44 protein-coding genes, 3 tRNA genes and 1 riboswitch are annotated in these 47,876 nt (G+C 70.8%); of the genes, 36 read left to right on the top strand and 11 right to left on the bottom strand.

Annotated elements, in window-relative coordinates:
• Nucleotides 1-154: 154 nt before the first annotated feature.
• Nucleotides 155-239, bottom strand: a tRNA-Ser gene (locus AC2YHB_RS24415).
• Between the two features lie 99 nt (nucleotides 240-338).
• On the opposite strand from AC2YHB_RS24415, the gene AC2YHB_RS24410 reads away from it, so the two are divergent.
• The 3 genes from AC2YHB_RS24410 (at nucleotide 339) to AC2YHB_RS24400 (ending at nucleotide 1,307) form a co-directional block, all read left to right on the top strand.
• Nucleotides 339-797, top strand: coding sequence for a hypothetical protein (locus AC2YHB_RS24410; RefSeq protein ID WP_036549272.1), 459 nt, complete (start codon nucleotides 339-341; stop codon nucleotides 795-797).
• Between the two features lie 103 nt (nucleotides 798-900).
• Nucleotides 901-991 (top strand) — tRNA-Ser (locus tag AC2YHB_RS24405).
• Between the two features lie 178 nt (nucleotides 992-1,169).
• Entirely contained in the window at nucleotides 1,170-1,307 is a 138-nt protein-coding gene (locus AC2YHB_RS24400; protein ID WP_179648379.1) for a hypothetical protein, read from the top strand.
• A 64-nt stretch (nucleotides 1,308-1,371) separates the two neighbouring features.
• Here the strand turns inward: AC2YHB_RS24400 and AC2YHB_RS24395 are convergent, their stop codons facing one another.
• Nucleotides 1,372-2,373 carry a phospholipase D-like domain-containing protein gene (locus AC2YHB_RS24395; RefSeq protein WP_036549270.1) on the bottom strand — a complete coding sequence of 334 codons (1,002 nt, stop codon included), beginning with the start codon at nucleotides 2,371-2,373 and terminating at the stop codon, nucleotides 1,372-1,374.
• A gap of 86 nt (nucleotides 2,374-2,459) precedes the next feature.
• Here AC2YHB_RS24395 and AC2YHB_RS24390 point away from each other — a divergent pair.
• A tRNA-Arg gene (locus tag AC2YHB_RS24390) sits at nucleotides 2,460-2,532 on the top strand.
• 59 nt (nucleotides 2,533-2,591) lie between these two features.
• Here the strand turns inward: AC2YHB_RS24390 and AC2YHB_RS24385 are convergent.
• Both AC2YHB_RS24385 and AC2YHB_RS24380 read right to left on the bottom strand, forming a co-directional pair.
• Nucleotides 2,592-3,395 carry an MBL fold metallo-hydrolase gene (locus AC2YHB_RS24385; RefSeq protein WP_179648378.1) on the bottom strand — a complete coding sequence of 268 codons (804 nt, stop codon included), beginning with the start codon at nucleotides 3,393-3,395 and terminating at the stop codon, nucleotides 2,592-2,594.
• 26 nt (nucleotides 3,396-3,421) lie between these two features.
• Nucleotides 3,422-4,285, bottom strand: coding sequence for an SDR family NAD(P)-dependent oxidoreductase (locus AC2YHB_RS24380; protein ID WP_179648377.1), 864 nt, complete (start codon nucleotides 4,283-4,285; stop codon nucleotides 3,422-3,424).
• Nucleotides 4,286-4,462: 177 nt separating this feature from the next.
• Here AC2YHB_RS24380 and AC2YHB_RS24375 point away from each other — a divergent pair, with 177 nt between their 5' ends.
• From AC2YHB_RS24375 to AC2YHB_RS24365, 3 genes are all read left to right on the top strand, one after another.
• Nucleotides 4,463-5,317, top strand: a complete 855-nt coding sequence (locus AC2YHB_RS24375) for a helix-turn-helix transcriptional regulator (RefSeq protein ID WP_179648376.1) — start codon at nucleotides 4,463-4,465, stop codon at nucleotides 5,315-5,317.
• A 120-nt stretch (nucleotides 5,318-5,437) separates the two neighbouring features.
• A complete protein-coding gene (locus AC2YHB_RS24370; protein WP_179648375.1) occupies nucleotides 5,438-6,364 on the top strand; it encodes an alpha/beta hydrolase in 927 nt (308 codons plus the stop codon).
• Nucleotides 6,364-7,146 carry an SDR family NAD(P)-dependent oxidoreductase gene (locus AC2YHB_RS24365; RefSeq protein ID WP_179648374.1) on the top strand — a complete coding sequence of 261 codons (783 nt, stop codon included), beginning with the start codon at nucleotides 6,364-6,366 and terminating at the stop codon, nucleotides 7,144-7,146. Before AC2YHB_RS24370 ends, AC2YHB_RS24365 begins: the two co-directional genes overlap by 1 nt.
• Before the next feature lie 15 nt (nucleotides 7,147-7,161).
• Here the strand turns inward: AC2YHB_RS24365 and AC2YHB_RS24360 are convergent, their stop codons facing one another.
• On the bottom strand, nucleotides 7,162-7,893 hold the full coding sequence (locus AC2YHB_RS24360) for a FadR/GntR family transcriptional regulator (RefSeq protein WP_207007333.1): 732 nt from the start codon (nucleotides 7,891-7,893) through the stop codon (nucleotides 7,162-7,164).
• Between the two features lie 155 nt (nucleotides 7,894-8,048).
• Between AC2YHB_RS24360 and AC2YHB_RS24355 the strand changes: the two genes are divergently transcribed.
• The 6 genes from AC2YHB_RS24355 (at nucleotide 8,049) to AC2YHB_RS24330 (ending at nucleotide 15,213) form a co-directional block, all read left to right on the top strand.
• Nucleotides 8,049-9,569, top strand: a complete 1,521-nt coding sequence (locus AC2YHB_RS24355) for an AMP-binding protein (protein WP_179648373.1) — start codon at nucleotides 8,049-8,051, stop codon at nucleotides 9,567-9,569.
• 112 nt (nucleotides 9,570-9,681) lie between these two features.
• The gene (locus AC2YHB_RS24350) at nucleotides 9,682-10,401 is read left to right on the top strand and encodes an SDR family NAD(P)-dependent oxidoreductase (protein WP_179648372.1); all 720 of its coding nucleotides are present in this window, start codon (nucleotides 9,682-9,684) and stop codon (nucleotides 10,399-10,401) included.
• Nucleotides 10,395-11,660, top strand: coding sequence for a YlbE family protein (locus tag AC2YHB_RS24345; protein ID WP_179648371.1), 1,266 nt, complete (start codon nucleotides 10,395-10,397; stop codon nucleotides 11,658-11,660). Before AC2YHB_RS24350 ends, AC2YHB_RS24345 begins: the two co-directional genes overlap by 7 nt.
• A 2-nt stretch (nucleotides 11,661-11,662) precedes the next feature.
• On the top strand, nucleotides 11,663-12,913 hold the full coding sequence (locus AC2YHB_RS24340) for a glutamine synthetase family protein (protein ID WP_179648370.1): 1,251 nt from the start codon (nucleotides 11,663-11,665) through the stop codon (nucleotides 12,911-12,913).
• Nucleotides 12,914-12,982: 69 nt separating this feature from the next.
• A complete protein-coding gene (locus AC2YHB_RS24335) occupies nucleotides 12,983-14,470 on the top strand; it encodes a flavin-containing monooxygenase (RefSeq protein WP_207007328.1) in 1,488 nt (495 codons plus the stop codon).
• Entirely contained in the window at nucleotides 14,467-15,213 is a 747-nt protein-coding gene (locus tag AC2YHB_RS24330) for an SDR family oxidoreductase (RefSeq protein WP_036549249.1), read from the top strand. The genes AC2YHB_RS24335 and AC2YHB_RS24330 overlap by 4 nt, the downstream gene beginning before the upstream one ends.
• Before the next feature lie 78 nt (nucleotides 15,214-15,291).
• Here the strand turns inward: AC2YHB_RS24330 and AC2YHB_RS24325 are convergent, their stop codons facing one another.
• Entirely contained in the window at nucleotides 15,292-16,371 is a 1,080-nt protein-coding gene (locus tag AC2YHB_RS24325) for an NADP-dependent oxidoreductase (protein ID WP_036549247.1), read from the bottom strand.
• Between the two features lie 175 nt (nucleotides 16,372-16,546).
• On the opposite strand from AC2YHB_RS24325, the gene glsA reads away from it, so the two are divergent.
• Entirely contained in the window at nucleotides 16,547-17,491 is a 945-nt protein-coding gene (glsA, locus tag AC2YHB_RS24320; protein WP_179648369.1) for a glutaminase A, read from the top strand.
• A 24-nt stretch (nucleotides 17,492-17,515) separates the two neighbouring features.
• Nucleotides 17,516-18,262 carry a gamma-glutamyl-gamma-aminobutyrate hydrolase family protein gene (locus AC2YHB_RS24315; RefSeq protein WP_179648368.1) on the top strand — a complete coding sequence of 249 codons (747 nt, stop codon included), beginning with the start codon at nucleotides 17,516-17,518 and terminating at the stop codon, nucleotides 18,260-18,262.
• A gap of 79 nt (nucleotides 18,263-18,341) precedes the next feature.
• On the opposite strand, the gene AC2YHB_RS24310 is transcribed toward AC2YHB_RS24315, so the two are convergent.
• Both AC2YHB_RS24310 and AC2YHB_RS24305 read right to left on the bottom strand, forming a co-directional pair.
• A complete protein-coding gene (locus tag AC2YHB_RS24310; protein ID WP_179648367.1) occupies nucleotides 18,342-19,793 on the bottom strand; it encodes an APC family permease in 1,452 nt (483 codons plus the stop codon).
• A 181-nt stretch (nucleotides 19,794-19,974) separates the two neighbouring features.
• Entirely contained in the window at nucleotides 19,975-20,709 is a 735-nt protein-coding gene (locus tag AC2YHB_RS24305) for a FadR/GntR family transcriptional regulator (RefSeq protein WP_179648366.1), read from the bottom strand.
• Nucleotides 20,710-20,902: 193 nt separating this feature from the next.
• On the opposite strand from AC2YHB_RS24305, the gene AC2YHB_RS24300 reads away from it, so the two are divergent.
• A complete protein-coding gene (locus AC2YHB_RS24300; RefSeq protein WP_179648365.1) occupies nucleotides 20,903-22,315 on the top strand; it encodes a glutamine synthetase family protein in 1,413 nt (470 codons plus the stop codon).
• Nucleotides 22,315-23,355 (top strand): hypothetical protein, encoded by a 1,041-nt coding sequence (locus tag AC2YHB_RS24295; RefSeq protein WP_487354763.1) that lies wholly within the window; start codon nucleotides 22,315-22,317, stop codon nucleotides 23,353-23,355. The genes AC2YHB_RS24300 and AC2YHB_RS24295 overlap by 1 nt, the downstream gene beginning before the upstream one ends.
• Here the strand turns inward: AC2YHB_RS24295 and AC2YHB_RS24290 are convergent.
• Complete coding sequence (locus AC2YHB_RS24290; RefSeq protein ID WP_179648363.1) at nucleotides 23,319-24,029, bottom strand: response regulator transcription factor; 711 nt, start codon at nucleotides 24,027-24,029, stop codon at nucleotides 23,319-23,321. The genes AC2YHB_RS24295 and AC2YHB_RS24290 overlap by 37 nt on opposite strands.
• 191 nt (nucleotides 24,030-24,220) lie before the next feature.
• On the opposite strand from AC2YHB_RS24290, the gene AC2YHB_RS24285 reads away from it, so the two are divergent.
• The 15 genes from AC2YHB_RS24285 (at nucleotide 24,221) to AC2YHB_RS24215 (ending at nucleotide 41,629) form a co-directional block, all read left to right on the top strand.
• Nucleotides 24,221-24,973 (top strand): SDR family NAD(P)-dependent oxidoreductase, encoded by a 753-nt coding sequence (locus tag AC2YHB_RS24285; RefSeq protein WP_179648362.1) that lies wholly within the window; start codon nucleotides 24,221-24,223, stop codon nucleotides 24,971-24,973.
• 17 nt (nucleotides 24,974-24,990) lie between these two features.
• Nucleotides 24,991-27,198 (top strand): N,N-dimethylformamidase beta subunit family domain-containing protein, encoded by a 2,208-nt coding sequence (locus AC2YHB_RS24280; RefSeq protein ID WP_179648361.1) that lies wholly within the window; start codon nucleotides 24,991-24,993, stop codon nucleotides 27,196-27,198.
• Nucleotides 27,199-27,277: 79 nt separating this feature from the next.
• Nucleotides 27,278-28,717, top strand: coding sequence for a sugar ABC transporter ATP-binding protein (locus AC2YHB_RS24275; protein ID WP_179648360.1), 1,440 nt, complete (start codon nucleotides 27,278-27,280; stop codon nucleotides 28,715-28,717).
• Between the two features lie 8 nt (nucleotides 28,718-28,725).
• Nucleotides 28,726-29,745: an ABC transporter permease gene (locus AC2YHB_RS24270; RefSeq protein WP_179648359.1), complete on the top strand. Its 1,020-nt coding sequence runs from the start codon at nucleotides 28,726-28,728 to the stop codon at nucleotides 29,743-29,745.
• Between the two features lie 44 nt (nucleotides 29,746-29,789).
• Nucleotides 29,790-31,022, top strand: coding sequence for a sugar ABC transporter substrate-binding protein (locus AC2YHB_RS24265; RefSeq protein WP_179648358.1), 1,233 nt, complete (start codon nucleotides 29,790-29,792; stop codon nucleotides 31,020-31,022).
• Nucleotides 31,023-31,473: 451 nt separating this feature from the next.
• A riboswitch (guanidine-I (ykkC/yxkD leader) is annotated at nucleotides 31,474-31,584 on the top strand.
• 53 nt (nucleotides 31,585-31,637) lie between these two features.
• Nucleotides 31,638-33,200, top strand: a complete 1,563-nt coding sequence (locus AC2YHB_RS24260; protein ID WP_179648357.1) for an amino acid permease — start codon at nucleotides 31,638-31,640, stop codon at nucleotides 33,198-33,200.
• Nucleotides 33,197-33,901, top strand: coding sequence for a DUF1989 domain-containing protein (locus tag AC2YHB_RS24255; RefSeq protein ID WP_179648356.1), 705 nt, complete (start codon nucleotides 33,197-33,199; stop codon nucleotides 33,899-33,901). The genes AC2YHB_RS24260 and AC2YHB_RS24255 overlap by 4 nt, the downstream gene beginning before the upstream one ends.
• On the top strand, nucleotides 33,898-34,521 hold the full coding sequence (locus AC2YHB_RS24250) for an urea amidolyase associated protein UAAP2 (RefSeq protein WP_179648355.1): 624 nt from the start codon (nucleotides 33,898-33,900) through the stop codon (nucleotides 34,519-34,521). Before AC2YHB_RS24255 ends, AC2YHB_RS24250 begins: the two co-directional genes overlap by 4 nt.
• Nucleotides 34,521-36,500: a 5-oxoprolinase/urea amidolyase family protein gene (locus AC2YHB_RS24245; protein WP_218864639.1), complete on the top strand. Its 1,980-nt coding sequence runs from the start codon at nucleotides 34,521-34,523 to the stop codon at nucleotides 36,498-36,500. Before AC2YHB_RS24250 ends, AC2YHB_RS24245 begins: the two co-directional genes overlap by 1 nt.
• Nucleotides 36,497-38,179 carry an allophanate hydrolase gene (gene atzF / locus AC2YHB_RS24240; RefSeq protein ID WP_179648354.1) on the top strand — a complete coding sequence of 561 codons (1,683 nt, stop codon included), beginning with the start codon at nucleotides 36,497-36,499 and terminating at the stop codon, nucleotides 38,177-38,179. Before AC2YHB_RS24245 ends, atzF begins: the two co-directional genes overlap by 4 nt.
• Nucleotides 38,180-38,333: 154 nt before the next feature.
• Nucleotides 38,334-38,831, top strand: coding sequence for an STAS domain-containing protein (locus tag AC2YHB_RS24235; RefSeq protein WP_179648353.1), 498 nt, complete (start codon nucleotides 38,334-38,336; stop codon nucleotides 38,829-38,831).
• Nucleotides 38,832-38,875: 44 nt separating this feature from the next.
• Nucleotides 38,876-39,832: a helix-turn-helix transcriptional regulator gene (locus AC2YHB_RS24230; RefSeq protein WP_179648352.1), complete on the top strand. Its 957-nt coding sequence runs from the start codon at nucleotides 38,876-38,878 to the stop codon at nucleotides 39,830-39,832.
• An 89-nt stretch (nucleotides 39,833-39,921) separates the two neighbouring features.
• Nucleotides 39,922-40,179, top strand: a complete 258-nt coding sequence (locus AC2YHB_RS24225) for a hypothetical protein (RefSeq protein WP_179648351.1) — start codon at nucleotides 39,922-39,924, stop codon at nucleotides 40,177-40,179.
• A gap of 80 nt (nucleotides 40,180-40,259) precedes the next feature.
• Entirely contained in the window at nucleotides 40,260-40,757 is a 498-nt protein-coding gene (locus AC2YHB_RS24220; RefSeq protein ID WP_179648350.1) for a hypothetical protein, read from the top strand.
• An 80-nt stretch (nucleotides 40,758-40,837) separates the two neighbouring features.
• Nucleotides 40,838-41,629 (top strand): endonuclease/exonuclease/phosphatase family protein, encoded by a 792-nt coding sequence (locus AC2YHB_RS24215; protein WP_179648349.1) that lies wholly within the window; start codon nucleotides 40,838-40,840, stop codon nucleotides 41,627-41,629.
• Here AC2YHB_RS24215 and AC2YHB_RS24210 read toward each other — a convergent pair.
• Nucleotides 41,614-42,216: a TetR-type transcription factor C-terminal domain-containing protein gene (locus AC2YHB_RS24210; RefSeq protein ID WP_179648348.1), complete on the bottom strand. Its 603-nt coding sequence runs from the start codon at nucleotides 42,214-42,216 to the stop codon at nucleotides 41,614-41,616. The genes AC2YHB_RS24215 and AC2YHB_RS24210 overlap by 16 nt on opposite strands.
• A gap of 153 nt (nucleotides 42,217-42,369) precedes the next feature.
• Here AC2YHB_RS24210 and AC2YHB_RS24205 point away from each other — a divergent pair, with 153 nt between their 5' ends.
• From AC2YHB_RS24205 to AC2YHB_RS24195, 3 genes are read left to right on the top strand one after another with little or no spacing between them, the layout of a single operon-like run.
• On the top strand, nucleotides 42,370-43,125 hold the full coding sequence (locus tag AC2YHB_RS24205) for an SDR family oxidoreductase (RefSeq protein ID WP_036549214.1): 756 nt from the start codon (nucleotides 42,370-42,372) through the stop codon (nucleotides 43,123-43,125).
• Complete coding sequence (locus AC2YHB_RS24200) at nucleotides 43,122-44,141, top strand: phosphotransferase family protein (RefSeq protein ID WP_179648347.1); 1,020 nt, start codon at nucleotides 43,122-43,124, stop codon at nucleotides 44,139-44,141. The genes AC2YHB_RS24205 and AC2YHB_RS24200 overlap by 4 nt, the downstream gene beginning before the upstream one ends.
• 3 nt (nucleotides 44,142-44,144) lie before the next feature.
• On the top strand, nucleotides 44,145-45,389 hold the full coding sequence (locus tag AC2YHB_RS24195; RefSeq protein WP_179648346.1) for an acyl-CoA dehydrogenase family protein: 1,245 nt from the start codon (nucleotides 44,145-44,147) through the stop codon (nucleotides 45,387-45,389).
• A 237-nt stretch (nucleotides 45,390-45,626) separates the two neighbouring features.
• Here AC2YHB_RS24195 and AC2YHB_RS24190 read toward each other — a convergent pair whose 3' ends face one another.
• Nucleotides 45,627-46,598: a helix-turn-helix domain-containing protein gene (locus tag AC2YHB_RS24190; protein WP_179648345.1), complete on the bottom strand. Its 972-nt coding sequence runs from the start codon at nucleotides 46,596-46,598 to the stop codon at nucleotides 45,627-45,629.
• Nucleotides 46,599-46,808: 210 nt separating this feature from the next.
• On the opposite strand from AC2YHB_RS24190, the gene AC2YHB_RS24185 reads away from it, so the two are divergent.
• Nucleotides 46,809-47,876 (top strand): sigma-70 family RNA polymerase sigma factor (locus AC2YHB_RS24185; RefSeq protein WP_487354762.1); only part of this gene is annotated, 1,068 nt, incomplete at its 3' end.

Genomic DNA, 47,876 nt, shown 5'->3' with positions numbered 1-47,876 from the left:
TCGCCCCCTCGGCAGAGGGGCTTGCTCCGCGGCGCCTCAGCAGCCGCCGCGCCCGGCCCTCGCCCCCTCGGCAGAGGCTTGCTCCGCGGCGCCTCAGCAGCCGCCGCGCCCGGCCCTCGCCCCCTCGGCAGAGGCTTGCTCCGCGGCGCCTCAGCAGAGGGGGCGGGATTCGAACCCGCGGTAGGTCTCCCTACGACCGCTTTCAAGGCGGTTCCGATCGGCCACTCCGGCACCCCTCCTCGGCCCGTCGCCACCGGAGCGACACACGAGCCGGAGAACGAGTGTAGGAGGAGCCGGCGGATTCGCCGTCCGCGGTCGGGTCTTGTTCAATTCGACCCATGAGCAACCCCCTCGCCCCGTCGGTCTCCGACTACCGGCTCGCGCCGCCGGTGATGGCGCGCTTCGTGGGGGCCTATCTCGTGCTGCTGGCCGTCGTCCTGCTCGGTACGACGGCCGCCGCCGTCGCGCTCGACCTCAACGCCGACCTCCTGGTCGTCGTCCTCGCGCTGGGAGTCCTCGGCCTGATCGCGCTCGCGTGGTGGCTGCGCAGCAAGCTGGTCGTGGTGCGGCTGACCGACACGGGCTACCAGGTGCGCCTGGTCCGGGCGGCCGGCGTCACTGAGGCCCGCTGGACCGAGGTGGAGGACGCCGTCGCGGCCGCTCCCAGCGACATCGAGTGCCTCGTGCTGCGGCTCAAGGACGGGCGCTCCACGACGATCCCGGTGCAGCTGGTGGCCGGCGACAAGGACGACTTCGCCCGCGACGTACGCGACCACCTCAAGCGCGCCCACCGCTGAGCCCCGGCCGGCGTACCCGGTTGCGGGCGGGCCGATTGGGTGCCGCACGCCGGTGCTTGTAACCTTGCTCCGCTGGCTGGTCCCTCGCGTCCGGCCGAGCGGAGGAGGCGTCGCCTAGTCTGGTCTATGGCGCCCGCCTGCTAAGCGGGTTTGGGGCTACAACCCCATCGAGGGTTCAAATCCCTCCGCCTCCGCAGCAGCGAAGATCCGCCCGGGCAACCGGGCGGATCTTTCTCGTTGCGGCGGGTATCCGTGTGTCGGTTGTGATAACGGGTCACCACGCCTTGCCACCGCGCGGATGATGTACCACGCTTGGGAGTCAAGGAGCGTGTTCTGGGGCAATCGGGTGCCCCCTTCGACAGGAGACTGGAAATGAAGAAGGCCGCACGTCGGTTCGCGCTGGCGACCGTTGCCCTAATCGCTTCGCTCGGCGTTGTCTCGCTGCCGTCGGCTGCCGACGCCGACACCGGCTGGCCGTCGCGCGTGGTGGTCCGCCACTACGACCGCTGACCGCGGGCCCACTGACTGTCACCGACCCCGGTCCGGGCGATGCCCGGACCGGGGTCGGTCGCGCTTACGAACCGTCCGTCTCCTGCCCGGCGATGCCCAGCTGGCCCATCGTGTAGCCGAGCTGGAAGCGCGTCTCCGCGTCGTACTCCTCCTTGAGCTCGGCGACGTAGCCGGCGTACGTGCGCGGGCTGACGCCCAGCCGCTTCGCGCTCACCGCGTCGGCGTGGCCCTCGATCAGCATCCGGATCGTCATCGCGCGCTGCTCCGACGCGATCTCCTTCATCACGCTCTGCCCGCCGCTCGCGAACGGCCGGCCGCGGGCGAAGGTCCGCTCGAAGACGTCGACCAGGTAGGCGACGATCGCCGGCTCGCGTACGACGACCGCCGTGGTCGGGCTGTCCGGAGCCGGGATCAGCGCGACCCGGCGGTCGACCACGATCATCCGGTCGAAGAACTCGTCGAGGGTGCGTACCTCGGCGCCGTGCTCGGTCACGTGGGCGACGTACTTGTGCGTGGCGGGGTGGCGCCGCGCGCTGTGCTGGTAGAGCGTCTTCATGACGAGCCCGCGCTGCAGGGCGGCGATGTCGCGCTCGGCCGCCTGGGTGACGGTCCGGGTGCTGCGGTTGGCCTGGGGCTGCGCGGTCAGCAGCTCCTCCTGGGCCTCGCTCACGAGCGTCGTGAGGTACGGCTGGACGGCGTCACCGTGCAGGTACAGGAACGGCCCCGTCTCGTTGGCCGCCGGTGAGCGCCGCCAGCTCTGGCTGAGCCCCGCGAAGGCGCTCGCCCAGCGCGCCGACTCGTCGATCAGGCGCGCGCCCTCGGTCCCCAGCGGGGTGACCACACGCGACTGGGCGCTGCTCGGCTCGAGCGGCCGCCACGTCGTACCACCGCCGTCGCGCTGGAGCAGCCCGAGTCGCACGAGCAGGTCGAAGGCGGGGCGGGAGGCCCCCTTGTCGGACACCCGCGGGTCGTCCTCGGCGATGCCGCCCTCGGCGAGGACCTGCTCGTAGAGACCGGCCGCCTCACGCTCGAAGAGCTCCCGGTCCTCCGGCCTGATCCCTGCCATGTGGACATGCTTCCACAAGGGGAGGCCGCGCTGATTCGGCATCGGCGTGCCTGCTCGGCTATTCTCTACCGGTCGCCCAGCGACGAGCGCCTGTAGCTCAACGGATAGAGCATCTGACTACGGATCAGAAGGTTTGGGGTTCGAATCCCTACAGGCGCGCAGGACACGAAAGCGCAGGTCAGCCTCGGGTGACCTGCGCTTTCGTCATTCGGGCGAACTTACCCCGCCCAGCGTCGGAGCTCTCCCGCCAGGACTCGTCCGAATCGCAACTCCGGGAAGTGTGCGCCGGCGCCGACGACGTTCTCGCCCTCGAGCTCGCGGAAGAGCCGTTCGCGGACGCGGGCGGCGAGTTGCGGGTCGACGTCACCGATGGACTGCCAGGTGGGCTCGTCCAGCTGGATCGGGCAGACGATGGCGTCGCCGAGGAGGAGTGCCCGATGGCCGCCCGAGGACACGATCACCGAGAGATGTCCCGGTGTGTGCCCCGGCGTCATGACGATGTCGATGCTGGGTGCCACCGTCGTGTCTGCGTCCACGAGGTGCAGGCGTGCGCCGTCCATCGCCGTGAAGCCGTGCCGGATGTGGTCGAACATCCACACGTCCGGGTTCGTGACGAAGTGCGTCCAGTCCGCGGCGCCCACCCAGAGATCTGCCCGGGGAAACACCGGCGCGCCGGAGAGGTCGAACAACCAGCCGCAGTGGTCGGCGTGCAGGTGTGTGCAGATGACCGCGTCGATGTCACCCGGCAGCACGCCTGACGCGCGGAGGCCCAGCAGGAGCTGGCCGCCCACCAGGAGGCGTCGCTCGCCGTCGTCCCGCATCGCCGGCCCCATCCCCGCGTCGACCAGGATCGTCTGGGTGGCGGTTCGGATCAGGAAGCATCCGATCGGCAACCAGGCCTTGCCGTCGCGACCGAAGAAGCCCGGGTGGCTCTCGGCGGTGACGTGGTCCCCGAAGTAGGTCGGACCTGCTCGGAACGTCCCGTCCGTCAGCGGGTGGAGGTCGATCTCCCCGATGCGCATGACGTCCTCCCTTGCGTCCGGACGCCTCAGCCGACCGGGAAGTCGGTGAGCGGCGCGGTCTCGCGGGTGTGGTCGAGATTCTCCTGCAGTGCGGCGACCTTGGCGGTGGCGTAGGCGTGCGCGTCTGAGCCGAGCAGCACCCGGAGCGGAGCATCCTCGTCGCGGACGACGTGCTCGATGATGCGAGCCGCACCCCGCGCGGGGTCGCCGAGCTGGCTGCCCTGCAGCTCAAGGTGGTCCTGGACCATGGCGCGGAGTCCGGGGTAGGCGTCGCTGGTCGCCTCGGGGAGCCGCAGCGAGTCCGTGGTCAGGAAGGAGGTCCGGAAGTAGCCGGGCTCGACGATGGTGACGCGGATGCCGAAGTCGGCGAGCTCGGCTGCCAGCGCCTCGCTGATCGCCTCGAGCGCGAACTTGCCGGCGCTGTAGAGCCCCCAGCCAGCGACGGCGGTGAGCCCGAGGACCGAGGACACGTTCACGACGTGGCCGGACTTCTGACGGCGCAGGACGGGCACCGCGGCGCGGAGCACGTTGTAGGCGCCGACGACCTGGACGTCGAGCATGTCACGAACGTCCTGGCTCGACGTCTCCTCCACGGCCGCGAGGAAGCCGTATCCGGCGTTGTTCACGACCACGTCGAGCGAGCCGAAGTGGTCGGTGGTCCGACGCACCACCTGCGTGACGGCTTCCTCGTCGCGGAGATCGACCTCGAGGGGGAGCAGTCGGCCGGCGCCGACGTCCGCTCCGAGCGCGGAGACAAGGCGGTCTGCCGAGCGGGTGGTCGCGGCGACGTTGTCGCCGCGCTGCAGCAGCTGGGAGACGAGCTCGAGGCCGAGGCCGCGTGAGGTGCCCGTGACGAACCAGGTGGCGGGACGGTGAGTGGGACGGGTCATGACTTCCTCCGGTCAGGTGAGGCCCCCCTGTCGGGGCCGATGCATCCAGAGTTGCCGCGCAACCTGCTCCACGAGTGGCCTCCGCACGCCCTGCTGGTCCGAGGACGGAGCAACCGAGGACCGCCAGTCCTACCTTCGGCTCGGCGCCGCCGCCCCCGGTTCACGCACACTGGACACATGGCGGAGAAGAACACCGAGCTCGCGGACTTCCTGCGGCGCGCCCGTGAGCAGGTTGCGCCCGACCGGGCCGGCCTGCCGTCGGACGGTCGGGTACGCCGGGTGCGTGGCCTGCGCCGCGAGGAGGTGGCGCTGCTTGCCGGCGTCTCCACCGACTACTACGCCCGCCTGGAGCAGGGCCGTCGCATCCAACCGTCCGCAGCAGTGGTCGAGGCGCTCGGCCGGGCCCTGGACCTCGACGCCGCAGGCCGGGCGCACCTCCTGGACCTCATTGGCCTCAACAGCGCCGCTGCGCCCCTTCGTGCCCGGCCCGTGCAACGCGTCCGTCCGGGTGTCCGGCAACTCATCGAGTCCTTGGAGGGCGCGCCCGCGCTGGTGCTCGGCCGCCGCAGCGATGTCCTGGCCCAGAACCGGCTCTGCCGCGCACTCTTCACCGACTTCGAGAGCAGGCCGGCGAGCGAGCGGAACTACGCCCGATGGATGTTCCTCGACCCCGAGTCACAGTCGCTGTTCGTGGACTGGGAGCAGCAGGCGCGCGCCACCGTCGAGAGCCTGCGCCTGGAAGCGGGAAACGACCCCGCTGACCGCGCGACGGCCGAGCTGATCGCCGACCTGCGGAACAACAGCCCGGAGTTCGCCCGCTGGTGGGACGAGCACCGGGTCTATCAGCGAACGCACGGCTCCAAGGCGCTTCGGCACTCGCTCGTCGGCGACCTCATCGTCGAGTACGAGACGCTCACCCTCCCGGGCGACCCCCACACCACGCTCTTCGTCTACACCACCGAGCCGAGGTCCCCGTCCAGCCGGGCCCTCGCACTGCTGGCGAGCTGGTCACTGGCGTCCACCAAAGGCTGAGCGCGCCGGCGACGTGACGTCGCCGGGTCGCCGACACGTCGCTTGACCGCCGGGATCCGCACACCTAGCCTAAAGGCGCAAAGAATGTGCCATTAGTTCTATCGTCCGACGGAGATCCCTGTGTCCCTTCATCCCGTTGCCCGTCAGCTGCTCGACGACGCAGCTGCCAGCGACCAGCCAAACAGTCACCTGCTGCCCGTCGAGGTCGCCCGCGACAACTTCGAGCGCATGTTCGCCGGAATGGATGTCCAGGAGGTCGCTTCGGTCGAGGAGCTGGTAGTGGCGACGGGCGAAGAGCACATCCCGGTCCGCCTCTATCGCCCTCGAGCTGGAGGCGTGCTTCCCCTGGTCGTTTACCTTCACGGTGGGGGATGGCAGATGGGCAGTCTCGCGTCGCACGACGGTGTGTGCCGCGCGATCGCCAACGAGTCCGGATGTGCGGTACTGAGCGTCGAGTATCGCCGCCCGCCTGAGGCAAAGTTCCCGACCGCACCGCACGATTGCTACGCAGCGCTGGTGTGGGCTGTTGACCATGCCGACCAGCTCGCCACCGACAGAACGCGCATCGCGGTGGTGGGTGACAGCGCCGGCGGCAATCTTGCGGCGGCCGTGAGCCTTCTCGCCAGGGATGACGACGGGCCCGAACTTGCCTGCCAGGTTCTCATCTACCCGGCGACGACCTTCGACCTCGACCGCGGTTTCGACGTGGAGCTCGAGGGCTACGTGCTCTTCCGTGACGAGGTGCAGTGGCACAAGGACGCCTACTTCTCAACGCCGGAGGACGCAAAGTCGGACTACGCCTCGCCGCTCGATGCGGACCTCTCCGGACTGCCCGCGACCTTCGTCCTGACGGCGGAGTACGACCCGCTCGGCAAGGCGGGTCTTGCGCTCGTCGAACGGCTGCGGTCCCAGGGCGTGCCCACCGAGCACCGCCAGTACGACGGCATGATCCACGGCTTCGTCCAGTTCCCCGACCTCTTCGACGACGCGACCGTCGCCATCGGCGACATCGGCGCCTTCCTCCAGCGCCACGTGGGGACCGCGTGATGTCGTCGTTCTCCGGACGGACGGCTGTCGTCACCGGAGCGGGCGGGGGAATGGGGCTCGCCATCGCCGTGGATCTCGCTGCGCGGGGTGCACGGGTCGTCGCGGTCGACGTCAAGGAGGCTCCGACTGAGCTGCCCGACGGGGTCACCTTCTGCCGCGGTGACATCTCGGACTCGGGGCTCGCGCCAGAGGTCGTGAGCCTTGCCGGGTCGATCTCTGCAACCGGTGTCGTCGACATGCTGGTGAACGCGGCCGGAGTCGCGTGGTTCGCTGATCCCGGCCTCCCTCCTCCGCCCTTCGTGGACGGCTCGATCGTCGACATCGATCCGGCGGCGTGGAAACGCGTGCTCGACATCAACCTCACCGGGTCGATGCTGATGACTCGGGCGGTCCTGCCCGGTATGCGCGCGCACGGGGCCGGCTCCCTGGTGCACATTGCGAGCATCGCCGGCCTGCGCTGCGCGGATGGCGCCCTGGATGCCTACCAGGTCTCGAAGGCAGGGCTGATCAGCCTCTCCCGCGGGCTGGCTGCCCAGTACGGGCCGGAGGGCATTCGGTCCAACACGGTGTGTCCAGGAGCCATCGTCACCCCGATGATCGCCGGCATCTACGAGAACGACCCGGCGCGGGAGCAGTCGATGGCGGCCCGGGTACCCCTTCGTCGCGTCGGTACGACGGCGGACGTGTGCGCTGCCGTCACCTACCTGCTGTCGGACGACGCATCCTTCGTCACCGGTACCGACCTGGTCGTCGACGGAGGCTGGCTCACCAACATGGGATGAGCTGCAGGACGTCGGTCACCTGCTGAGCCACGCCTCGATGGTCTTCCGCGTCTCGTTGATGTGGTCTGCCATCGCCGCCGCGGCGAGGTCGGCGTCCTTGGCCCGGATCGCGGCCAGGATGTCAGCGTGGTGGTCGTTGGCGTTGTCCTCGATGTGGCCGAAGATCGCGCCCACGGGGAGCCACATGCGCTGACGCCCTCGGGAGACGGCCTCGAGGAGCTGCTGGTTGCCGGACGCCTCGGCGATGCCGAGGTGGAAGGCGGAGTCGAGGAGCTGGAACTCGGTCACGTGGCCCGTGGCCCCGTCCTCGCGACCTGCCTTGATGGTCTCGTCCATCCGCGTCACGAGGTCGGCGAGCTTCGGCAGGTCGGCCGCCTTGCGCCGCTCTGCAGCCAGGCGCGCCGCACCGGACTCGACGATGACCCGGTAGTCGAAGGCGTCGCGGACCGCGATCTTGTTGCGCTTGAGCTCGTGACGCGCTTCAGCGGGGTCGTAGGTCGGTTCCAGGACGAGGAACCCGCCTCCACGTCCTCGGCGAACGGAGATCCGGCCCTCGCGCTCGAGCACGGCGATGGCGGCCCGCACGGTCGTCCGCGACACGTCGAGCATCTCGGCGAGATCGCGCTCCGCTGGCAGCCGGTCGCCGGGACGGAACTGGCCCGAGTCCATCGAGCGCCGGATCTGGTCCAGCACCAGTTCGTGCGCCGCGATCTGGCGGATCGGCCCCAGGTTCGGGTGATCGGACACTGACACCTCCTCGTCAGGCGCAGGCTACTCCATCACCGCCGCGCTGCCGCTGATCTGCTCCGCCGCCAATCAAATGGTCTATGGGTCTTGTCTTTAGTCCAATAGATCCGTAGGGTCCTCACCACAGTTCCCGCACGGCACCCAGTGGAGAAGCGATGTTCTACCCACTCACCATCCTCGACTTCCTCGATCGAGCGGTATCGGTCTTCCCTGATCGCACCGCAGTCCTCGACGAGCCGCAGGCGGCGGGCGCCTGGGAGCCGATCACCTACCGCGAGCTCGCCCAACGCGCTCGCTCGCTGGCTGCCTCGCTCGACGAGCTGGGGCTGCCCGAGGGGGCGCGCGTCGCCGTCCTCTCACAGAACTCGGCTCGGCTCCTGGCGGCGTTCTACGGGGTGAGCGCCTTCGGGCGTGTCCTCGTGCCGGTCAACTTCAGGCTCACGGCGGCCGAGGTGGCGTACATCGTGGAACACAGCGGCGCCGAGGTCCTGTTCGTCGATCCGTCGCTGCGCGAGGTCGCTGCCGAGGTGGGTTGCCGCCACACCTTCGTCCTCGGTGAGGACGACGAGCACCTGTGGTCGAACCCTGCAGAGCCTCGGCCCTGGGCGGGCGACGAAGGCGCCACCGCGACCATCAACTACACCTCCGGTACGACGGCGCGCCCCAAGGGAGTGCAGCTCACCCACCGCAACCTGTGGCTCAACGCGGTCACCTTCGGTTGGCACCTCGGAGTCGACGAGTCCGAGGTCTACCTGCACACCCTCCCGATGTTCCACGCGAACGGCTGGGGCATGCCCTACGCGATCACCGGGTTCGGCGGCGTGCACGTCGTGCTCCGCCAGGTCGACGGCGCGGAGATCCTGCGACGGGTCGAGGAGCACGGCGTCACGTTGATGTGTGCGGCGCCTGCGGTCCTCGCAGCGGTGGTCGAGGCGGCACGTCTCTGGCAAGGGCCGGTCCCAGGGCGGAACCGGGTCCGCGTGGTCGTGGCGGGAGCGCCACCGCCCACCCGCCTGATCGAGCGGATCCGTGACGAGCTCGGCTGGGAGTTCATTCAGATCTACGGCCTCACTGAGACTTCGCCGTTCCTGACCATGTCCCGGATGCGGGACGAATGGGCCGACCTGTCCGAGCAGGAGCAGGCGCGCCTGCTGGGACGGGCGGGCGCGCCGGCGATCGGGGTCCGGGTCGCGATCGCCGAGGACGGGGAGGTGGTCGTCGCGAGCAACCACAACCTCGACGCCTACTGGCGCAACCCGGAGGAAACCGCGAGGGCGCAGGAAGGCGGGGTCTTCCACACCGGGGACGGGGGAGCGCTCAGCGACGGCTACCTGACGATTCAGGACCGCAAGAAGGACGTCATCGTCACGGGTGGTGAGAACGTGTCGTCGATCGAGGTCGAGGACGTGCTCGCGGGCCATCCGGCCGTCCGGGAGGCGGCGGTGATCGGGATTCCCGACGAGAAGTGGGGCGAGCTGGTCACCGCGCTGGTCGTCTGCTCCGCTGACGTCAGCGAGGCCGAGCTCATCGCCCACTGCCGCGAGAGGCTCGCGGGCTACAAGACGCCCAAGCGGATCGAGTTCCGCAGCGAGCTGGCGCGCACGGCCACCGGGAAGCTGCAGAAATTCAAGCTCCGCGAGGACTTCTGGGGCGGTCGCACCCGTCAGGTGAACTGACCGCCCCCACCGGCGTGCCATGGGGCTCGCCTTGGCCGCAGAAAAGGCCGATTGACCCATTCAAATGGGCAGAAACGAGTGCGTTCGCTGCCCACTACAGGAAGGCAGCACAGTGTCTGGCACAGTCATCGTCACCGGCGGCGGCGGAGTCATCGGCCGCGCCATCTGCGCGCGACTCGCGGAGAGCGGCTACCGCCCGGTCGCCGCGGACCTCGAGTCGTCGGTTCCCGAGGGCGTCGACGAGTTCGCCCACCCCTTCGTCGTCATGGACGTCACCTCGACCGCGTCCGTTCAGGCCGCGGTGACCGCGGCGGTGCCGGCCGGGGAGGATCTCGTCGGGATCGTCAACTGCGCGGGCATCCTGCGTGACTCGTTCGTCGGTGAGCTCGACGAGGCCAAGCTCGACCTGATGTTCCAGGTCAACATCGCCGGCATGGCACGAGTCGTCGAGGCCGCGGTCGACCGGCTGGGCGAGGGTGGTTCCATCGTCAACATCGGGTCGTTGACGGGCCACTTCGGCCGGTTCACCGGTGCCTCGGTCTACGGCGCGACCAAGGCCGGCGTCGCGGCGTACACGCGCTATCTCGCCGCCGAGCTCGCCCCGCGGGGCATCCGCGTCAACAACGTCGCCCCCGGCGTCATCCGCGCGCCGATGAGTCCGTCCATGGCACGGGTGTCCGGTGGCGAGGAGGCCTCCGCCGCCCATGCGATGCTGCGCCGGATCGGTGAGCCGCACGAGGTCGCCGAGGTCGTCGAGTTCTTTGTGTCGCAGCGGTCGTCGTTCGTGACCGCGCAGACCCTCCTTGTCGACGGCGGTGTCGTCGCATGGTGACCGCGCCCGCCGTCGAGGTCCTCGACGACGAGATCGGCGTGGCCAACGCCGAGGCGTTCCGGCGCCTGGACGTGGCCGACCCGTGGGTGGTCGACGTCGCGACTGCCCGCGACGTGATCCCCGGGTACGACGACAACCTGGTGCTGACGTCCGGGGCGCCGATGCCGTGGACCGAGTACGTCGGCGGCCAGCGGGAGGCGTTGATCGGCGGAGCCCTGTTCGAGGGGCTCGCGGCGTCCCGCGACGAGGCAGTGGCGAAGTTCGCATCGGGTGTGATCCGGATCGGTGCCTGCCACGACTACAGCGCGGTCGGCTCGCTCGCCGGCATCTACACCGCCTCCATGCCGGTCTTCGTCGTGGAGAACCGCGCCCACGGAAACATCGGGTTCTGCAACTTCTACGAGGGCAAGGAGCCGCGTCGGCTCAACTACGGCTGTTACGACGAGGGCGTCCACGAGCGGCTGCTGCACGTGAACACCGTGCTGGCGCCGGTCGTCGGAGAGGCGATCCGGCGCACGGGTGGCGTTCCGCTCAAGTCGCTCATCGCGCGGGCTCTGCGCATGGGCGACGAGGTCCACAGCCGCAACGCTGCCGCTTCCATGCTGTTCAACCGCGAGATCCTCCCGGCCGTGCTCGACATGGTGCACGACGAGGTTCCCGGCGTGCGGGAGACGATGGTGCACCTCGCGGAGAACGACTACTTCTTCCTGCGTCTCTCGATGGCGGCAGCGAAGGTCACGGCGGACGCAATGGTCGTCCCGCGCTCCACCCTGGTCTCGGCGATGGCGTTCAGTTGCCGCGGCTTTGCGATCAAGATCGCCGGCCTGGGCGACCGGTGGTTCGAGGGTCCGCCGCCGGTCCACGAGGGCAAGCTGTTCGCCGGTCACGCGGAGGACGAGATCACGTGGATGGGCGGCGAGTCCCCGATCACCGAGACCGTCGGCCTCGGCGGCTTCGCCCAGGCCTGCGCGCTGACGCTGCAGGAGTACCAGGGCGGCTCGGCCGAGGTGATGATCGAGCGGAACCGGCAGATGTACGACATCACGCACGGCGAGAGCTCGACCTACCGCATTCCGCTCTTCGACTTCCGCGGCACGCCCACCGCCATCGACGCGCGAAAGGTGCTGGAGACGGGGACCACACCCGTCATGGACGTCGGACTGGCCGGCCGTGACGGCGGCCAGATCGGCGCGGGAATCATCCGGGCGCCTCGTGAGTGCTTCGAGGCGGCCATGGCCGCGTTCGAGGCATCGGCCTGACCGTGCCACCGGACGTGCCGCTCGCGCGGCTCGAGGTGCCCGATCTCGAGCACGGTCTCCGGGAGAAGCTCATCCGCGCGGACAGGCTTCGTCCCGGGGACCGGGCGGCGCACAGCACGACGATCTACGGCGTGTCGCTCTCGGGGGACATGACCGACACCGTCCTGGGTCACGCGGGCAACGGCTATCCGGACGCCTCCATCGAGCTCGACGAGCTGACACGGGTCTCCCTGCCATGGGCGGGCCTTGAGGCGGTCATCGGCGACGTCGTCGACCATCACGGGGATCCAGTCGGCGTATCGCCGCGGACGATGGTCCAGAACCTCGTGGAGAGGTTCGGTGCCCTCGGGCTCGCGCCAGTGCTCGGGTTCGAGTACGAGGTGTGGGTCTTCGAGGCGGACGCAGGCCGTGACCTGCCTCTCCCCGCCCGGCTCGCCCGGGCCGGCGCCATGTCCGACCTGGTTGCCGAGCTGGCGCGGCGGATGGCGGCGATCGGGCATCCGCTCTCGGCGGTACGGTCCGAGGTGCACGCTGGCTTCATCGAGGTCTCCATCGCCCACGGCCCGGCTCTCCATGCCGCCGACGGCGCGGCCCGGGCTCGCCGCTACCTTGCCGAGCTCTGCGCCGAGCGCGACCTGATCGCCTCCTTCATGGCCAAGCCCTTCGGCGGCCGTGAAGGTGCCGCGGGCCACGTCCACGCGAGCCTCGAGCGCGACGGGGTCAACCTCTTCGCCGGTGGCGAGCTGACGGCGGAGGCCGCCGGATTCGTCGCGGGTCTCGTCGACTCGCTTCCTGACCTGACCCTGATGTTCAACCCGCACGTGAACTCGTTCAAGCGGATCGACCCTCGGATGTGGGTCCCCACGAGCGCCTCGTGGGGCTACGACGACCGTCGCGCAGCTTGTCGGGTGGTGCTGCGTCCGGACGCCTCTGCCCGGGTCGAGCACCGGCGCGGTGGCGCCGATGCGAACCCCTACGTCAGCGCATCGGCCGTTCTCGCCGGTGGCATCGACGGCCTCGAGCGCGATCTCGCCCTCCCGCAGCCTCGCCTGCCGAGCCGCAGGACCGTGCCCGTCAGCCTGGGCGCGGCGATCGCGGCCTTCGAGGACTCGTCATTCGTCGACCGCCTCCTGCCGCGGCGGTTCGCGGAAGCCTTCGCGGCGACCCGGCGTGCGGAGCTGGCGCGCTACCGCGCGTGGCTCGACGAGAACATCACTCCCTTTGAGCTGGCGAGGCATGTCGAGCGGGCTTGAGCCCTTGACGTCCACACAAAAGGACGAAAGACTAGACCAAACAACCAACTACTCCGAATGGTGGTCACCGTGAAGCCACTCACCCCCAACCAAGAGCCGCTGGCCGGCCCGCACGACGTCGCGATCATCGGCACCGGCTTCAGTGGCATCGCCGCGGCGACGGCCCTTCGCAAGGAGGGCGTGCGCGACTTCGTGCTGTTCGAGCGCTCGGACGACATCGGTGGAACCTGGCTGGTCAACCGTTACCCGGGTGCCGAGGTGGACCTCGAGTCGCACATCTACTCCTTCTCGTTCGAGCCGCACGACTGGACCCGTACCCATGCGGACTGGAGGGAGCTGCTCGCCTACCTCCAGGGGGTCGCGCGCAAGTGGGGGCTCTACGAGCGCACCCTGCTGAGCACTGGCGTCGCCGACGTGTCGTGGGACGAGTCCTCGCGCACCTGGACCATCCGGGACGAGGCCGGGCGCCAGCATGGGCCCTTCAAGGCGGTCATCTCGGCGGTCGGCTTCCTCAACACGCCGCTGGTGCCGCCGTTCATGCGGGGCGAGACCGTCTTTGAGGGCGACTTGTGCCACACCTCGACCTGGCGTGACGAGCTCTCGCTCGAGGGCAAGGCCGTCGGTGTACTGGGCACCGGCTCGTCGGCAGTCCAGGTCGTCACCGAGGCCGAGCGCCAGGGCAGCTCCGTCAAGGTCTTCCAGATCGAGCCGAACTGGCTGCTGCCCAAGGGAGCCCGCGACTTCACCCCGGCGGAGCGCCGGTGGAACAAGCTCAAGCCGGTCTACTACTTCCGTCGCTACCGTCTCTACCTGGACTACGACCTGAGGCAGTACAACGCCAGCCATGCCCGTGTGGACGGCCGGGTCAACAAGAAGAGGCTGGCGGCGGCTCGGGACTACCTCCACCAGGAGATGGGCGACCGCCCGGAGTTGGAGCGGCTGCTGACGCCGGACTTCTCGGTCGAGGCGCGGCGCACCGTCATCAGCGACACCTACTACCGCAGTCTGCGCTCGCCCAAGGTGCAGCTGGTCCCGCATGCCGTCGCCGACGTGACGCCGAGCGGGGTCGTCGACGCCACCGGGGAGAAGCACGACCTGGACATCATCGTGCTGGCCACCGGCTTCGACGCGGCGAACTTCATCAGCACCTACCGCACGACCGGCGAGGACGGCATCGTCCTGCGCGAGCAGTGGGAGGGCGGCGCAGACGCCTTCCTCGGCGTGATGACGCCCAACTTCCCCAACTTCTTCATGATCTTCGGCCCCAACACCAGCGGCATCCCGTTGGTGACCTATTACGAGGCCCAGGCGCGGTTCGCGGCCAAGCAGGTGCGCCGACTCGCGTCCGGACAGGTCTCGAAGATCACGGTCAAGACCTGGCTCCACGACCTCTACAACCGGCGTCTCCAGCGGCGTCTGGGCAAGACCGTGTGGGGCGAGGTGGCCAACTACTTCCAGGGCACCAGCGGGAAGGTCGTCAGTCAGTGGCCGTACAGCCCGACGTCGTACCTGCTCGGGTTGCGGTTGGCCCGGTGGTTCGGGACGGACGCCGAGTGAGCGCGCTCGAGGGCAAGGTCGTCGTCGTCACCGGTGCCGCTGGAGCCATCGGCCGCGCGGCGATCACGGCACTCAAGGCCGAGGGAGCGGTGGTGACCGGGGTCGACCTCCGCGCCGCTGACGACACCGAGGCCGACCACTTCGTGACCTGCGACCTCACCCGGGAGGACGAGGTCGCGGACCTGTACGACGGCGTGGCGGCGCGGTTCGGGCGCATCGACGGACTGTTCAACAATGCCGGGGCCGCCTTCGCTGACGACGGCTCGACCCTCGACGTCGACGTGGCCGTGTTCGAGCGGACGCTGCAGGTGAACGTGACCAGCGTGTTGCTGTGCTGCAAGCACGGCATCCCGCACCTGGTCGCGGGCGGTGGCGGCTCCGTCGTCAACACCGCGTCACTGGTCGCCCGGATGGGCTCTGCGGTGTCGCAGATCGGTTACACCGCCTCCAAGGGTGCCGTGGTGGCCCTGTCGCGCGAGCTCGGCGTCGAGTTGGCGCGCCGGGGCGTGCGGGTCAACAGCCTGAGCCCGGGACCAGTTGCCTCGCCGATGCTGGAGGCGTTGTTCAGCGCTGACGATGTCGCACGGCGGATGGTGCACATCCCCGCCGGACGCTTCGGGACGGCTGAGGAGATGGCCCGGGCGGCTCTCTTCCTCCTCAGCGACGCCTCGAGCTTCGTCAACGGCATCGAGCTCGTGGTGGACGGTGGCATCTCAGCTGCCTACGTCACCCCGGAGGACTGACGACGACGTCAGTGCCTCGAAGCGCACCAGGGCCCGACCGGATGATCCGGTCGGGCCCTGGTCGTATGAGGGCGGGACTCAGGCCTTCGTGGGGACCGCGAGCTGCAGGATCTGCTTGCCGAGGTTCTTGCCGTCGAAGAGACGGTTCATGGTGGCGACGGCGTCGGTGACGTCGCCCTCGACCACGTCCTCGGCCCACGCCAGGGAGCCGTCCTGGACCCACTCGGTCAGTCGGCGCGATGCTGCGTCGAACTGGACGGCGAAGTCGGTGACGATGAAGCCCTTCATGGTGCAGCTGCGGACGGTGATCGTCGAGAGATTGGTGGGTCCGTAGGCGACGGCCTCGTCGGAGTAGCCGCTGGAGATGCCGCCGCACAGGACCACGGTGCCGCGCTGTGCGATGTTGCTGATGCCGGCCTCAAGAATCCTGCCCGCGACGTTGTCGAAGAAGATGTCGACCCCGTCGGGGGCGATCTCGGCGAGCCGTGTCGCAACGTCCTCTGACTTGTAGTCGATGACGTGGTCGAAGCCGGCGACCTCGCGCAACCACGCGCCCTTCTCGGCCCCGCCCGCGATGCCGATCGTGGTGGCTCCCGCGAGCCGGGCCAGCTGCCCGGCCACGGATCCGGTCGCGCCCGCGGCTCCCGAGACCAGGACGACGTCCCCGGGCCGCGGTGCGCCCAGCTCCAGCATGCCGAAGTAGGCGGTGAGACCGGTCGTGCCGAGGATGCCGAGCACGGAGGTCGGCGGTACTCCGTCAGGAACCCGGCGTGCGACCGGCTTGCTCGCGCTCGCCTCGCTGACGTGCTCGAGGTGGCTCAGGGTGCCCTCCTCGAAGGCGGCGAGGGCGTAGGTCTGCCAGCCGAAGTTCCCGGTGACCAGCGTGCCGACGCTCACCGCGTCGACGCCGGAGGCCACGACCTCGCCGACGGCGTGCCCGCGCATCACCTCACCGATGGGTACCGGGGGCGCGTACGACGGCCCGTCGTTCATCCAGCCGCGCATCGCGGGGTCGAAGGCCAGCGACAGCACCCGGACGAGAACCTCGCCGGGGCCGGGTGGGGTGGTGGGGACTTCCTCGAGCACGAAGTCGTCGAGGGTGGCGGTCCAGGTCGGACGTCGGCCGAGGAGCAGCCGGCGGTTCAGAGGTGTGGTCATGGAACGAACACTACGCCAATAGGTTCACAAAATCGACCAATTGTTCACGATGCGGGAGCGGGCGGCAAGGGAAGCCGTCGGTCGAGCGCCGACTATTTGGAATATTGCATGATCCTTTGAATGTTTCGTAGGCTACGGCCAATCGAGCGAAGGAGACGGCGTGCCGGGACCAGTCATGACGCGCCGGGTCGGGGTGCTCAGCCCGCGTTCCTCCCACCCCGACCAGCTGCTGGCGCACGCCCGGGCGGCGATCGACCACGGCAGGAGTGCTGCGCACGCCGGTGAGGTCACGTCGAAGATCCCAGCCCTGGCGGCGGTCGACCCCGCATCCTTCGGGCTGTCCGTGACCACCGTCGACGGCGCCGAGCTGGGTGTCGGCGATTGTGTCGTCCAGTTCTCGCTGCAGAGTCTCACCAAACTCTTTGCTCTCGTCGCGCTGTTGCGCGTCGAGCCGGAGGCCTGGGCGCACGTCGGCTGGGCGCCCACGGAGCTGGGGTACGGCTCGGTCGCGGAGCTGGAGCGTTCAGCGGGCCGACCGCGGAATCCGTTCGTCAACGCTGGCGCGCTCATCGTCACCGACCGCCTGCTGCACCACACCGGTTCGGCAGTGGAGACGGTCGCCGAGCTGGTGCGGGACCTCGCCGGCGATCCGGCGGTGGCGTCCGACGCCGCTGTCTCGGCCTCAGAGGCGGGGGCCGACCACCGCAACCGCGCCCTCGCCCACGTGCTGGCCGAGCATGGTCGTCTTCTCAATGACGTCGACGACGTGCTCGCCCACTACTACGCGCAGTGCGCGATCACCGGCTCGGCACTCGGCGTGGCCAGGGCCGGCCGGTTCCTCGTGGATCGCAGGCTGCACGGACGGGTCCTGGACTCGGACAACGTGCGACGCATCAATGCGGTGCTGCTGACCGCCGGGATGTACGGCGCCGCCGGGGACATCGCCTACCGGGTGGGCCTGCCCGCAAAGAGCGGAGTCGGCGGTGGCGTTCTCGCCGTACTTCCCGGCGTCGGGACCGTGTGCGCCTGGAGCCCGCCGCTCGATCGCGAGGGCAACTCCGTCGGTGGTGTTGCGGCGATCGAGCAGTTCTCCCGGACCTCCGGCTGGTCCGTCTTCTAGTCCCGCACCACCAGGAGGAATCCCTTGAACGCCTACCTCGATCGCCCGGTCGTCGGCATCACCTACTCGTCGCAGGACCTGGAGGACTTCGCCCTGTGGCGCAGTCTCTTCCACGGCTTCGTGGCGGCTGGTGCCACTCCTGTCGGGATCGACTGCGCTGTCGAGCAGCCCAGGATCGATGGCCTGGTGCGTCGCCTCGATGGCCTGGTCGTCAGCGGCGGTGGTGACGTCGACCCGGCGCTGTACGGAGGTGCGACCGATGACGAGCTCCTCCGGGGTGTGAACCACGCGCGTGACGTCGCCGAGCGAAGTGCCCTCGATGCGGCGTTCGCCTCCGGGATCCCGGTGCTCGCGATCTGCCGCGGCCTCCAGTTCGTCAACGTGGTTCTCGGCGGGACCCTCTACGCAGATCTGGCGCGCGACCGGCCCGGGCCGATCGCGCACCGCGCGGGGGAGGAGGTGCTCGACCGGGTCTGCCACGACGTGGAGGTGGAACCCGGCACGCTCCTGGCAGCGTGGCTGGGCGACGCCGGCACGATCGCCGTCAACAGCGAGCACCATCAAGGGATAAGGGATCTCGCGCCAGGTCTCACCGCCGTGGCGCACGCCCCCGACGGGCTGGTCGAAGCCGTGCAGCTCCCCGAGCGGCGGCTCGTCGGAGTGCAGTGGCACCCCGAGATCCTGTGGCCCAACGAGCCCTCGTCGCTCGACCTGCTCGTCGGCTTCGTTGAGGAGTGCGGGGTGCAGGTCAGGTCCGCGGCCCCGGCCTGAGCCAGGGCGATCACATGCCGAACGCAACGCGAAGGGCCGGGCAGCCTCGTCGCTTCCCGGCCCTTCTTTCCTGAGGTGCTCAGTCCTCCAGGATCTCGTCGTACAGCTCGGGGGAGGTGATCCGGGCGAACGCGGTCGTGCCGGCACCGACGGCGAAGGATGCCGCCAGGCCGATGCAGACCCAGTTCGCCGCGGTCTGTCCCCCGACGAGCAGATCCAGGCTGTCGAGCACCTTGTAGGTCACGAACGCCAGCGCGATGAACGCCAGGACCGGAGCGATCACCGAGTTCCAGACCGGGTCGGAGCCGTTGCCGCGCTGGTGGAAGGCGACCACCGCGACACTGGTCAGGAGCATGAGCACCAGGATGCCGAGGGTCGCGGCCCCCGAGAGCCAGGTGTAGATCTCGAGTACCGGCTCGAGGCCGGCCACCGTGAGCGCGGCGAGGATGGTCGCGGACAACCCGGTGACGACGACGGACGAACGCGAAGGTGCGCGGTGCGTCGGGTGGACCTCCCCCAGGGCGGCAGGCAGGACCCGACCATTGGCCAGGTTGAACTGGTACCGGGAGACCACGTTGTGGAAGGACAGGCAGCAGGCGAAGACGCTGGTGACCAGCAGCAGGATCACGGCGTCCTCGACGACGCCTCCGGCGTAGCGCTGGGCCAGCCCTTGCATGACGTTCGCCGGGTCGGCTCCGGCCGCCGTCGCGGCCTGGTCGGCGCCGAGTCCGTTCGCCATGGCGAAGGACGTGAAGGCGTAGAGGCTGCCGATGATCGCGATCGCGACGTACGTCGCCCGGGGGATCGTGCGTTCGGGGTCCTTGGCCTCGCTGCGGAACACAGCGGTCGCCTCGAAGCCGACAAAGGCGAAGAAGGCGAACATCAGTCCGAGCCCGGGGGCGCCGTCGAGGAGGTGGCTCGGGTTCAGCGGCTCGGCGGAGATCCCGTCGTTGCCGCCGCGCAGCAGGACCGCCAGGTCGATCACCAGCACCACGAGTGCCTCCAGCACCAGGGCGACGCCGAGGACCTTGGCGCTGACCTCGATGTCGCGGTAGCCGAGCAAGGAGATGATCGCTAAGAAGGCGAAGGAGCACAGCCACCAGGCGACATCGACGCCCAGGTACTGGTCGAGGGCTGCGGCAGCCGACGCACCGAGGAGTGCATACAGCGCGATCAGGAGGACGACGTACGACGCCAGCGCCAGCGATGCCGTACCGGCTCCAGCGACCTTTCCGAGTCCCGCCTGCACGTAGGAGTAGAAGGCGCCGGCGTTGCGCACGTGCCGGCTCATCAGGGTGAAGCCGACGGCGAACACACTGAGGACCGCGGCAGCCCCGATGAAGTAGAGCGGTGCGGTCGGGTTGCCGCTGAGTGCGAACACGAGCGGGATCACCGCGCAAGCGGCCCCGAGGGGGGCCACGGCGGCGACGACCATGAAGACGATCGAGCCGACGCCGAGGCCACGATGCAACAGTGCGGCCCGGTCGGCGGATCCGTCCAGGCCGGTCTGGGGTTCTCTCGTTGCGGACATGTCGCTGTGCTCCTTGCTCCTGCTCCGTGGGGAGCGGGGTGGATGGGATCGCTGCGGACCGCCCGAGCGGCGTAAGGTGCCGGAAGTGAGCGCGGTTCGGCTGAAGCTCCCCGGTGCGGGCGAGCGGCGGATACCATGTATTGCTCTATTGGTTTGATCTTCTGACCTTTTGTGATCTGTGTCAAGTGCGATCGAGCCACGATTCCAGCGTGGTCCGGGTGGCCGTGATGTGCTCGGACATCAGTGCCGCCGCGGCGTCACTCTCGCCGGCGCGGACCGCGTCGAGGATGTCGGCGTGCAGGTCGTTCGCGTTGCTCTCGAGGTGACGAAAGACCGATCCCACCGGTGTCCACATGGCCTGACGGGCAGCGGCCACCTGCTCGACGAGGTGCTCGTTGCGCGAGCAACTCGCCAGCGCGAGGTGGAACCCGTTGTCCAAGGCCTGGAACTCACGGACCAGGGAGGTGCTGGGTCGCCGTCGCTCTTCGCGGATGACCTGCTGCATCCGCCCGAGGCGGTGCTCGAGCGCGATGAGCTCCTCGTCGGTGCGGCGCAGGGCGGCGAGGGCGACGGCACCGGTCTCGACGACGAGGCGCAGGTCGAACAGGTCGCGAATCGCACGTCGGTTGGCGCGGATCTCTCGCCGCGTGGCGGGCGAGTCGTGGTCCGGCTCTAGAACGGTGAAGCCGCCGCCGCGCCCGCGGCGCACCGACAGCCGGCCCTCGCTCTCGAGCACCGCTGCCGCTGACCGCACGGTGGTCCGTGAGACCTGCAGCATCTCGGCGAGCTCGCGCTCGGACGGCAACCTGTCGCCGGGCCGGAACTGTCCCTGGTTCAACGAGCGTCGCAGCTGGTCCACCACCAGCTCGTGAGCGGCGACCTGACGGACCGGGGCGAGGGGGCGGTGTTCCGTCATGAGCGGCCTCCGGTAGCTGCCCGTTCGCATCGGCGTGCGGCGGGTGGAGACATATTAGGTCTAATGAGTGTTCCAGTCAGCCTTTTTTGACGGAAGTCACGTCGACTCGTTGACAGTCCGCGCCGAGCGACCTACCGTTTAGGTCTACTTGCTGGACCAAACAAGCGGGTCCGGAACCTCCTGAGGAGCTGTCATGACCCTTACGTCTTCGTCGTTCGCCGGCTCGGTGGCCATCCCTGGTCCCGACGGACTGAGCTACGGCCCGATGTCGCTGGACCAGCTCCGTGCCGAGGCGAGCGCGGGGCTGGTCGACGGGATCATGCTGATCACGCCCGACAACAGCGGGCGCTGCCTGGCCGAGCGGGTTCCGACCCAGCGCTTCCTCAAGGACTACGACGAGGTGGGCGCGTTCAAGGTGCCGCTCATGCTGTGGGGCATCGACATCGAGCAGATCGTCCGCTCCGGGCTCGACCACATCGGCGGCATGGGCGCGGGCGTTCCGGACGTCCCGCTCGTCCCCGACATGACCACCATCCGCCGGTTGCCGTGGCTGCCGACGACCCCGGTCGTCATCTGTGACCCCTTCGCGCCCGACGGTGCCCCGCTGGCCTTCGCTCCGCGCCAGATCCTGAAGCGGCAGCTGGAGCGGCTCGAGAGCCTGGGTGTCACGATCCAGGCCGCGACCGAGCTCGAGTTCTACCTGTTCGACGAGTCGTACGAGGCGGCGTGGAATGCCGACCACAAGGGCTTGACGGCGGCGAGCCGCTACCACGCGGCGTACGACGCCGTCGCGGCGATCAAGGCCGAGCCGTTCGTCAACGAGGTGATCCGCCAGATGGACCTCGCGGGCGTCGAGACCGAGGGCTACGCCCACGAGTACGGCTACGGTCAGCAGGAGATCAACCTCCGCCACGCAGGCGCCCTCGAGATGGCCGACCGGCACTTCCTCTACAAGTTCGGCGTGAAGAGCATCGCCGCCCGGATGGGCGTCTCGGCGACCTTCATGGCGAAGTGGGCCATCGACGGCGACGGCAGCTCCTGTCACATCCACACGAGCCTCTGGGACGTGACCGGCACGACGCCGATCGGTGATCAGCGGGCCTTTGACGGCTACGTCGCCGGCGTTGCCGAGGGGATGGCCGGAGCGACGCTGATGTACGCCCCGACGCTCAACTCCTACCGCCGCTTCCAAGCGCACTCCTTCGCGCCGACGGTGATCGCGGTCGGCGACGACAACCGCACCTGCTCCCTGCGCCTCGTCGGCGAGGGCTCCACGCGCCGGGTCGAGAACCGAGTCCCGGGGGCGGACGTGAACCCGTACGTCGCGCTGGGCGCCATGGCGGCCTCCGGCGCGAACGGGATCGAGGCCGGGCTGGCCATGCCGCCGGTCGAGACCGGGAACATGTACTACCGCGACGACGTGCCCACGCTGGCCACCTCGCTGCCTGCCGCCATCGAGCTGTTCGCTACCAGCGAGAGCCTGAGGTCGGGCCTGGGCGCCGACGTCCACCAGCACCTGCTGGATCTCGGGCGCGACGAGGAGCTCGCCTTCCTGACCGAGACCGTCACGGACTGGGAGAAGCGCCGGTTCTTCGAGCGCGCCTGATGACGGAAGCCGTCACCCGGCACAGCGACCTGCTGGGCCATGACGTACGGGCCGATCCCTGGCTCGGGCAGGGGCGCTCGTCGTACGCACTGGCCGGTGAGGCGCTGCGCGAGCACCGCATCGGCGATGCCATCGCGCTGGCACGGATGACCGCGCAAGAGGCACAGGAGGCGTACGACCTCTATGCGCTGTGGCTGGTCCAGCTCCCCGAGCTGCTCGACGATCGCGGCGTGCCCGGGGTCGATCTCAGCCCGGCGCGGGTGACAGCCCAGGCGGTCGCGGACGCGTTGCACCAAGGCTGGGCGGAATTCCGGGCCATGGTCGACGAGGTCGTCGCGGTTGCGAGCGTGCGGCCGGGTGACGCCGGACGCTTGCTCGAACGCGCCCGCTCGACGTGGCTGACCGTGCACGACCCCGCGACCGACCAAATCGCCGGCCTGCTCGCCCTCGGCTCTCGTCATCTCGGCGAGCAGTCCGTCGGCGCCCTCTGGGACGCGCTGCTCGGTCACTACTACGACGCGATCGCGGACCGGTACGACCTCACGGTGCACCCGTGGTCCCGGTCGGTCGAGCGACTCGCCCTGGACATCTTCGAGGCCGTCCGCGGTCACCTCACCGGACCCGAGCGCGACGGCTCCTTCGCGGTCAGGGAGGAGCCCGACCGCTGGGTGCTCGAGTTCGCTCCCTGCGGATCGGGAGGACGTACCTACCGGGAGGCGGGTGACACTGGCCGCGACGAGCGCGAGTTCACCGACGGCGAGCACGACTGGGCGTGGCGCACTCGCGGCGTCTGTCTCTACTGCGTGCACTGCTGCCAGCTTCAGCAGCGTGCACCGATCGAACGGATCGGCATTCCGCTGAGGGTCATCGAGCCGCCGGTGCGCGCCAGTGCTGAAGGGACGGGACGCGAACGGTGCCGGTGGTCGATCTACAAGGACCCTGCGCTCATCCCTGCCCAGGCCTGGTCCGACGTGGGTGCGACCCCGCCGCCGGGGGCGCCTGGTCAGCCCGAGCCGGACGCGGACCAGCGCAGGCCGTAACGCTCCGCCCATACGGCGGCCTGGGTGCGGTTGGTCGCCCCGAGCCGGCGCAGGATGTGCTCGATGTGTGTGGTCACGGTGCGGGGAGCGATCACGAGATCGGCGGCGATCTCTGCGTTCGACATGCCGTCTCGCATCCGGGCGAGGATCTCGAACTGTCGGCGGCTGAGCCGGGCGAGCTGGAAACGCGTCATCGTGTCCACCCATTCCGTGAGGACCGGGCGTGCGCGCTCGACGAGCTCGAGGGCGTCGCTGTCCATGTGGTCGCGCCGGGTGCTGACATGCAGCATCCCCACCACGGTCTGCTCCGCGGTGGCGAGCGCGACCGATATGCCGTTGTGGAAGCCGGCCGGCTGGTAGACCGCCTGCGCCTGGTAGGACTCACGAAAGCCGGGGATGTCCTCCCACGAGTGGATGCGCCCCGCGCGCGCCAGGATCTGTTGCACCCCGGGGGTGTGTCGGGTGTAGCGCGCGCTGGCGTGCTGCTCGAAGGTGGTCGGGTCGTAGCCCACGTTCAGGACCGGGACGTGCGTTCCGTCTTCCGGAGAGATGCCCATCAGCCCGACGGCGTCGGCACCCGTGCGGTGGACGAGCGACTCGGCCAGCAAGCGGCAACGCGTTGTTGCGCGTGTCTCGAGCGCATCGGCGAGGAACTCGTGACAGGAGTGATCCACGTCACTCAGTCTATAGGGCCAATGTTTCAACCGTTAGTCCTTTCGGTGACGATTTTGCCTTCGGCCTGACTCGTCCTGGAGCGAGTTACGTACTTCGGCCGATGTCGCCGCTCCCCTCCGTGTTCCTACGCTCGCCGCTCACGGATGCCGGGTCCGCAACAACGACCTGGAAGTAGCGAGAGGACACCGCTGTGCGGACGATAGATCTCACCGGGAAGCGCGCGATCGTGGTCGGAGGAGCGACCGGCATCGGTCGTGCCAGTGCCTGGGCGCTGGCCGAGGCAGGTGCCGAGGTGGTCACGCTCTCGCGGCGCGACGAGCCCCTCGCCTTCGAAGGCTCCTCCGAGGTGGCCGCGCGCATCAGCCACCGGGCGCTCGACATCTCCAGGACCGCGGACGTCCCGCGAGTCTTCGGCGAACTGGAGGCAATGGGCGCGGTGGACATCGCAGTCCTCAGCGCCGCCGTGATCGAGGCCGCGCCGGTTGACGCGTGCGAGGACGACCTGTGGCGCCGCCACATGGACGTCAACGTCGACGGGATCTTCGCGTGCACCCGTGCGTCGGTGCGCCACATGCTGACGCGTGGCACCGGCAAGGTGGTGGTGATCGGCTCGGTCTCTGGCATGGTCGGCAACGCCGGCTTCTCCGCGTACTGCGCGTCGAAGGGGCTGTGGGTCAACCTGGTCCGCCAGATGGCGCTCGACTGCGCCCCGCGTGGCGTCAACGTCAACGCGGTGCTTCCCGGCTTCACCAGCACCGAGCTCGCCGACCTCTACGACGAGCAGACGAAAGCGACCATCGCCGCCGCCGTTCCGGTCCGCCGGTGGGCGGCACCCGCTGAGATCGCCGACGCGGTCCTGTTCCTCTCATCGCCGATGGCCGACTACGTGCACGGCGTGAACCTCCCCGTCGACGGCGGCTACCTCGCCGCCGGCCCGATCTGACCCTCCGAGGAGATCCCATGCGCAACCCCGATGTCCGCGCCTACACCGACCGCCTCTCCTACGAGCGCGGCGACCTGCTCAGCGTCCACGTCCAGGCCGCTGGTCCGGTCGACGTCCGCCTCGTCCGGCTGCGGAGCTCGTCGGCGAACGACAGGTCGCTCGACCAGGCGGTGTCGTGGTCCGCCGCCGGCAGGTACGACGCTTCGGACCAGCCGACGTGCGTGGGCTCGTTCCTGCACGGCGCCCCGGGGTCCCTCGCCCGTGCCAACGCGCCGGCGACGACATTGGGCGCGTTCGTGTGGTCTGGCAACGTCGCGGCGCAGCCCGTCCAGACCCTGGTTGCCCTGGCGGACGGCCTCGCGCTTCAGTTGATCGACGGCGAGCCGGCGCTGGTCGACGGCGACGTAACCCTGGTCGCCACCGGCCGGCGCCTCGAGAACCACCAGTGGCACCTCGTCGCGGGCATGGTCGACGGGGCGACGGCGACGGTGGTCGTGGTGCCGGTCGACTCCCTCCGCGGCGCGGCAGCCGTCGCGCGCACAGGTCGTGCCGGCCGCCCGGTCGACCTGACGCGACACATCACTGTCGCAGGCCGGTCGGGGCGCGCGGTCGAGGTGGTCGATCAAGGTACGTGCGGGCTCGCCGACGAGCTGTTCACCGGCAAGATCGAGCGGCCGTTCGTGTGCGCGGCCGCTCTGACCGAGTCCGACCTGGAGGACGTCGCTGCCGGCCGACGGGACGTGGCTACCCTCGACCTCGTCGCCGGCTGGGACCTTGCCTTCCAGCACGGCGACGACCCGGCCGAGGCCCGCCCGCTCGCGCCCGGCCAACCCGCAGGCAGGCTGGTCAACGGTCCCGCCCGGGCGGTCACGGGCCGGACCTTCACGGGTCGCTGCCTCGACTTCACGAGGGTGCCCGACCAGTACGCCGCCGCACACTTCCACGCGACCGACCTCGTCGACGCCCGCTGGGCCCCGGTGGTGGCAGCACCCCTGCCCGCGGACCTGTCCAGCGGCGTGTACGGCGTCGTCGTCAGCAACGAGGACGGCGAGGACGTCGTCCCGATCACGGTCGTGCCGAAGCAGGACGACCCGCGCCAGAAGGTGCTGGTGGTCCTGCCGACCTTCACCTACCTGGCCTACGCCAACGAGGCGCTGTTCAACGGCCTCGACGCCTCCGCCATGACCGACCAGGAAGTCGTCGTCGCCGACGAGGACCTCGCTCACGTGGGCGATCCGTCGTACGGCCTGTCCATGTACGACCACCACCCCGACGGAAGCGGGGTGATGCTGTCCGCCGCCCGGCGACAGATCGTCAACATGCGCCGTGGCTACCGGATGTGGATCGTCGGTGCAGGTCGCGCCTTCTCCTCTGACATGTACCTCGTCGAGTGGCTCGCGCGACGAGGCATCGACGCCGACTTCGCCACCGACCACGAGATCCACCTCCGCGGCGCGGACTACCTGCGTCCGTACGCCGCCGTGATCTCCGGCTCACACCCGGAGTACACGTCGGAGGAGATGCTGGACGCGTTGACCGACTACCGCGGCGGCGGTGGTGGCCTGCTCTACCTCGGCGGCAACGGCTGGTACTGGGTGACCGGCGTCCTGTCCGATGCACCGCTGGTGGTCGAGATCCGGCGCGGCCAGGCGGGGGTGCGGTGCTGGGAGTCGCTGCCGGGAGAGGTCGCCCTCATGTCCACCGGGCTCCCCGGTGGGCTCTGGCGCCACCGCGGCCGGGCACCGCAACAGCTGGCCGGCGTGGGATTTGCCGCCCAGGGCTGGGGACGCTCGGAGCCCTACTACCCGTCCGATGCTGCGAAGGACCCCGAGCACGCCTGGATCATGGCCGGAGTCGACGAGGACCCGATCGGTGCCTATGGCGCGGTCATGGGCGGAGCCGCGGGCGACGAGATCGACCGCGCCGACGTAGCGCTGGGCACACCCCCCGACGCGGTGGTGCTGGCCTCGTCGCGCGATCACACCAACTTCTACCAGCGGGTCGTCGAGGAGATCGCGATGAACCTGCCCGACCACGGAGGCGGTCAGCAGGATCCCGAGGTCCGTGCCGACATCGTCTACTTCCGCACCCCGGGCGGAGGAGAGGTCTTCTCGACCGGATCCATCGCATGGTCCGGCGCCCTGCTGCACCACGACGGTCGCAACGGCGTCTCCCGGATGACCGAGAACGTGATCCGTGCGTTCGTCGCCCGTCGCGAGGCCTGAGATGGGTCAGCGGAACACGTGCCCCGAAGCGCCTGACCTGCTCGTTGCCAGCGGCGTCACGAAGCGGTACGGCGCCAACGTGGCACTCGCCCCGACGGACTTCGCCGTGGCGGCGGGCGAGGCGGTTGCCGTCCTCGGTGAGAACGGCGCGGGCAAGTCGACCCTCGCCAGGATCCTCACCGGCGCCCTGCGTCCTGACGCCGGAACGATCACCGTGGCGGGCGACGGGGTCACGCTTGGCTCGCCGCGTGACGCGCTGCGACGGGGGATCGCCCTGATCCCGCAGGAGCTGGCCCAGGTACCGCAGCTGACCGTTGCCGAGAACATCATGCTCAACCGGCTCCCGGGACGGTACGGCCTGACCTCGACGCAGGGAATTGAGGCGGCGGCCGCGGATCTGATGCGAAGACTCGGGCTCTGGGTCGAGCCCTCGGCGCCGATGGCACGGCTCGGCGTGTCCGACCAGCAGGTCGTCGAGATCGTCAAGGCACTCGGCCGCGACTCGCGAGTGCTGATCCTCGACGAGCCCACCGCCGCGCTGACCGAGGACGAGGCGACGCGGCTCTATCGCGTCCTCGACGCGCAGCGGGCGCAGGGCATCGGCATCGTGGTGATCTCCCACCACCTCGAGCAGGTGACTCGATTCGCGGATCGCCTCGACGTCTTCCGCGACGGCAGCCGAGTCCTTTCCGCTCTGCCGTCCTCCACCACCCCGTCCGGCCTCATCGCGCACATGATCGGATCCCGTGGTGCTCCGGCCGGACCCGCCCGCTCCAGGCCGACGGCGGGGCCGGTGGTCCTCGACGTCGCGGACTGGTCGGTGCCGGGCAGGCCGGGACTGGTGGACGTCACGCTGCAGGTCCGTCAGGGAGAGGTGCTGGGGGTCTACGGCATCCGTGGCTCGGGCGCTGGCCTGCTCGCGGAGACACTCGGCGGCCGCCGTCGGGACGTCCGGGGCACCGTGACGATCGACGACCGGCCTCCCGCAGTCCTGACGAGCCCCGGCGCGGCCATCCTGGCCGGCATCTCCTACGTTCCCGCCGATCGCAAGCGCGACGGGCTGGTGCTCGGCCAGCCCATCCGGACGTCAGCCGCCATGCTCGTGCTGCGCCGGATCACCCGCTGGGGTGTGCTGCGAGCGGAGGCCGAGTCCGCTGTCGCCCGCTCCTACGCCGGCCGGTTCCGGCTTCGGCACGCCTCCCTCGGCCAGCCGGTGGGCCAGCTCTCGGGCGGGAACCAGCAGAAGATCCTGCTCACCAGCCGGCTCGCCGCCGATCCCCGGGTGCTGGTGGCCCACGAGCCGACCCGGGGGGTCGACGTCGGCGCCCGCCACGAGATCCACGAGGCGTTGCGCGCACTGTCCGATGCCGGCACCGCAGTGCTCGTCGTGACCTCGGACGTGGAAGAGGTCGTCGATGTCAGTGACCGGGTGGTCGTGATCCGCGACGGCCGGGTCGTCGCCGAGCTCGTCGGCGACGCCATCACCCAGGACAACGCCGTGCACCACGCGGCCGCTTAGGAGCAGACATGACCATCGAGACCCAGCAACGTGCGATCGCCGGCCATGCCAGAACCGACGCGCCAGGCGGCAGCAGGGCAGCGTCCCTGCGTCAGGGCGCCGTTCAGTCTCTTGGCATCGCCGGCTTCCTGCTCGCGTTGGTCGTCGTGTTCTCTGTGTCGACGCCTCGTTTCCTGACCGACGACAACCTCGTCGGGATCCTGACCAGCGTCGCCTTCATCGGCGTCGTGTCGCTCGGCCAGACCATGGTGATCATCGCCGGCGGCTTTGACCTCTCCGTTGCAGGTGTGGCACCACTGGCCGCGGTCGTCTATGCCCAACAGGTGAATGACGGGCGGCCGATCATGCTGGCGCTCGTCATCGCACTGGCAACCGGCGCCGCCGTAGGCGTCGTCAACGGCCTGATCGTCACCAAGGGCGGCATCAACCCGCTGATCACGACCCTGGGCACGCTGTCCGTCTCCGGTGGCATCGCCTTCTCCCTCGTCAGCGGGCAGAGCGTGCCGATCGACGACATGGCTGCCGGTTTCATGGCCGAGACCGATCTGTTCTGGCTGCCCAACCAGGTCTGGCTCTTCGCGCTGGCTGCCGTCGCCCTTGCCCTGGTGCTCCGGTTCACCGTCTACGGGCGGTCGCTCTACGCGATCGGCGGCAACCGCGAAGCAGCACGTCTCGCCGGCATGCGCACCGATGCCCTCGCCGTCAGCACGTACGTCGCCAGCGGCGCCTTCGCCGCACTGGGCGGCGTGATCCTCGCCAGCCAGCTGCTCGCCGGTGACGGCAACCTCGGCAAGGACGCCGCGCTCCTGTCGGTCGCGGCGGTAGTGCTCGGTGGTGGGTCCTTGCTCGGCGGCGCCGGTGGCGCGCTGGGCACTGCGGCAGGTGTCCTGGTGCTCGGCACCTTGGCCAACGGACTGACCCTGCTGCACGTCTCGACCTTCTACCAGCAGATCGCCACGGGCGCCGTGCTGCTGGCGGCCGTCGGCTTCAGCCGACTGCGCGGCGTGATCGACCGATCAGCCCGATGAGACCCCCGTCGGCACCGTGTCGTCGGTACAACCCTGGAGGAAGCATGGAACTGCGTATCGGTAGTCCGGGCGCTGCCCGCGGGTGGCGACACCCCCTGACCTCGGTCGCGGTCGTCGTCGCCCTGACGCTCACCGGCTGCAGCAGCTCGGGCGGCAGCGGCGAGGGCTCGGGTGACGGACCGCTGGCTGGCCGCACGATGGCCTACACGAACGCGACGGATGCTGCGCCGCTGTACGTCACGATGCGGGATGGCGTGAAGACGGCGGCTGAAGAGACGGGCGTCGAGCTCGAGACGTACGACAACAAGCTCGACGCGGCGACCGTGTCGCAGAACGCCACTCTGATCGGCCAGGCGAAACCCGACTTCGTGCTGTCGTACAACCCCATCGAGGGTGTGTACGCCTCGATCGAGCGGATCTACCAGCGAGCCGACATCCCGTGCATCGCGGTCAACACGCCCGGCAAGGACTACTGCCAGTGGTTCAACCTCAGCAACCCCGAGTTGTGCACCGACACCGCGAAGGCCGTCGGCACGGTCGCGAAGGAGAGGGGGTGGACGGGTGACGACACGACCGTGCTCCTGGTCAATGCGGCGAGCTTCGGCGAGCAGATCAACAACTGCAACGCGTACTTCTACCGCGAGATCGCCACGTGGATCCCGGGTCTCCAGGTGATCGACGAGATCGACGAGCTGACGACGACCACTTCGATCCTGGGTGACTCGATGGTCCAGGTGGACGGACAGGCACAGCGGGCGCCGTCGTACGACGCCGTGCGGCGTGCCCTGTCGGGAATCCCTGCCGATCGCAACCTGGTGGTCTACTCCGTCGCGGACGATTCCACCCTCGGCGCCTGGCAGGCAGTGGACCAAGCCGGTCGAGGAGGCCAGACCCTGACCGCCGGGCTCGGCGGCTCTCCCGAGGCGCTCGACCAGCTGCGGACGAACCCGAGCTGGGTCGCGCAGGGCGATATGTTCATCGGGCACTGGGGCCAGTACCTGATGGCCATGGCGGCTGCTATCGAGGACGGCGTGGACCTGCCGTTCCAGACGCTCGCGCCCGAGGCGGTCCTCACCAAGGACTTCGCGATCGAGGACTCCATCGTGGCGCCGATGACCGACTACTACCGCGACGGTGACCCGGACGCGTACCAGCTCCCGCCCCTGGTCCCCGTCGCCGATGGCGAGACCGTCTTCGGTACCAGAGAAGTCGGCAACGACTACCTCGCCGATACCGGCGTGCTTCAGCTCTTCGGGAACGTCAAAGACCTTCGCTGAGACCTTCCTTCACCTTGGTCGGCCGCGGCCCGAGTGCCGCGGCCGGCTGCGACATGGGATCAGAACCCGGCGTATCGGATGCGGCGGATGTAGCCGTACGTGTCTCGCTGCCGAATAACGCACGAGGTTTCGCTGGAGCGTCGTGGAGGCTCCCCGAGGCCTGGGTCTTGGGGACACCTTGGTGACAGTTGAGTACGCCAGAGAGCGCCGATCGACGACGAAGCACCTTGATTTTCGCTCAGCCGCACGCCTCGCTGCCGCCTGCCAGCGCGAAAGCCGTCTGACGACGGATCAGAAGGTTTGGGGCTCGAATTCCCACAGGCGCTTTCGTCACTTCCGGGATCGGGTGCCCGGTCGGTGGGCCGGGCCATCCGTAACACATCGTTCACGGACGGACCCGACCCGCGGAAACATCCGCCGCCTTGACTGTTCCCGACCCACCGATCGACAGGTGGGGCGCCCCTAGGGTTCCGTTCCCGCTCGTCGGGAGGTCTGGTCCGAGAGGGGAGGCGGAGCACCGGCAGCACGCTCCGTTCCACGGCGGGACAAAAACCCGGGAGGCCTCAGGCCCCGGGTTGCCCCTGCGCATTCCGGGCTCACAGCTCGGAGGCAGCAATGAGCATCTCGACAGACCAGGTGGCGGCCAGCGACCTCCGGACCTTCGGGTACCGGCAACAGCTCTCGAGGCGGGTGGGGACCTACGCGTCCTTCGCCGCCGGATTCTCGTTCGTCTCGATCCTGACCACCGTCTTCCAGCTCTTCGGGCTGGGCTACAGCTTCGGCGGTACGGCGTTCTTCTGGACCTGGCCGGCCGTCTTCGCCGGTCAGCTGATGGTGGCGCTCTGCTTCGCCGAGCTGGCCGCCCGCTACCCGCTCTCCGGCGCCATCTACCAGTGGGCGCGGCGCCTCGGCGGGTCCGTCGTCGGGTGGGCCGCCGGGTGGACGATGGTCCTGGCGCAGACCATCACGGTCGCGGCGGCGGCGATCGCGCTGCAGGTGGTGCTCCCCTCGGTGTGGAGCGGGTTCCAGGTGATCGGCACCGACACGGCCCTCGCCTCGCGCGACGGTGCGGCCAACGCCGTCCTGCTCGGCTGCCTGCTCCTGGCCGCGACGACGACGCTGAACGCGCTCAGCGTGCGGATGACCGCGATCGTGAACTCGGTGGGTGTCACCTGCGAGCTGATCGGTGTCGTCCTCCTCGTGATCCTGCTGTTCGGCCACGCCGAGCGGGGTCCGTCCGTCGTGCTGCACACCACCAACCTCGACGCGAGCACCGGGTACGTCGCCCCGCTGCTGATCTCCGCGCTGATGGCGGCGTACGTCCTGGTCGGGTTCGACAGCGCTGGTGAGCTCGCCGAGGAGACCCACAACCCGCGGGCGACGACGCCGCGCACGATCCTGCGCGCCATGACGGCGTCGGGCCTCGCCGGTGCCTTCCTCATCGTCGCCGCGCTGATGGCCGCGCCGAGCCTCGGCGCCGACGACCTCGGCCTGGGTGGCCTGCCGTACGTCATCACCAGCCAGCTCGACACGACCGTCGGCAAGCTGCTGCTCCTCGACGTCGCCTTCGCGGTGTGCGTCTGCACCCTCGCGATCCAGACCGCGGCCGCCCGGATGATCTTCTCGATGGCGCGCGACGACGTGCTGCCCTTCTCGTCGCGACTCCGCGTGGTGTCGCCCCGGACCGGCACCCCGGTGCTGGCGACCGTCGTCCCCGGCGTGGGCGCGGCGCTGTGCCTGCTCGTGAACGTCGGCAACGCCGGCCTCTTCCTCGGCCTGGCGAGCGTCTGCATCATGCTGCTCTACATCGCCTACCTCATGGTGACCGCGCCGCTGCTGCTCCGGCGCCTCCGGGGCGAGGCGCTCCCGGAGGGCACCGACGAGAACGGCCGGCCGCTGCTCTCCCTCGGGCGCTGGGGGATCGTCGTCAACGCCGTCGCGGTCGTCTACGGCGCCCTGATGACGATCAACCTCGCCTGGCCCCGCGCCGAGGTCTACGACCCGGCCGGCGAGGGCTGGTACCTGCACTACCTCCCGCTGGTGACGCTCGCGGTGACCGCCGCCGGCGGTGCGATCGCGTACGCCGTCCAGCGCCGCGCCTACCACGAGGCGATCGGCCAGCCCCTGCCCGCGCGGGCGCCCAGCTTCGGCGCCGGCCTCGTGGAGGAGGGGGCATGAGCACGACGTACCGCCACGAGATGCCCGGCGGAGCCACGTGGTCGGCCACCGTCCCCGCGGGCCGCTCGATCACCATCACCGCGCTCGGGCCCGACGCCAACGCCTCGCTGCTGCTGTTCGCGGCCGACCGCCTCGACCGGCTCAACCTCCCGGACACCCTCAAGGCCCAGATGTCGGCGTGCGTCCGCCCGCCGATGACCCTGATGTCGGACCGGGGGCTCGCCCTCGCCTCGGTGACCCACTCCACCCTGGCCTGGCACGACTGCCTCACCGGCTTCGGGCACGAGGCGCACCTTGCCCGCTTCGCGCCGACGTCGTACCAGGTCGAGCGGAACGACTGGCGACGCCCGGCCCGCTCGGAGCTCCTGCTCGAGCTGGCGAAGTACGGCCTCGGCGAGGCCGACCTGCACGGGTGCGTCAACCTGTTCACGAAGGTCGCGATCGCCGACGACACCGCTGCCTCGCTCGCCTGGCAGGCCGGGCACACGGTCGCCGGCGACACCGTCACCCTGCGCACCGAGGTCGACCTGCTCGTCGTGCTCAGCACGGCCCAGCACCCGCTCGCCACCTTCGACCACCCGGTGGCAGGGGTCGAGGTCGCCGTCGGACCGGCCGCACCGGTCGCGGCCGACGACCCGAGCATCGCTTTCCGCGACGAGACGGCCCGCTCGCTCGAGATGAGCCGGAGGGTCCTGGCATGACCGCGACGATCGACGACACGATCCGGATCGACACCGTCGTCGGCGCCGGCGACGGAGCACTCCTCGAGCTGCCGGCCGGTGCGACGCTACGGATCGTCGACCTGCACGGCAACCAGGCCGTCGACACGCTCCTGTACGACGCCCACGACGTCAACAACCGCTACTCCGCCTTCGACACCGTGCGCGAGCAGGGAGCGGTCTACCTCACCACCGGCTCCCGGCTGCTCTCGACCCGGCTCGACGAGCTCGCGGTGATCAGCGACGACACCTGCGGACGCCACGACACCATCGGCGGCGCCTGCGCCCAGGAGTCCAACGTCATCCGGTACGGCGAGCACACCCGGCACCAGCACGCCTGCCGCCAGACCTTCCTCCGGTACGGCGCCCCGGCGGGCATCGGGCAGCGCCAGCTCGGCCACAACATCAACTTCTTCATGAACGTGCCCGTCCAGCCCGACGGCGCCCTGAAGTTCGACGACGGGCTGTCGGGGCCGGGGAAGTACGTCGAGCTCCGGGCGTCGCGGGACCTCCTCGTCCTGATCAGCAACTGCCCGCAGCTCAACAACCCGTGCAACGGCTGGGACCCCACCCCCGTCCGGCTGATCGGCCGGTGGGCGTGATGGGGAAGCTCACGATCCTGCGTCCCGGGGTGCAGACGACCGTGCAGGACGGCCGGGGACGCACCGGCTACTGGGACGTCGGCGTACCGCCGTCGGGCGCCTTCGACGACCTCACCTTCGCCCTGGTGGCAGCAGCGGTCGGCAACCCGACGTACGTCGGCGGGCTGGAGTGCGTCGTCACCGGACCTGTCCTGACCACCGACGAGGACCGGCTGGTCTGCGTCGGGGGCGCCGCTCGGCAGGCGACCATCGACGGCCGGCTCCTGTCTCCCGGCGAGGTCCGGTGGCTCCGCGCCGGGGCGGTCCTCGACGTCGGCCCGCTCGACGGTCCAGGCATGCGCGGGTACGTCGCCGTGGCCGGCGGGCTGGACGTGCCGCGGGTGCTGGGGAGCAGGTCGACCTTCGTCCTCGGTGGGTTCGGCGGGCTCGACGGACGCGCCCTGGTCGAGGGTGACGTGGTCCCGCTCGGGCCGCTGCACAACCAGCTGGCGCCCAGCGTCGTGTGCCTCCCGGAGATGGGTGACACGTGGACGCTGCGCGTGATCCCCGGTCCGCACGGGGCCCCTGACCACCTGACTCCCGAGGGCGTGGAGGAGTTCTTCGCGACGACCTGGACGGTCGACCACCGCGCCGACCGCACGGGGATCCGGCTGGTCGGCCCGACCCCGTCGTGGTCGCGCACCGACGGCGGCGAGGCGGGCCTCCACCCCTCGAACCTGCACGACTCGGCGTACCCGGTCGGCGGGATCATGCTCTCGGGGGACACGCCGGTGATCGTGGGCGTCGACGGTCCGTCGCTCGGTGGCTTCGTCGTCCCGGCGGTCACCATCGAGGCGGACCGCTGGATCCTCGGGCAGCTCCGGCCGGGCGACCGGGTCCGGCTCGTGGCGGTGACGCCCGAGGAGGCGACCGCCGCCCTCGCCGCCCGCACCGTCCACCTCGGCTACCCCGCCGACCCCGAGACCCTGCACGGCAGCACCAGCGCCCCCGAGCGGACCTCGTCGGCGACACCGGCCGGGTCGGAGCGCCCCGCGGCCCTGGTCGAGCGGCCCGCCGACGGCCACCAGCCGGCCTTCACGATCCGTCCCTCCGGCGACCGGCACCTGCTGGTCGAGGCCGGGCCGATGGAGTTCGACCTGACCGTGCGGGTCTGGATCCACCTGCTGGCCAACGCGCTGCGCGCGCACCGGCCGGCCGGCGTCGCGGAGATCGTCGAGGGCGTCCGCTCCCTCCTCGTCGCCGTCGACCAGACCGCCCTCCCGCTGGCCCGGCTCGCCGGCCTGCTCGGCGAGCTCGCCACCGGCCTGGACGACCCGGCGACGGCGGTGCTCGACGCCCGCTCGGTGACCCTGCCGATCGCCTTCGACCACCCGAAGGCGCACGAGGCCATGCGCCGCTACTCCACCGTGAACCCCGACGCCCCGTGGAGCCCGGACAACGTGGAGTTCATCCGCCGCGTCAACGACCTCGACGCCCGGGACGAGGTGTTCGACATCGTCGCCGCCGCGACCTACCTGGTCGTCGGCCTCGGCGACGTCTACCTGGGAGCCCCGGTCGCCGTGCCGATCGACCCGCGGCACCGGCTGGTCACCACGAAGTACAACCCCGCCCGCACCTGGACCCCGCAGAACGCGGTCGGGATCGGCGGCATCTACCTCTGCGTGTACGGCATGGAGGGGCCCGGCGGCTACCAGCTCGTGGGCCGCACGGTCCCGGTCTGGCGGCTCTCCGAGCGCGATCCCCAGCCGTGGCTGCTGCGCCAGTTCGACCGGATCAGGTTCGTGCCGGTCTTGGCGGAGGAGCTCGCCGACGCCCGGGCCGACATCAAGGCCGGCCGGACGGACCTGGTCACCGCACCCGCCACGTTCTCCGTCAGCGAGGTGCGCGACCTGGAGCTGGCGCACGCCGACGAGATCGCGCCGCTGCGGGCGCGTCGGCGCGACGCCTTCGTGGCCGAGCGCGCGAGGTGGGGCGCATGACGACCTGGATCTCGCGGGTCGACCCCGCCCCGGCGCTGCCCGGGCCGCTCCACGGGCTGCGCTTCGCGGTCAAGGACAACATCGACGTGACCGGCGTGCCGACCACGGCGGGGGACCCGCGGCGCACCACCCCCGCCACCGGGCACGCACCGGTCGTCGACCGGCTGGTCCGTGCCGGTGCCGTGGTCGTCGGCAAGACCAACCTCGACCAGTACGCCACCGGTCTCGTCGGGACCCGGTCGCCGTACGGCGCCTGCAGCTCGGTCCTCTCCGACGAGCATGTCAGCGGCGGGTCGAGCTCGGGCAGTGCGGTCGCCGTCGCCCGCGGCGAGGTCGACTTCGCCCTCGGCACGGACACCGCCGGCAGCGGGCGCGTCCCGGCGGCCTTCAACGGGATCGTCGGCATCAAGCCCAGCAAGGGCCTGGTCTCCACCCGCGGGGTGGTGCCGGCCTGCCGGACCCTGGACTGCGTCACCGTCTTCGCCCGCGACGTCACGACCGCGCGGGCGGCGTACGAGCAGATGGTCGGGTACGACGCCGAGGACCCCTACTCGCGCCGGCTCGAGCAACGTGCGGTCCCGGCGTCGTACACCATCGGCGTGCCGGACCTCCCGCTCGACCTCGACCCGGAGCACGCCGCGGCCTGGGCGGAGGCGGTCGCGGCGGCGGAGGCGCTCGGCGAGGTGCGGCGCATCGACGTCGGCGCGTTCCTGGAGGCCGCCCGGCTGCTCTACTCCGGGCCGTGGCTGGCCGAGCGCTGGCTCGCCTTCGGCGATGCGCTCGACGAGGACGACGCCGTCGACCCGACGGTCCGCTCGATCGTCCGCAACGGCGCCTCCCTGACCGCAGCCGACGCCTTCGCCGGGCTCACCCGGCTGGCCGAGCTGGCCCGGCAGAGCGAGGCCGCGTGGGCCGAGGTCGACGTCCTGCTGCTCCCGGTGACCCCCGGCCACCCGACGCTGGCCGAGGTCGCCGGGGACCCGGTCGGGGTCAACAGCAGGCTGGGCACGTTCACGAACATGACCAACCTGCTGGACCTCTGCGCGATCGCGGTCCCCGGCCCGTCCAGGTCCGACGGCCTCCCGTTCGGTGTGCAGCTCCTCGCGCCGGCCGGTGGCGACGACCTGCTCGCCGAGCTCGGCGCCCGCTGGTGCGGTGAGCCGGGCCTCGGGCTCGTGGCGTCGGCCGGGGACGGCGACGACGAGCAGGACACCGTGCTCCTCGCCGTCGCCGGTGCGCACCTGAGCGGGCAACCGCTCAACGACACCCTGGTCTCCCGGGGGGCCGCGCTGGTGGGCACCACCCGCACCGCGCGGGACTACCGGATGTTCCTCGTCGACGGACCCCTGCCGCGCCCTGGCCTGACCCGGCTGCCCAGGCCGACCCACGCACCGGGCCGGGGACTCGAGGTCGAGGTGTGGCGTCTCCCCGCCCGCGAGCTCGGTGGTTTCGCCACGACGGTCGTTGCCCCGCTCGCCCTCGGACCACTGGAGCTCGCCGACGGCAGCGAGGTGCTCGGCTTCCTCTGCACCGCCGACGCCGCCCGGGCCGACCGCGACATCACCCGTCACGGCGGCTGGCGTGCCTACCTGGCCTGGCGGGCGCACCAGCGGGAGCGGCGCGCGGCCTGGCGCCGGTTCGGGCACTGGGCCAGCCTGGCCCTGCGCCGCGGGTGGTGACGAGGTTGCGTCCAGCTGCCCTGACCGACGCCGACCCGTCGCGCTCTGGAGATCCGCGCGCGAGCGGCGTACCGTCGGGGTACTGAGGATTCTCCGAGTCTCGCCACCCAGGGCGTCACCATTCTTGGTCGAACGACTAGCCCAGGGATCGGCGATGAGACCTCCCCGTTCACCCGCGTTCTCCGCGTCCGTACGCGCGCGCGGCGCCGACCCGAACGGTGCGTACGTCGACGTGGCCGGTGACCTCGACCTCGAGGGCCGTGAGCTGCTGGACGCGGCGGTCATCACGTGCCTGCACGCCCGGCCTCCGCGGGTCCTGCTGGACCTCCACCGCGTGACCTTCATGGACTGCGCCGGGACGAAGGGCCTGCTGGCCTGCCGCGTCCGGGCCGCCGCCGAGGATGCGCGTCTGGTCGTGGTCGAGCCCAGCATCGCGGTCACCCGGGTCCTGACGCCGGAGGTCGCCGTCGTGCTGGGTGTGGACGCTGCCTCCGGGACGTCCGGGAGCGTGCCGAGCCGTCGGCTGGAGTGCGTCCCGTGCGGCAGGAGGACTCCCCACGTCGTGGGCGAGCAGACCGTCGGCACGGACGGTGGAGTGCTCGTGCAGTGGTGGCGCTGCACGGAGTGCGAGGAAGGCAACGCCATTGGTTGAGGAGTGCGCCCCGCCCGTTCGAGCATCGAGGGGGAGGTGCGGCGATGCTGCTGTTCGAGAGCTCTGACCTGAGCCAGACCGAGGAGTTCCTCGCGGCCAGCTATGCGCCGATGCGGATCGCCAGCACGACGGGCACGGCCGCCGCGCGCATCGCGCGCGTGGCGTCCGCGGCGATCAACGTCGATCGCGTCGTGTTCGACTTCGAGATGTCGTACGACGTGGAGCCGCTCGGCCGGATCTGCCTGTGCGACGTCACGTCCGGCGCGATCGAGGACCACGGCCCCGACGGGAGCGAGGCCCAGGCCTTCGGACCCGGTGAGATGTTCACACTGGCGCCGCCGGACCGCCCCTACGCCGGGAAGGTCAACCACGCGAGCTACACGGTGACCATGATCGACCCGGCGATCCTCAACGACGTCGCCTCGCCCGCGGGCGGGGAGGTCATCGAGCTGCTCGACCACCGGCCGACCAGCGCCGACGCCGCCCGGCGGCTCCGCGCTGCCATCGACCACCTCGACCAGGCGGTCCTGTCCGACCCCGTGGCGGCGGCGAGCCCGCTCCTGCTCGGCGCCGCGGCCCGGTATGTGGCCGCCCAGGTGCTCGCCGCGTTCCCGAGCACGGCTCGCCTCGACGCCCGTACGACGGACAGCCGCGACGCGCACCCGGCCGCCCTGCGCCGCGCGGTCGCCTTCATCGAGGACAACGCCGACCTCGACATCACGCCGGCCCAGGTCGCCGGCTGGGCCCACGTCAGCGTCCGTTCGCTGCAGCTGGCCTTCCGGCGCCACCTCGACACCACGCCGATGGCCTACCTGCGCGAGGTTCGGATGGCACGTGTCCGGCGCGAGCTCGTGGAGGGCGACGGGAGTGTCGGCGTCGCCGAGATCGCGACCCGCTGGGGCTTCCTCCACCAGGGCCACTTCGGGCAGGCCTACCGCCGCGCCTACGGCGAGACGCCGGGTGCGACGCTGCGCGGCGAGGGCCCTGCGCACAGCGGATAGGAAGTCGGCGCTCGTCGGATACCGGTCGGCCGTGCGCCCGCCTACCGTCGAGGGGGAGCGTGATCGTCCACGCCGGAGAGGTGTGCGACATGACCATGGAATCGACCCTGCCCTCGCCCGACCAGCCGGCCGCGTCCCGGTCCGGTGAGCAGGGGCCCAGCCCCCTCGAGCTGGCGAGGAAGCGGCACCGCCCGCCTGCCGGCGGCGCGAGCAGGCAGCTCGAGTGCCTCGCCTGCGAGCGGGTCACGCCGCACGAGCTCGGACCCGCCACCTACGGCCGCGACGGCAGCCTGCTGGTCCAGTGGTGGACCTGTGCCGAGTGCCACGAGGGCCGCACCGTCGGCTGAGGCCCGCCTCCTCCCTTCGTGTGCGATCGACGGGTGCGGGTACCTCCCGGGTCCCATCGACCCCGAGGAGTGATTCCCCCGTGAACGACGAGGTGTTGAAGGCCTATCTGCAGCACCACTGGGTCGGCTCCACGGCCGGGGTGCATGCGTTCCGGCGCGTCGGCCGCAACCACCGCGACCCCGACGCCGCCGCCGAGATCCGCGACCTCGCGGGCGAGGTGGCGGCCGACCGCGAGGCATTGCGCGAGATCATGCGCTCGGTCGGCGTGAGCCCCAGCGCCGTCGGTACGACGGCGGCCCGTGCCGGTGAGCTGCTCGGCCGGCTCAAGCCCAACGGGCGCCTCTTCACCCGGGCGCCGCTGACCGATGTCGTCGAGCTGGAGACGCTCCGGCTCGCGGTGAGCGGCAAGCTGGCCGGGTTCGAGGTGCTGCGCGCCGCCGCGGACGACGACGCGCGGCTCGACCCCTACACCCTGGACCGGCTGATCGAACGAGGTCGGGAGCACGTGCGCACGCTCGAACGCCTGCACGTGCGGGTCTCGCACGACCGGATCATCGCCGACGCCCCCGTGTCATGAAGCTGGTCGTGGTGCCACACCGCCCGCCGTACCGCATCCCTGACCCAGCCCGTCGCTGAGCGGGCCGTAGGGTTCCCGGCGTGCGCATCGTGTCGGTGAACGCCTGGGGTGGAGCGCGGTACGACGACCTGGTCGCCTGGCTGCCGACGACGGCGGCCGACGTGGTCTGCCTGCAGGAGGTGACCCGGACGCCCGACCTCGGCGGCTGGACGCGGTTCGAGGACGACGCGCGGGTGCTGCCCCAGCGGGCGGACCTGATGGCCGACGTGGAGGCGGCCCTCCCGGCGTACGACGGCTGGTTCACGGTGAGCGACTCCGGCCCGGTGACCGACGACACCGGCGCGGTGCACCGGCAGCACTTCGGGCTGGGCCTGTTCGCGGGCCCGGCGACGCTGGTGGTGGGGGCGCGGTCGGCGTACGTGCACGGTCGGTACACCGACCACGGCGACGCCTGGCCGCACAGCAACCGGCCCCGGGCCGCCCAGGTGGCCCGCTTCGAGCAGGACGGCCGCTTCGTCACGCTCGGGCACCTGCACGGCCTGCGCGACGACGCGGGGAAGGGCGACAGCCCCGCGCGGCGCGCGCAGGCGGAGCGGCTCGGCGCGCTGGTCGACGCGATGCGCGAGCCGGGCGACCTCGTCGTGGTGTGCGGCGACCTCAACGTGCTGCCGGACAGCGAGACCTTTGCGGTGCTGGCCGGGATCGGGCTGACCGACCTAGTCGGGACGGCTGACACCCGGACCAGCAACTACCCCAAGCCGGTGCGGCACGCGAGCTACCTGCTGGTCTCCGATCCCGCGGCGGTGCGGGACTTCCGGGTGGTCGAGGCGCCGGAGGTCTCCGACCACCGGCCCCTTCAGCTCGACGTCTGAGGAGCGGCACCGGCCAGTCGCAACGCCAGGTCGGCGTAGTAGTCGCCGATCTGGTCGGGACTCCACTCCCCGTCCTCGCGGTACCACCGGGCGATGTCGATGCCCATCGAGGCCAGCGCCGTCGCGGCCAGGGCCGGGTCGGGGATGTCGAACGCGCCGGCCGCGACGCCGGTGGCGACCAGGTCGCGCAGCTCGCGGTCGATGCCGGTGCGCAGCACGTCGATCTCGGCGCGGTGCTCCGGGCTCAGCGCGGCCAGCTCGTAGTTGAGGATGCGGGCGATCGTGTGGTGCTCGACGTGGAACATCGCGAACCCGCGGGCGACCGCGGCGAGCTGCTCGACCGGGTCGGAGGTCGTCGCCCGTGCTTGCCGTACGACGTCCAGCGCGGCCTGGTGGCCGTCGCGGGAGATCACGTGGAGCAGCTCCTCCTTCGACTTGTGGTGCACGTAGACCGCGGCCGGGCTCATCCCGGCCGCCCCGGCGATGTCGCGGGTGGTGGTGCCGTGGAAGCCCTTCTCGGAGAAGGCGGCCACCGCTGCCGCGAGCAGCCGAGCGCGGGTCGCCTCGGCGCGGGACGGTGAGGCCATCGTCGTACCTCCTCGGGACGCTGCTCGGACTGGTGCTCGGACTGGTGCTCGGGCCGGTGCTCGGGCTGCTGCTTGACGGGGCGGGGGTGCCACGTGCACAGTGGACGCTATCACTAAGCAAGCGCTTAGTAACCGAAGGAGCGAGGACGGCACGTGGGCACGAGGTTCGAGGGGAAGACGGCGATCGTCACCGGCGCGAGCCGGGGGATCGGCCTGGCGATCGCGGAGCGGCTGGTCGCCGACGGCGCCCGGGTCGTGGTGACCGGTCGCAAGGAGGGCGCGCTCGCCGAGGCGGTCGACGCCCTCGGTGGACCGGAGGTCGCGCTCGGCGTCGCCGGCCACGCGGACGACGGCGACCACCAGGCCGAGGTCGTCGAGCGGGCGATCGCGACCTTCGGCAGCGCCGACCTCCTCGTCAACAACACCGGCATCAACCCGACCTACGGGCCGCTGATGGAGATCGACCTCGCGGTCGCCCGCAAGATCGTCGACACCAACTGCGTCGCCGCGATCGCGTGGGCCCAGCAGATGCACCGCCAGTGGCTCGGCGAGCACGGCGGCGCGATCGTCAACGTCGCCTCCGTCGCCGGCCTCCGCCCGGCGCCGGGCATCGCGTTCTACGGCGCCAGCAAGGCCATGCTGATCCACCTCACCCAGGAGCTCGCGGTCGAGCTCGGCCCGGACATCCGGGTCAACGCCGTGGCGCCGGCGGTGGTCAAGACCCGCTTCGCGACGGCGCTCTACGAGGGCCGTGAGGAGGAGGTCGCCGCCGCCTACCCGCTCAAGCGGCTCGGCGTGCCCGAGGACATCGGCAGCGTGGTGGCCTTCCTGCTCAGCCCGGACGCCGGCTGGATGACCGGCCAGACCCTCGTCGTCGACGGCGGGATCACGCTCGGCGGTGGCGTGTGAGCGCCGCCGACCTGCCCGGGCTCGACCTCGGGCGCCTCGCCGGCTGGCTGCCGGGCGTGCTCCCCGACGCGGGCACCGACCTGACGGCGGAGCTGATCGCGGGCGGCAAGTCCAACCTGACCTACACCGTCACCGACGGTACGACGAGCTGGATCCTGCGGCGCCCCCCGCTCGGCCACGTCCTCGCCACCGCCCACGACATGGGCCGGGAGTACCGCGTCATGTCGGCCCTCCAGGGAACCGGCGTGCCCGTGCCGCGCACCTACGCCTTCTGCGACGACACCGACGTCCTCGGCGCGCCGTTCTACCTGATGGAGCGCGTCGCCGGCACGCCCTACCGCCGCGCCTCCGAGCTCGCCGCGCTCGGCGAGGAGCGCACCCGGACCATCTCCGCGCAGCTCGTCGACGCGCTCGCCGCACTGCACGCGATCGACCCCGCGGCCGTCGGGCTCGCGGACTTCGGCCGGCCCGAGGGCTTCCTCGGCCGGCAGGTCGCGCTCTGGCGCAAGCAGCTGGCGGCGTCGTACACGAGGGACCTGCCGGCGGCCGACGAGCTGCACGCCCTGCTCGCCGCCGACGTCCCGACCGAGTCGGCCGCGGGCATCGTGCACGGCGACTTCCGCCTCGACAACGTCCTCGTCGACGACAGCGACCGGGCGACGGCGGTCCTCGACTGGGAGATGGCCACCCTCGGCGACCCGCTGACCGACCTCGCGCTGATGCTGACCTACCACCGCCTCGGCGCCTCGATCGGCGAGGCCGTCACCGACGCGTCGCTCGCGCCCGGCTTCCTCTCCGAGGACGAGATCGTCGCGCGGTACGCCGCCGGCAGCGGGCGCGACCTCTCCCGCTTCGGGTGGTACCTCGGCCTGGCCGCCTTCAAGCTGGCGGCCATCCTCGAGGGCATCCACTACCGCCACCTCGCCGGCCAGACCGTGGGCGAGGGCTTCGCCGACATCGGCGACGCGATCCACCCCCTGCTCGACGCCGGACTCACCGCAATCAAGGAGAAGTAACCGATGGACTTCGGATTCGACGCCCGCACCGAGGAGCTGCGGGCCACGATGCTCGCCTTCATGGACGAGGTCGTCCACCCCGCTGAGAAGGTCTTCCACGAGCAGCTCGAGCAGCTCGACGACCGCTGGGACTGGGACTCCACCCCGGTCATCCAGGAGCTGCGGGCCGAGGCGCGCAGTCGTGGCCTGTGGAACCTCTTCCTCCCCGGTGAGCACGACGGCGTCGCGGGCGCCGGCCTCACCAACCTGCAGTACGCCGCGCTCGCGGAGATCTCCGGGCGCAGCATCCACCTCGCGCCCGCCGCGATGAACTGCGCCGCGCCCGACACCGGCAACATGGAGGTGCTGCACCTCTTCGGCACCGAGGCGCAGAAGCAGCAGTGGCTGGAGCCGCTGCTGAACGGCGAGATCCGCTCGGCCTTCGCGATGACCGAGCCCGACGTCGCCTCCTCGGACGCGACCAACATCGCGATGTCGATCGTGCGCGACGGCGACGAGTACGTCCTCAACGGCCGCAAGTGGTGGATCACCGGTGCGATGAGCCCGAAGTGCAAGGTCTTCATCGTGATGGGCAAGACCGACCCCTCCGCCGAGCGGCACCGCCAGCAGTCGATGGTGATCGTCCCGCGCGACACCCCGGGCCTCGAGGTCGTGCGCGGCATGGAGGTCTACGGGTACGACGACCACGAGCACGGCGGCCACGCCGAGCTCCGCTTCACCGACGTCCGGGTCCCGGTGGGCAACCTGATCGGCGAGGAGGGCGGCGGCTTCGGCATCGCCCAGGCCCGCCTGGGCCCGGGCCGGATCCATCACTGCATGCGCTCGATCGGCATCGCTGAGCGCGCGATCGAGATGATGTGCGAGCGGGCGGAGTCGCGGGTCGCGTTCGGGCGCCCGATCGCCGACCAGGGCACGGTGCGCACCTGGATCGCGGAGTCCCGGGTCAAGCTCGAGCAGCTGCGTCTGCTGGTGCTCAAGACCGCGTGGCTGATGGACACCGTCGGCAACAAGGGCGCGCACACCGAGATCCAGGCCATCAAGATCGCCACCCCCGAGACCGTGCAGTGGATCCTCGACAAGGCGATCCAGGTGCACGGCGCCGGCGGCCTGTCGCAGGACTTCCCGCTGGCCAACATGTACGCCGGCATCCGCACCCTGCGCTTCGCCGACGGCCCCGACGAGGTCCACAAGAACGCCCTCGCGAAGGCGGAGCTGGGTCGGCAGGCGGCCCGGCGCGGCGGGAAGTAACACGCCGTCCACCCGACTACCCGGCGCTTCTCGGCACGACACGCCGGCGACACGCCGCGCAGGGCGCCGACAAGTGGCGGGTAGTTGAGCGAACAGCGTGTTACTGCGCCGTGCGGGCCCGGGCGGACCCGGGAGGCCCGGGCCCGGAGCGCCCGACTCCTGGTCGGGACCGCGAGCCCCCCAGCCCTGCGGTCCCGACCAGGCCGCCACGCTCCCGTCGTGGTGGCTGGTGGTGTCCTAGCGACGCGGTGCGAGCACCGTGCGGCCGGACTGGCGCTGCAGCATGCGGGAGGCCCGCTGGATGCGCAGCAGCATCGCCGCGGACGGGGTGACCGTGCCGCGGACGTAGGTGGACAGGCGGGACGGCGAGGTGCCGATGCGCGAGGCGAACTCGCGCTGCGAGGAGCCGCTCACCGCGACCAGGTGGCGGATCTCGCGGGCGACCTGGTCGCGCTCGCGGTCGCGGCACCACTCCTGGCACTGCTCGATCGAGCTGGCGATCGCCGCGAGGGCCGACGGGCGGTCGGAGGCGCGGCCGATCTCGAGCAGCTGGTCGGCGTACGGGCCCCACGGGCTCGCCGCGATCGCGCCGAGGTGGTTGCGCCACTCGATGATCGAGCCGCGGTCGACGAGGTCGTGCAGCTGGGCGACGCTGGTGATCGGGTCGCCGGACGAGCGCTCCGGGTCGATGTCCTCGAAGACGAGGTTCTGCGCGATGACGGCGCACGTGGTCGCGACGTCCTCGTCCACCCCCGCCGGGACCTGGCGGCCGAGCCGGGCAGCGAGGTCCCACCGGACCAGGCGGCGTACGGCGGTCGTCGTCCACGGCATCGCCGGGTCGGTCTCCAGCGCGACCGACGCCCGGTGCTGCAGCCGGGCGAGGCGCGGCTGCCCGACCTGCGCCGCGAGCTCCACCGTCGCGGCGTAGTCGGCCGGCTCGTCGAAGACGACCAGCGCCACCAGGTTGGCGAGCACCGCGCAACGGGCCGTCGAGCGTGGGTCGTTCTGGTTCTGCTCCAGGATCCGCACGAACTGCTCCCAGACCTCGACGTGCTCGGACGCGACCTGGTCGGCACGGTCGAGCGTCGCGAAGAGGATGCGTCGCAGGGTCGTGCCGGCCTGCACCGGCACGGGGTGGCTGGCGAACTGGTTGCGCAGCTCGGGCGTCGGCGTCGGTGCCGCCTGGGTGCGGGTGGCGAGAGAGCTCATGCGACGTCCTCGGCTGGGTGGGATCTGGCCGCAGGTGCCGTCCCTTCCGCGGCACCTGCACCCACCCAGACGGGTCCCGGCACGGAACATCACGCGGTTTTGCGGATTTGCCCGAACTTTTTTCCCGAGGCACCGTTGTTCCCGATGGCGCCTACGATCAACGGGGGCCGTTCTGCGCCTGGGGGGCGCGCCGGCAGAGCAGGAGACATCGTGACCGCGGACGGAGCCGCAGCGAACAGCACGGACGACGTGCTGCCCTCGGGTGCGCCCGGGAGCGTCGACTTCGACCAGCTCTACCGCGACCACGTCGACGACGCCCGCAAGCTCGCGACGATCCTGGTCGGCGCCGAGCAGGCCGAGGAGCTCGTCGCCGAGTCGTTCGCCCGCGTCCTCGCCCAGCTCCGCGCCGGGCGCGGACCGCGCGACAACTTCCGCGCCTACCTCCACGTCACCATCCGCAACGGCTTCCGCGACTCGCTGCGCGCCCCCCGCGAGGCGCCCGTGTCCGACCAGCCGTGGCTCTTCGACGACGCCCAGCCGCCGACCGAGGAGCTGGTCGAGGACCTCGAGGCCGACACCGCGGCGCACGCGTTCGCGACCCTGCCCGAGTCGTGGCAGAAGGTCCTGTGGCACGTCGAGGTCGAGGGCCGCAAGCCGGGCGAGGTCGCCGACCTGCTCGGCATGCGGGCCGGTGCCGTCTCCTCGCTGGCCCACCGCGCCCGCGAGGGCCTGCGCCGCGCCTACCTCGACCAGCACGTCGTCGCCGAGGCGGCCGCCTCCGACTGCGCCTGGACCCGCGCCCGCCTCAGCCAGTACGTCCGTGGCGACCTCAGCACCCGCGCCGAGGAGAAGGTCGCCGCCCACGTCGGGGCCTGCGAGGAGTGCCTGGCCGCCTACGTCCAGGTCGACCGGGTCAACCGCAAGCTCGCTGCCTGGATCTTCCCGGTCGTCCTGCTCGGTGCCCTGCCCGCCTCCGGCAAGGGCCTGGCCTGGCTCGTCGGCGTCACCGGCCTCGCCGGTGCCGGTGCGTCCGGCAGTGGCGGCGCGGGCGGCTCCAGCTCCTCGAGTACGACGACCACGATCGCCGTCGCCGCCGCGGCTGCCGTCGCGGCCGCGGCCGCCGGGGTCACCATGGTCGTCACGTCGGGCAACGACACCGACCCCGCCTCCGCGGGCGCCGACCCGAGCACGCCCCCGCCGGCCGTCGCGGGCGTGCAGGACGAGGAGGACCCGCCGGCCGATCCCGCGCCGCGCCGCGACCCGGTCGTGCCGGTCGTC

Source organism: Nocardioides sp. SRI_004, assembly GCF_057586415.1.
The sequence above is the reverse complement of the archived record's forward strand: the minus strand, read 5'-3'. Positions and strand labels throughout refer to the sequence as shown.

Bases quoted from the DNA above. Each gene is read 5' to 3' on its own strand.
- AC2YHB_RS24300 (WP_179648365.1), top strand. From the start codon at position 20,903: ATGACCCTTACGTCTTCGTCGTTCGCCGGCTCGGTGGCCATCCCTGGT.
- atzF (WP_179648354.1), top strand. From the start codon at position 36,497: ATGACGACCTGGATCTCGCGGGTCGACCCCGCCCCGGCGCTGCCCGGG.
- AC2YHB_RS24325 (WP_036549247.1), bottom strand. From the start codon at position 16,371: ATGACCACACCTCTGAACCGCCGGCTGCTCCTCGGCCGACGTCCGACC.
- AC2YHB_RS24345 (WP_179648371.1), top strand. From the start codon at position 10,395: ATGGTGACCGCGCCCGCCGTCGAGGTCCTCGACGACGAGATCGGCGTG.
- AC2YHB_RS24295 (WP_487354763.1), top strand. From the start codon at position 22,315: ATGACGGAAGCCGTCACCCGGCACAGCGACCTGCTGGGCCATGACGTA.
- AC2YHB_RS24375 (WP_179648376.1), top strand. From the start codon at position 4,463: ATGGCGGAGAAGAACACCGAGCTCGCGGACTTCCTGCGGCGCGCCCGT.
- AC2YHB_RS24210 (WP_179648348.1), bottom strand. From the start codon at position 42,216: ATGGCCTCACCGTCCCGCGCCGAGGCGACCCGCGCTCGGCTGCTCGCG.
- AC2YHB_RS24190 (WP_179648345.1), bottom strand. From the start codon at position 46,598: ATGAGCTCTCTCGCCACCCGCACCCAGGCGGCACCGACGCCGACGCCC.
- AC2YHB_RS24250 (WP_179648355.1), top strand. From the start codon at position 33,898: ATGACCGCGACGATCGACGACACGATCCGGATCGACACCGTCGTCGGC.
- glsA (WP_179648369.1), top strand. From the start codon at position 16,547: ATGACGCGCCGGGTCGGGGTGCTCAGCCCGCGTTCCTCCCACCCCGAC.
- AC2YHB_RS24245 (WP_218864639.1), top strand. From the start codon at position 34,521: ATGGGGAAGCTCACGATCCTGCGTCCCGGGGTGCAGACGACCGTGCAG.
- AC2YHB_RS24400 (WP_179648379.1), top strand. From the start codon at position 1,170: ATGAAGAAGGCCGCACGTCGGTTCGCGCTGGCGACCGTTGCCCTAATC.
- AC2YHB_RS24255 (WP_179648356.1), top strand. From the start codon at position 33,197: ATGAGCACGACGTACCGCCACGAGATGCCCGGCGGAGCCACGTGGTCG.
- AC2YHB_RS24225 (WP_179648351.1), top strand. From the start codon at position 39,922: ATGACCATGGAATCGACCCTGCCCTCGCCCGACCAGCCGGCCGCGTCC.
- AC2YHB_RS24305 (WP_179648366.1), bottom strand. From the start codon at position 20,709: ATGACGGAACACCGCCCCCTCGCCCCGGTCCGTCAGGTCGCCGCTCAC.
- AC2YHB_RS24365 (WP_179648374.1), top strand. From the start codon at position 6,364: ATGTCGTCGTTCTCCGGACGGACGGCTGTCGTCACCGGAGCGGGCGGG.
- AC2YHB_RS24410 (WP_036549272.1), top strand. From the start codon at position 339: ATGAGCAACCCCCTCGCCCCGTCGGTCTCCGACTACCGGCTCGCGCCG.
- AC2YHB_RS24395 (WP_036549270.1), bottom strand. From the start codon at position 2,373: ATGGCAGGGATCAGGCCGGAGGACCGGGAGCTCTTCGAGCGTGAGGCG.
- AC2YHB_RS24230 (WP_179648352.1), top strand. From the start codon at position 38,876: ATGCTGCTGTTCGAGAGCTCTGACCTGAGCCAGACCGAGGAGTTCCTC.
- AC2YHB_RS24270 (WP_179648359.1), top strand. From the start codon at position 28,726: ATGACCATCGAGACCCAGCAACGTGCGATCGCCGGCCATGCCAGAACC.
- AC2YHB_RS24385 (WP_179648378.1), bottom strand. From the start codon at position 3,395: ATGCGCATCGGGGAGATCGACCTCCACCCGCTGACGGACGGGACGTTC.
- AC2YHB_RS24265 (WP_179648358.1), top strand. From the start codon at position 29,790: ATGGAACTGCGTATCGGTAGTCCGGGCGCTGCCCGCGGGTGGCGACAC.
- AC2YHB_RS24235 (WP_179648353.1), top strand. From the start codon at position 38,334: ATGAGACCTCCCCGTTCACCCGCGTTCTCCGCGTCCGTACGCGCGCGC.
- AC2YHB_RS24280 (WP_179648361.1), top strand. From the start codon at position 24,991: ATGCGCAACCCCGATGTCCGCGCCTACACCGACCGCCTCTCCTACGAG.
- AC2YHB_RS24195 (WP_179648346.1), top strand. From the start codon at position 44,145: ATGGACTTCGGATTCGACGCCCGCACCGAGGAGCTGCGGGCCACGATG.
- AC2YHB_RS24310 (WP_179648367.1), bottom strand. From the start codon at position 19,793: ATGTCCGCAACGAGAGAACCCCAGACCGGCCTGGACGGATCCGCCGAC.
- AC2YHB_RS24380 (WP_179648377.1), bottom strand. From the start codon at position 4,285: ATGACCCGTCCCACTCACCGTCCCGCCACCTGGTTCGTCACGGGCACC.
- AC2YHB_RS24355 (WP_179648373.1), top strand. From the start codon at position 8,049: ATGTTCTACCCACTCACCATCCTCGACTTCCTCGATCGAGCGGTATCG.
- AC2YHB_RS24260 (WP_179648357.1), top strand. From the start codon at position 31,638: ATGAGCATCTCGACAGACCAGGTGGCGGCCAGCGACCTCCGGACCTTC.